Genomic DNA, 55,987 nt, shown 5'->3' with positions numbered 1-55,987 from the left:
TGCCAGTACCAGGCCGCCGCTTCGAAGCCGAAATGCTGCTTCGGGGTGAAGTCACCCTTATATGCGCGGATCAGGTTCACGATCAGGAAGATCGTGCCGACCAGCACGTGGAAGCCGTGGAAGCCGGTCGCCATGTAGAAGGCGGCGGCATAGTTCAGCCCCTTAAAGCCGAACGGCGCATGGGCATATTCGTAGAACTGGATGCACGAGAAGATCGCGCCCAGGATGATCGTGAGCCACAGCCCCTTCTTCAGACCATCGCGATCGCCGTGCAGCAGGGCGTGGTGCGCCCAGGTGATCGTGGTGCCCGAGCAGAGCAGGATCAGCGTGTTGAGCAGCGGGAAGTGGAAGGCGTCGATAACTTCCAGGCCCTTGGGCGGCCACAGGCCGGCGGCGTGCGTGATGCTGTTCGGCCCCTCGATCAGCGAGACGACGCCGTCTGCGACCTGCACCGGGGCGGGGAAGAGCGAGAAATCGAACCACGCCCAGAACCAGCCGACGAAGAACATCACTTCCGAAGCGATGAACAGGATCATGCCGTAGCGCAGGTGCAGCCCGACGACAGGCGTGTGATCGCCGGCATGCGCTTCCTTGATCACGTCCGACCACCAGAAGAACATGGTGGCGAGAACGCCGATGAAGCCGGCGATGCCGATGGCCGCGCCATAAGGCACGGCGTGCATCCACATCGTCAGGCCACCGAAGAGGGCCAGCGCCGACATCGAGCCCATGAAGGGCCACGGGCTCGGCGGTAGGATGTGATAATCGTGGCTCTTCGCTCCGGCCATGTTCGTGCCCCTGATGCTCGTATATGGTTGGCTTTGCCGTCCCTTAACCGCCCGTCGCCGGCGAATCCACAGCGGATTTGTCGGGAAAGAAGGTGTAGGACAGCGTGATTTCGTTGAACTTGCCCGCTTCCTTATCCTTCAGGATCGCGGGGTCGACATAATAGATGACGGGCATGCGCACCGTCTCTCCGGGCTTCAGCGTCTGACTGGTGAAGCAGAAGCACTGGATCTTGGTGAAATAGGCGCCGGCCAGCTCGGGCGTGACGTTATAGGCCGCCGTGCCGGTGATGGGCTCGTTGCTGAGATTCTTCGCGACGAAGAATGCCATCTTGCGCTGGCCGATGACGATCCGCTCGCTCTTCTTTTCCGGCGCGAACTGCCACGGCAGGTTGGGCGAGACATTCGCGTCGAAGCGGATGTCGATCATCTTGCCCGCCACCTCGCCCGGCGTCGCATCGGCGGCCGCGCGCATCGGCGTGCCGCCAAAGCCCGTCGCCTGGCAGAAGATGCGATAGAGCGGCACCGCGGCATAGCCGAGGCCAAGCATCGCGATCGCCATGAACAGGGCGATCAGCGCAACGCGACGGTTGCGATCTGCAGGGGCGGCCGCGCTGCTCACAGCATCTTGGCGATCGAGATCGCGTAGAACAGGATGACGAGCGCGCCCAGGATCACGGCGGTGACAACCGCGCGCGACTTCTGCTTGCGGCGAATCTCGGCCTGCTGTTCGGGCGTGAAATCGGTCATGCGAACACCTTGTCGGCAACGAGGAGGCCGAAGATCGCGAAGAGATAGGCGATCGAGAAAGCGAACAGATGGCGTTCGGCCTTCATCGCGGCGGGATCGGCAACCCGGCTGAAGCCGACGCGAATCGACAGCAGCAGGAAGATGGCCGAGAGGATCGCGGTGCCCACGCCATAGATCGCGCCGGTCAGGCCCAGCGGCCAGGGTGCGACGGCCGATGCGACCATCGGCAGCGTGTAGAGCAATTGCTGGATGCGGGTGACGCGCTGCCCCGCGACGGCGGGCAGCATCGGCACGCCGGCGCGGGCATAATCCGAGTTGATGAACAGGGCGAGCGCCCAGAAATGCGGCGGCGTCCACAGGAACACCGTGGCGAACATCAGGACGGGGAGCATCTCCACCCGGCCCGTCGCCGCGGCCCAGCCGATCATCACGGGGAAGGCGCCCGCCGCACCACCGATCACGATGTTCTGCGGGGTCCGGCGCTTCAGCCAGATCGTATAGACGACGACATAGAACAGGATCGAAACCGCGAGGATCGCGGCCGACAATATGTTGACCGCGAGGCCCATCAGCAGGACCGAGAAGGCGGCGAGGCCGACGCCGAAGTGGAGCGCGGTCTGGCGATCCATCCGGCCGGCGGGCAGCGGGCGATTGGCGGTGCGCTTCATCACCGCGTCGATATCCGCTTCATACCACTGGTTGAGCGCACCCGCCGCGCCCGCGCCGAGCGCGATGCAGAGGACGGCAGTGAAACCCAGAACCGGATTGATATGCGCGGGTGCGGCCAGCAGCCCGCACAGCCCGGTGAAGACGACGAGCGTCAGGACGCGCGGCTTGAGCAGCGCGACGAAATCGCGCCATTCGGCCGTGGTCGTCTGGGCTTCGGAAAAAGGCTGGCTCGCCATCGTGATACGCCAATCCTAAACTACAGGATCCCTAACCGAAGCCGCCGCTTTGACGGTGTCGTCGAAGCGGCGGCCCCTCATTCCTTGGTCGTCAGAGCCGATCAGTGATGATCGTCGTCGCCGATGTGCGGCAGCTGCTCGAACTGGTGGTACGGCGGCGGGCTCGACAGCGTCCATTCGAGCGTGGTTGCACCCTCGCCCCAATAGTTGCCGTCAACCTTGCGACCGGCGAACAGCGACCAGAAGACGTTCACGAAGAAGAAGATCATCGAGAAGGCCATCAGTTCGTAGCCGTGGGTCGCGAACGAGTTCCACTTTTCGAAGGCGTCCGGATAATCCGGGATACGACGCGGCATGCCGTCGAGACCCAGGAAGTGCATCGGGAAGAACAGGACGTTCACGCCGATGAAGAACAGCCAGAAGTGAATCTGCGCCAGCCACTCATTGTACTGGCGACCAGACATCTTGCCGAACCAGTAGTAGAAGCCGGCGAAGAGCGAGAAGACCGCGCCCAGCGACAGCACGTAGTGGAAGTGCGCGACCACGTAGTAGGTGTCGTGCATGTAGTTGTCGACGCCGCCGTTCGCGAGGAGAACGCCGGTGACGCCGCCCACGGTGAACAGGAAGACGAAGCCGATCGCCCACAGCATCGGGACTTCGAACTTGATCGAGCCGCCCCACATCGTGGCGATCCAGGAGAAGATCTTGATGCCGGTTGGCACCGCGATCACCATCGTCGCTGCGGTGAAGTACATCTTCGTGTCGACCGACAGGCCGGTCGTGAACATGTGGTGCGCCCACACGACGAAGCCGACGACGCCGATCGCGACCATCGCGTAGGCCATGCCGAGATAGCCGAAGACCGGCTTCTTCGAGAAGGTCGAGATGATCTGGCTGACGATGCCGAAGCCCGGCAGGATCATGATGTACACTTCGGGGTGGCCGAAGAACCAGAACAGGTGCTGGTACAGGATCGGATCGCCACCGCCGGCCGCATCGTAGAAGGTCGTGCCGAAGTTACGATCGGTCAGCAGCATCGTGATCGCGGCGGCCAGAACCGGCAGCGACAGCAGCAGCAGGAAGGCCGTAACCAGCACCGACCACACGAACAGCGGCATCTTGTGCAGGGTCATGCCCGGCGCGCGCATGTTGAAGATGGTGGTGATGAAGTTGATCGCACCCAGGATCGACGAGGCACCCGCGATGTGCAGCGCGAAGATGCCCATATCGACCGCCGGACCCGCCGAACCGCTGGTCGACAGCGGCGCATAGACGGTCCAGCCGGTGCCCGCGCCGTTACCGGTGCCGCCCGAGACGAACGCCGAGCCGAGCAGCAGGGCGAAAGCCGGAATCAGCAGCCAGAACGAGATGTTGTTCATCCGCGGGAAGGCCATGTCCGGCGCGCCGATCATGATCGGAACGAACCAGTTGCCGAAGCCGCCGATGATCGCGGGCATGACCATGAAGAACACCATGATCAGGCCGTGGGCCGTGATCAGCGCGTTCCACAGGTGGAGCGAGGTATCGAAATCCGGATTGCCGCCCATCAGCGCGGTCCAGGTCTGCAGATACTGGATGCCCGGATGCGCCAGTTCGGCGCGCATCAGGCCCGAAATCGCACCGCCGACGATGCCGGCGAAGATCGCGAAGATCAGGTAGAGGGTGCCGATGTCCTTATGGTTGGTGGACATGAACCAGCGGGCGAAGAAGGCCGGCTTATGATCGCCGTCGTGATGCGCATGATCGTCATGCGCATGGAACTCGGCCGGATGTGCGGTGGTGTCGGTCATCTTGTCTGGCCCTTAATTCTGCGCGGGCTGAGAAGCGGCGGGCTCGGCGGCGTTTTCGCCGGCCGGAGCCGCCTCGGCGGGGGCCGCAGCGGCCGGAGCCGGAGCGGCAGCAGGCGCCGCAGCGGCCTCGCCCTCACCCGGCATCTTGCCGCCCTTCGAACGGACCCATTCGGCATACTTCGCGTCGGACACAACCTCGACCGCGATCGGCATATAGCCGTGGCGCGCGCCGCACAGTTCCGAACACTGGCCGAAATAGAGGCCTTCCTTCTCGGCCTTGAACCAGGTTTCGTTCAGACGGCCGGGGACGGCGTCCATCTTGGTCCAGAAGGCGGGAACCGCAAAGCTGTGGATCACGTCGTTCGAGGTGACGATCAGCTTCACGACCTTGTTGACCGGAACGACGACGCGCTCGTCGACCGCGAGGAGGCGGGGGCCATCCTCGGGCTTGCGCTTGTCTTCGGGCAGCATGTTCGAAACGAGTTCGAAGTCGCCATTATCCGGATACTGATAGGTCCAGTACCACTGGTTGCCGATCACCTTGATCGTCACGTCCGCCTTGGGCTGCGCATATTGATGCGCGAGCAGGCGGATCGAGGGGACCGCGATCACGAGCAGGATCAGGACCGGAGCCAGCGTCCAGACGACCTCGATCATCGTGTTGTGGCTGGTCTTCGACGGCACCGGGTTGGCGCCGGCGCGGTAGCGAATCGCCACCCAGACCAGGAGCATCAGCACGAAGACCGACATGATCGTCATGATCGGCATCAGCAGCGAATCGTGCATCCACTGCGCATCATGGCCGATCTGGGTGACCTGCGGCTGCAGCTTGAAGCCGCCGGGGATCGGCTGACCGATGTCCGCCGTCGGGGCCATGTGCTGGAACGCGGGCTTCGCAGCCACAGCCTCTGCCCCGGCTGCGGGTGCTGCAGGCGCAGCAGCGGGAGTCGCGGCCGGAGCCGCCTCCTGCGCCATCGCCGCCGCGGGGGCGAGGGCCAGCGCCAGCCCCATGATCATCGTCTTGAACGTCTTCATCTTACCCCCGGTCAACGCGGCGGAAACCCACGGCTTTGTTATCGGGCCCGTCGAAAATCGAGCGCCTTATAGGCGTCGCTCCCCGCGCCCTCAAGCACTGGATGGCGCGGAATGCAAGCGGTTGAAGCGATTATCGCACACGCCTATCTGGGCCGATGCTGCAAAGCGGCGATATTGAAAGCCAAGCCGGGGGATATCGAATGACCGACGAAGAGGTGCTGGCCGAGTTCCGTGAGGCCGAGGCGCTGCTCGAAGGCCATTTCATATTATCATCGGGCCTGCGCAGCCCGCGCTACCTGCAATGCGCGCGGGTTTTGATGAACCCGGCGCGGGGCGAAAGACTCGCGCAGGCGCTGGCGCTCAAGATCCCCGACAAGATCAAGATCCAGCTCGAAGCCGTCGTCTCGCCTGCAATGGGCGGCGTGATCGCCGGGCACGAAATGGGCCGCGCGCTGGGCCTCGACGCGATGTTCGTCGAACGGCCCGAGGGCGTTTTCGGCCTGCGCCGCGGCTTCCGCCTCAATCCAGGGCAGAAGGTGCTGCTGATGGAGGACGTCGTGACGACGGGCCTTTCGTCGCGTGAGGCGATCAAGGCGGTGGCGGAGGCCGGCGGCGAGGTGATCGCGGCTGCGTCCCTGATCGACCGGTCGAACGGCACCGCCGATCTGGGCGTCCCCTTCTTTCCGCTGATCCGACTCGAAGTGCCGACCTATGCGCCCGACGCGCTGCCGCCCGAACTGGAGGCGATCCCCGCGGTGAAGCCCGGAAGCAGGGCCAAGCCGTGAGCCACCTCCGTCTGGGCGTCAACATCGATCACGTCGCGACGATTCGGAACGCGCGCGGCGGCGCCTATCCCGATCCGATCCGCGCCGCGATCGTCGCGCAGGAGGCGGGGGCCGACGGCATCACCGCGCATCTGCGCGAGGATCGCCGCCACATCATCGATCAGGATATCGCCCATCTGATCGGCGCGATCGCCCTGCCCCTCAACATGGAGATGGCGGCGACCGAGGAGATGCTGGCGATCGCGCTCAAGCATCGCCCCCACGCCGCCTGCATCGTTCCCGAACGGCGCGAGGAGGTGACGACCGAGGGCGGCCTCAACGCCGCGGGCCAGCACAATCACCTGAAGCCGATGATCGCGCGCCTTTCCGACGCGGGCATCCGCGTGAGCCTGTTCATCGAACCCGACGCGCGCCAGATCGAGGCGGCGCTGTCGCTGGGCGCCCCCGTGGTCGAGTTCCACACCGGCCGCTACGCGCATAGCGAGGGCGAGGAACGCGCGGTCGAGCTGCGCCGGATCGCCGATGCCGCGGCGCTGGCCGCCAAGAACGGGATCGAGCCGCATGCCGGCCACGGTCTGACCTTCGACAATGTGCAGCCGATCGCGGCGATCCCGCAGATTGCCGAACTCAATATCGGCCACTTCCTGATCGGCGAGGCGATCTTCGAAGGGCTCGGCCCCGTCGTGCAGCGGATGCGCGGCCTGATGGACGAGGCGCGGGGATGATCATCGGGATCGGATCGGACCTGTGCAATATCGAGCGGATCCAGGCCTCGCTCGATCGCTTCGGCGACCGATTCATCCAGCGCGTCTTCACCGAAACCGAGCACAGGAAGGCCGAAAAGCGACCCTTCACCCGCGCCGGAACCTACGCCAAGCGATTCGCGGCGAAGGAAGCGTTCAGCAAGGCGGTGGGCACCGGCTTCAAGGCCGGCGTCTATATGAAGGATATCGGCGTGGTGAACCTGCCGTCGGGCGCCCCCACATTGCATTTGTCGAACGGGGCCAAGGCAAGGCTTGACGCATTGACGCCGCCGGGCCACGCGGTTGAGGTACATTTGACGATGACGGACGATCATCCCTGGGCGCAGGCGTTCGTCATCCTGTATGCGCGCCCGCTTTGAGGAGAGGATCGCGGTGAGCGATCAGCCTATCGAGGTTTCGACCAGTTCGATCGAACCGACCCCCGGCAAGGATGCAAAGGCGGACAAGCCCAAGACCGACTGGCTCGGCGAGATCCGTGGCATATTGTGGCTGATCCTGGCGGTGCTCGGCTTCCACAGCTTCATCGCCAAGCCGTTCTACATCCCGTCCGAATCGATGATGCCGACGCTGATCACCGGCGATCGTCTGGTCGTGACCAAATATCCTTATGGCTGGTCCTATGTGTCGCCCAGCTTTCACGTCCTGCCCTTCATCCGGGGCCGCGTGTTCGGGCGCCTGCCCGAGCGCGGCGATATCGTGATCCTGAAGCCGCCGCAGGCCGACACCGACTTCATCAAGCGCGTCATCGGCCTGCCCGGCGATCGGATCGAGGTGCGCGGCGGAACCGTCGTGATCAACGGCGTGCCGGTGAAGCGCACGCCCGAAACCCCGGCGATGATCGCGATCGACCCGAACGTGCCGTGCGATCAGCCGCAGGTGGCCCAGTTCCGCGTCGCGGGGCCGGACGGCAAGGCCTATTGCGCGATCCCGCGCTTCCGCGAGACCCTGCCCAACGGGCGCAGCTACGATACGCTCGACCTCGGCTATTTCCCCGATATCGACGATTTCCCCGCGCTCACCATCCCGCAGGACCGGGTGTTCGTGATGGGCGACAATCGCGATCAATCGGCCGACAGCCGCGTGCCGAGTTATCGCAACGGCCTGGACGGCCCGGTGCCGTTCGAGAATATCGGCGGCCGCGCCGAGTTCATCACCTTCTCGCTCGACGGCACCAGCAAGATCTGGAACCCGATCAGCTGGTTCACCGCGCTGCGCGGCGGCCGCGCGGGCACCAGCCTGCACCCGGCGCGCGCGGCGAAGTAACGCCCCTACCCTGTCAGACGCGCCCGAGCCGCCATGAGCGCCTCGGGCGTATCGACATCGATCAGCACGCCCGGATCGTCGACGGGGAGCAGGACAAGTTTCTCCCCCGCCCCCGCGAGCAGCGCACGGCCACCGGTGTCGCCGCTGAGCCCGGCGAGTTGCGCGAAGAAGCCGCGTCCCCACACGAGCGGATTGCCACGCTGATCTTCATGGACCGGGGCGACGATCAGATCTTCGCCAGCCTTGGCCGCGAGCGCGCATAGCGTGGCGGGGGTGACGAAGGGCATATCCCCCAGACAGATGAGCGCGGCGCTCCAATCGGCCGGGACCGCGCGAATCGCGGCGGCGATGCTGTGCCCCATGCCGAGGGCGTGATCGGGCACTTCGACAGCGCCGGGGAACGGCATGGCTGGCGGAGCCGCGACGATCATCGGCAACCCCGCCGCGGCCACGGCATCCACCGCGTGCGCGAGCACGGGCTTGCCGCCGAGATCGGCCGCGAGCTTGTCGGTGCCCATCCGCCGCGAGAGGCCCGCGGCGAGGATGATCGCACCGACCGTCAACGCGCCTGCGGCTTGCGCAATGCCGCGATAGCGCCCGCGAGGATGGAGACGGCGATCTCGGCCGGATTGGCGGCGCCGATGGAGAGGCCCGCTGGCCCCTGCACCCGATCGATCGCCGCCTGATCGAAGCCGGCAGCGGCCAGCCTTTCGCACCGTTTGGCGTGGGTGCGACGCGATCCGAGCGAGGCGATGTAGAAGGCGTCGCTGCGGAGCGCCGCGATCAGAGCCGGATCGTCGATCTTGGGATCGTGGGTTAGCGTGATGACCGCGCTGCCGCTGTCGATCCGCCAGTCGGCCAGCGCCTCGTCCGACCAGCGTGGATCGACCGATACGCCATCGAAGCGCGCTGCCGCCGCGAAACCGTCGCGCGGGTCGACGATCAACGGCTGAAAGCCCGCAATCGTTGCGAGCGGGACCAGCGCCTGCGCGATATGGACCGCGCCGACGATCATCATCCGCAGGCGTGGCGGATAGGCGTTGATGAACGCACCCTCGACCGCGCCCTCGCGGGTGATGCCCGTCGCAAGGTCGGTCGACAGGACAAGTTCGCGGCCATCGGCGCGCGACGCCGCGATGCGAGCGATCAGGGCGGGCGCAAAGGCATCGGGCGCCAACGCCTGGACGAAGACCGATATCTCGCCACCGCAGGCGAGGCCCACCTGCCAGGCCGAATCGTCCGCGACGCCATAATCGCGCCGTTCGAAGCCGCCGAGCGTCGCGATCTCCTGCGCGCGGAGCAGCAGATCGCCCTCGACGCAGCCGCCGCTGACCGATCCTTCGAACAGCCCGTCGTCGCGAATCAGCGCGTGACTGCCGCGCCGGCGCGGCGCCGATCCCCAGGTTTCGATCACGGTGGCGATGGCGACGCCACGCCCCTCCCCGAGCCAGGCACGTGCGGTGTCGATCAGATGATCGAGTTCATCCTTCATGGGCGATTCGATTCGGGTGAAAGGCGGCGAATGTTGTCAAACTTGTCACTACGTCCCCGTCGGAATCGCTTCCCCGAACGATCCGCGAAGCACAGGCACGACATGTTGCAGGCAGGGCTGGTCATAAGCGAATCCTAGTGCGTCCGGCGCGCGTAGGACAGGCAAAGAAAAAGGGCGGCCCCGAAGGACCGCCCTTAATCTTGAAAGCTATGCGCGGGCCTTAGAAGGCGCCGGCATAAGCCTCGTTGCCGACGAAGCCCATCTTCTCGACATTCGCCCGCTTCGTAACCGCGAGCACTTCGTCGACGACGACGTAGCGCGCCTGCGGATCGGGCTGCAGGTGCAGCTCGGGAACCGGGTTCATCTGCTGCGTGATGTCCAGATACTGGCGCAGACGGATGAGGTCGATCGCCGAACCGTTCCAGAAGATCGTGCCGGCCGGATCGATCGTGACCTTGTTCTTCACAGGGTCGACGATCGGCGGCGGCGCATCCTTGCTGTCGACCGGAAGATCGAGCTTCACCGCGTGGGTCTGGATCGGGATGGTGATGATGAACATGATCAGGAGAACCAACATGACGTCGATCAACGGCGTCGTGTTGATGTCCATCATCGGTTCGCCTTCGGCGGTGGCTGCTGCCATTGCCATCTTATCTACTCCTCGAAAGCGAGATCAGAGACGCGCGTTACCGCCGGGGGGCGGTTCCGAGATGAAGCCGACGCGCTGGAAGCCCGCGCGCTGGACCGTCACCATCGCACCGCCAATGCAGCGATACGGCGTGTTGACGTCACCACGGATGTGCACTTCGGGAAGTTCGAGGCCGGGAGCCGTCGGGCCACCCTGCTTGTCGATTTCCTTCTTGAGCTTGTCCACCGAGCGATCGAGCAGTTCCTGCGCGGTCACAGGCGTCTGGCCCCAATAGACCTCGCACGCGCCGTTCGGCGCAGCGCGGATCGAGAGCGCGACGTTTTCCGGCTTGGTCGTGGTGGCTTCGTAGCGGACGCTCGGAAGCTTCACGGGGACCGTCTGGATCACGACGGGAACGGTGATGAGGAAGATGATGAGCAGCACCAACATGACGTCCACGAGCGGCGTCGTGTTGATGTCCGACATCGGTGCGCCATCGTCGGATGGGCCGGCACTCATGGCCATCGTTTAGGATCCTATTCTCATTCGAGGGTCGCGCCGCCGGTCTGATGCCGGCATGAACGACCCTTCGTCCATCAAGTAGAAGGAGGAGGGGCGAGCCACGAGAGCCCGCCCCGAACCCTTGCTTACTTCTTGACCGGAGCCGCCGGAGCCGCCTTGACGACCGGCTTCACCGCACCGGCCGAAACCATGTAGCCGTGCAGGTCGGTCGAGAAGGCCGACAGCTGCTCAGCGACGACCTTGTTACGACGGATCAGCCAGTTGTAGCCGAGCACGGCCGGAACCGCGACGACGAGACCGATGGCGGTCATGATGAGCGCTTCACCGACCGGGCCGGCGACCGCGTCGATCGACGCCTGACCGGCAGCGCCGATCTTCACGAGAGCGCGGTAAATACCGATAACGGTACCGAGCAGACCGACGAACGGCGAGGTCGAACCGACGGTCGCGAGAACCGCCAGGCCGTTGCCGAGCTTCGAGTTGATCGCCGCCTGCGAGCGGGCGAGCGAACCGAGCAGCCACTCATGCTGGTCGACCGGATCGGTCAGCTTGGTGTGCTGTTCCTGAGCGAGCAGGCCGTCGTCGACGATCTGGCGATAGGCCGAATTGGCTTCGAGCTTCGCCTGGCCGTCACGCAGGCTCGGCGCCGTCCAGAAAACGGTGCGGGCCTTCTTCGCCTGGTTCAGGATCTTCTGCTGTTCGAACAGCTTGGTGAACATGATGTACCACGAAGCGGCCGACATGATCACGAGGATCGCGAAAATGCTCTGCGCAATGAGACCGCCCTGCTCGAGAGCAGCGCCGAGGCCGTAGGGATTATCGCCAGCATGTGGGGTAACCATGTGTGTCTTTCCTTATCTCGAGCTCGTTAAACTTTGTGGACTTCGCGGCCTCAACGGACGACCGGAGGCCGCCCGCTCAGGCCACCCGATTAATCGTTCGGAACCTGCCAACGGACCCGGTTCGAATAGGAGGCCGGCACGCCGGCACCCGAGCTATCCTTCGCGGGGCTGAAGCGCGCACGGCGCATCAGCATCTGGCACGCCTTGGTATCCAGCGACGGAAAGCCGCTCGACGACGTGACTTCGCAGTTGGTGACCTTGCCATCGGCGCCGACTTGCAGACGGAAGCCGGTGGTGCCCTGGTTACCAGCGCGCATGTCAGCCGAGGGATAATCCTCCGGCGTCACCCATTCGCCCGGCGTACCGCGCGGCTTGAGCGGCACGGCAGGAGCGGCGGGCTTCGGCGGGGCCGGCGGCGCGGTCGGCGTAATGACGACCGGAGGAGCCACAGGCACCGACACGATCGGCGGCGCGATGGTGGGAGCAACCTGAACGATGGGCGGCGGCGCCACGACGGGCGGCGGTTCGACCTTGGTTTCGGGCGGCGGGGGCGGCGGCAAATCTTCGGGAGGCGGAGCCTCTTCCGCGATGTCCACCACGTTGAGGTCTTTGGCGACCTTTTTGACGACGTTGAAAGCCAGACCCGTGACGAAGGCGTAGCCAATGACCGCATGGAGAACGATCACGGCCACGATCGACACGAGCTTGCGGGGGCTCATCGTCGGTTGATCAGCATAAGCCATTAAGGAAATGAACTCCCTAAAAATCCACGAGCGAAAACCGGTAAGTTCCCCAAGGCAACCTGCCGTGCGCCCCGCCCGTCCCGCCAGTGACGCTGGTATATTATTTGGCGAAGTGTGTCCTTATCGCGACAGTCCGACCGACGCAACAGCCCAAAGAGCAGCACGAGGCCGTTTCCGGGACGTGACGAGCGGCGTAACGACCGGTTATGAGAATGACGGAACCGCGCGGAGGAGCTGAATTTTGGCCATGAATTGCGATGTTGCGCACAACCGGAAAAGAAATGGCATGTTTATTGCTGCATTCGCGGCAATGTTAACGGTTACAGCGGTTGCGACACCGTTGTCAGCGGCGCCAATCCCCCTTTCCTCCCCCAGCTACAGCTATGCCGACATTGCCGATCTTGCGCTCGGCTCCCCCCTGGTCGCGGGGGTCGAAGTCGTCAAAGCGGAGCGATTGAAGGGTGAGCTGGCCCCCGGCCTGCAGCCCGGATTTGCCCGCTTTTTGATCACGGCGGGCACGAAAATGCTGCTTCGAGGGGCAGATGGCATGCCGGGCGTGATCACCTATCTCGTCGACGTTCCATTGGACGCGAAGGGCCGCGCACCGACGCTGAAAAAAGTTCGCGTGATTGTGCTCGCCGAACGCGTCGTCGGCAGGCCACAGGAGATTCGCCTCAGTTCACCGCATTCTCAGATCGCCTGGACGCCGGAGATCGAATCGAAGCTGCGTGCGATTCTCACCGAATCGGTCGACGGGAAGGCTCCGCCGCGCGTGACGGGAATCACCGGCGCCTTTTATTCGCCCGGCGCGATCGCGGGTGAGAGCGAGAGCCAGATCTTCCTGGCGACCGCCGACAAGCGGCCGATCTCACTGTCCGTATTGCGGCGCCCCGGCGAGCAAACCCAATGGTCGGTCGCGACCGGCGAGATCGTCGACGACAGCGCGACCATCCCGCAGCGCGACACGTTGATCTGGTATCGCCTGGCCTGCTTCCTGCCGAAGCGAATCCCCGCAAAGGCGCTCGCGCAGCTTTCCGACGGCGACGCGCAGGCGGTGCAACAGGACTATATTTTTGTGCTGGAACAGCTGGGCGCGTGTAACCGCACCATAAGATAAACCCTCAAACGCCGGGCGGCGGGCATCCGCCCGCCTTGGCTTCGCGCCAATAAGGCGCGGCGGCCGTTCGGCCTTGCGGAGCCCTTTCAGGCTCCGTTGTCAGCCGCGGGGAATCTGGCTGCTGAGTTCGACACCGACAGCGGCGCAATCAGGGTAAACATCGGGCTTGCTTGTCGAAACGCGCAAGCCCGTTACCCCCGCCCGCGCGCCGACCAGCGTATATATCTCGCGCGCGAGGGTTTCCTGCAGGTTGAAGCGACGCCCTTCGACGAGGCGCAGGATTTCGGTGCGCAGGAAATCATAGTCCCACGCGGCCGCGACTTCATCGACATCGGCGAAGGCGGCCTCGTTCAGCCAGACCTCGATCGTCACGAAAATACGCTGGGGCGATCCGATCTCGAATTCGTGAAAGCCGATGTCGACCGGCAGCGCAAAATCTTCCAGCAATATGCGCCGCGTGGTCGGACGCAGCGCGGGCGGGACGAGGCCGTCGAGAGAAGCGGGATCCAAGGTCAGGACTCCATGAACTGAACATCGCGGGGGAGCGAAAGGAATCGCTGGCCGCCATCAACCGCGATTGTCTGCCCCGTAATTGCGGGCGACGCGACAAGGAAGCGCAGCGCGCGCACGAGATCGTCGACATCGACGCCGCGGTGGAGCGCGTTCATCGCGTGGACCTTCGCGAAATTCTCGCGGCTCTGCGGGCCGGACACCATCGTCACCGACGGCGCGATCGCGTTGACGCGAATCCCCTGCGGGGCGAGCACCCGCGCCATGAGCTCGGACACGCCCGCAAAGGCCATTTTCGAGATGGTGTAGCTGTAGAAATCCGGGTTGGGCTGAGCCAGCTTCGCATCGAGCAGGTTGACGATCAGCGCCCCCTGCCCCGCCGGCACCGCCCGCGCGAAGCCGCGCGAGAGCAAGGCCGGGCCACGCGCATTGGCATTCATATGCGCGTCCCACGCCTCGGCCGTGAAGTCGTCGTGCGAATCGAGTTCGAACAAGGAGGCGCTGTTCACCAGCAGCGCGGGCGGCGGCATCCCCTCCAGCGCGGCGATGACCCGATCGGGGCCGTCGACCGTCGCCAGATCGGCCGCGACGACGCGCGCGCCATTGCCGATTTCGGCGGCGATCGCCTCCGCCTCCGCGACCGATTCGCGGCAGTGGATCAGGAGGGTCCAGCCATCCTCGGCCAGCGCACGGACGAAGCAGGCGCCGATCCTTTTGGCGCCGCCCGTGACGATGGCGGTTCTGCGGGAGCCGAATTCAGGCGTCATGCCGGCAAGCCTAGGGGACAGGCCGGAATCGAGCAAGAATGGGACGAATCAGACTTATCCACAGGTGATCCACAGCGAATCCACAAGGATCAGGCCTGCGAAGACGGTCTTGCCGTCGCCGCCTCGTGCCAGCGCGCGACCTGCGGACGGCCGGCGAGCGGATCGGGCATCTTGGTCGAGGCACCGAAATCCACCGCCGCGAGCGCCGCGATATCGGCGAAGCTGAAGCCGTCGCCGACCAGCCAGTCGCGGCCCGCCAGATGCGCGTCGATCCGATCGAGGCAGGCATTCCACATCAGTTCGCCGCGCTCGATCAGAGCGGGGATCTGCGGAATCTCCGGCCAGTCGCCCGAAATCGCCCGGCCCGCAAACGCCGCATGCTTGTTGCGGAAGGCGTAGGTGACGGGTGTGTAGAGATCGCTTTCGATCCGGCGAATCCAGCTTTCGACCAGCCCGATTTCCGTCGGATCGCGCCCGAACAGCGGCGGATCGGGGTGCAGCGCCTCGAAATAGCGGCAGATGCCGACCGAATCGTCGATCAGCGTGCCGTCGTCGAGCAGCAAAGCGGGCACCAGCCGGCGCGGATTGACCGCCGCATAATGGGCACTGTCCGTCTCCGCCTTGCGGAGATCGAGCGACTCGCGCGGGACTTCGATCCCCTTTTCGGCAAGGTAGATGCGGACGCGCCGGGGGCTGGGCGCCCATATGCCGTCGAAAAGCTTCATGGTTACTGACCCGATTTTGACTTGGATTCCGTCAATGACTCGCTATCTGCGCGCGCTCCACGCGTCCAGCGCCCAAGTTTTCGAAGGATAAGCCCCGCATTGATCGAATTGCTGCCCCTAGCCGCCGTGCCGCCCGTCGCGATCGAAAGCCTGCTCGATGCGGCCTTCGGGACGGACCGACACGGACGCACGGCGTATAAGCTGCGCGCGGGGGTGGATGCGATTCCGGGGCTGAGCCTGATTGCGGTCGAGGATGGCGAGCTGGTCGGTTCGATCCAGTGCTGGCCGATCCAGCTGACCGAGGCCGACGGCGACACGACCCCGCTGATTCTGGTCGGCCCGGTCGCGGTTCGCCCCGATCGCCAGCGCGACGGGATCGGCCGCCAACTGATGGACGCGATGATCGAGCGCGCCGACGCGACCGATCATGAGCCGCTCGTCCTGATCGGCGACCCCGAATATTATGGCCGCTTCTTCGGCTTCGACGATCGCGTGACCGGCGGATGGGCGCTGCCCGGCCCGGTCGAGCGGCGGCGGCTGCTGGCGCGGGTCCGCTCCGGCCCCGGCCTGCCGCAGGAAGCGGTGATGGGGCCGCGCGTTCCCGCCCCGGCTCTTGTCGAGAACCGCTGAGGCGGGCAAAGCGAACGGCATGCCCGAAAGCGTGCCCCCCGCCGACCTTGCCGGCCTCTCGCTGACCGAGATCGCCACGCTCGTCGCCGAGCGCAAATTGCCGCCGGTCGAGAAGTGGAATCCCACGCATTGCGGCCATAGCGACATGCGGATCGCGAGCGACGGCACCTGGTTTCATCAGGGATCGCCGATCGGCCGCCCCGCAATGGTACGCCTGTTCGCGACGATCCTGCGCCGTGAGGCCGATGGCAGCCATGTCCTCGTCACCCCGGTCGAAAAGCTGACGATCGATGTCGAGGATGCGGCCTTCGTCGCGGTCGAGCTGAAGACCGAGGGCGCGGGCAAGGCCCGTTCGATGGCATTCCGTCTGAACACCGACGAACTGGTCGTGGCCGATGCCGATCATCCGCTACGGATCGTGCAGGGCGAGGATGGCCCGCGCCCCTATCTGGCGGTGCGCGGCGGGCTGGAGGCGCTGATCGCGCGGCCGGTCTATTATGAGCTGATCAATCTGGCGATCGACGAGGAAGCCGATCCGATCGGGCTGTGGAGCGGCGACACCTTCTTCCCGCTCGACGGCGGCGAATGAGCGCGCTGGCCGATCGGCTGCGCGACGCCTTTGCCGCGCCGGCCGCCCCCCCGATCTACCACGATGTCGGCCCCGAATTGATGGGGACGACCGAGTTCGTGCCGGCCGCTGTGCTGGTGGGCGTGATCGACGCGCCCGCGCCGCGCCTGTTGCTGACGGTGCGCCACGCCGGGCTTCGCAAACATGCGGGGCAGGTCGCCTTTCCCGGCGGCCGGATGGACCCCGAAGATGCCGGCCCGGTCGAAGCCGCGCTGCGCGAGGCGTGGGAGGAAGTGACCCTGCCGACCGACGTCGCGCAGATCGTCGGCACCGCCGAACCTTATCGCACCGGCACCGGATACAGCATCACGCCGGTGATCGCGGTGTTGCCCGACACGCTGAACCTCGTGCCGCATGAGGCCGAAGTCTCGGCCATCTTCGAACCGCCGCTCGCCCACATGCTCGATGCCGCCAATCAGGATCGCAAGACCGTGACGGTGCAGGGGCGCGAGCGGGCCTTTTACGAGATTCTCTGGAACGAGTTCCGGACGTGGGGGGTGACCGCCGGGCTGATCGTGAACCTCAGCCAGCGCCTGCGCGCGGGGCTTGCCGCATGACGATTCTGCCGCAGGCCGAATGGCGCGACATGGCGGGGATCGACGCGCTGGTCGATGCGCTGGGCGCGCGCGACGGCGACATACGCTTCGTCGGCGGCGCGGTGCGCGACACGTTGCTGGGCATCGCGGTGAAAGATATCGACTGCGCGACCCGGCTGATGCCCGAGGATGTGAGCGACCGGATCAAGGCGGCGGGCTTCAAGGCGGTGCCGACCGGGATCGCGCACGGCACGATCACCGCGGTCATCCCCGGCGGCGTCGTGGAGGTAACGACGTTGCGCCGCGACGTTTCGACCGACGGGCGGCGCGCGACCGTGGCCTTCACCGATGACTGGCGCGAGGATGCGGCGCGGCGCGACTTCACGATCAACGCACTGTCCGCCGATCCGACGACCGGTGAAGTCTTCGACTATTTCGGCGGGGTCGCCGATCTCGACGCGCGGCTCGTGCGCTTCATCGGCGATCCGTTGCAGCGCATTGCCGAGGATCACCTGCGCATCCTGCGTTTCTTCCGCTTCCATGCGCGCTTCGGCCAGGGCGCGCCCGATGCGGAGGGACTGGCGGCCTGCGCCGCGCGCGCGAACGACCTGATGGCGCTGTCGCGCGAGCGGATCGCCGACGAACTGACCAAATTGCTGGGCGTCGCCGATCCGGTGCCGACCGTCGCCCTGATGGTCGATCGGGGGATTTTCCGCCCGGTGGTGCCCGAGATCGACGCGGACGGCGTCGCGCGGTTACGCCACCTGATCGCGCGCGAGGCGGCGGCGGGGATCGATCCCGATCCGATCCGGCGGCTGGGCGCGCTGCTGCCGCAAGATGCCGAAACGGCGGTGGGGATCGCGCAGCGGCTGAAGATGTCCAAGGCGATCCTGAAACGCCTCGAATCCGCGATGGGCGACAGCGCGCCGGCGCGTGCGCTCGCCTATCGGCTTGGGCCGGACGTGGCGCGCGATATCGTGCTGAAAGGCGACGGGCCGGTCGACGCGCTCGCCGCGCTCGACGGATGGGAGCGCCCGCCGCTGCCGATCAAGGGCGGCGATCTGGTAGCGCATGGATTGAAGGCAGGACCGGTCGTGGCCGGGACGCTGCAGGCAATCGAGCGGCGCTGGATCGAGGAGGATTTCCCCGACGCCAGCCGGGTCGATCAGATCACGTCGGAAGAGCTGGCGAAGGCGTTGCGCTCGGCCAGATAGAGATAGGCTTCGTCGGCGGGCAGCGCCTTGGCGAAGTGATAGCCCTGCGCCACGTCGCAGCCCAAAGCAATCAGGGTTTCGGCCAGTTCGGCGGTTTCGACGCCCTCGGCCGTGGTCGTCATGCCCAGCGCCGTCGCGAGACCCAGGACGGCGCGGACGATCGCGACCGAATCCTTGTCCTCCAGCATCGGCGCGATGAAGCTGCGATCGATCTTGAGCACGTCGATCGGCAGGCGCTGGAGATAGGCGAGGCTGGAATAGCCGGTGCCGAAATCGTCCATCGCGATGCCGACGCCCAGATCGTGGATCGCGCCGAGGACGCGGTTGATCCCCTGCGGATCGGCGACGATGCAGCTTTCGGTAAGTTCGAGCTTGAAGCGTTCGCCCGAAATCCGGCTTTCGACCAGAGCGGCGGCGACCGCGGCGGCAACGTCGTCGCGTTGGAACTGCACCGCCGAGACGTTGACCGACATATAGATCGGCAGGACATAACCCGCGCGCCGATCCCACGCCGCGAGCGTGCGCGCGGCGGCGCGCATCGCCCAGCGGCCAAGCTCGACGATCAGGCCCGATTCTTCGGCAACCGGGATGAACTCGGTCGGCGGGATGATGCCCTTTTCGGCGTGGACCCAGCGGGCCAGCGCCTCGAAACCCGTCACCTCGCCCGTGTTGAGATCGATCAGCGGCTGATAGGCGAGGGTCAGCTGATCCTGCTCGATCGCGCGGCGCAGCTCGGTTTCCATGCTGAAGCGATCACGCGCGGCGGTGGCGTCGCCCGACTGGTAGATTTCGGCCTGGCCCGACGTCTTGGCGCGCTTCACCGCAAACTGGGCGTTGCGGATGATCTCTTCGGCCAGCTCGATACCCGACGACATGATCGCGCAGCCGACGGCGCAGTCGATCTTGATCTCGAGATCGCCGAGGCGGATCGGGGTGGCGAGCGCGGCCTGCATCCGGCGCGCGGCGCGCAGCGCATCGGCGGCGCTGCCCAATTCCATCAGCACCGCAAACTCATCGCCAACGATACGGGCGAGGACATCGCCCGCGCGCAGCGTGGAGACGAGGCGGCGCGCGACCGTGATGATCAGTTCGTCGCCCGCCAGACTGCCGACGCCTTCGTTGACGCGGCTGAAGCGGGTGAGATCGACGACGAGGACCGCGAAGCCATCCCCCGTCTCCCCGAAAGCATCGATCGCGCGATCGACCCGCTCGGCAAAGGCCGAACGGTTGGGAAGGCCGGTGAGGCTGTCGCGGAGCATTTCCTTGCGCAGCGAGCGTTCCGATTCGACTTGCGCGGTGCAGTCGATCAGCGAGAGGACGCAGCGCGGCGAGGCCGATTCGCCGACGCGCAGGCGGGCCATGCGGACCGCGAAATGGCGGCCGCCGATGCCGGTGGTTTCCTGCATGTCGATCGCGCGATCATCGTCTTCGGACGCGAAGAAAGCGCGCAGAGCAGCGTTGAGCGGAAGCGCCAGGCCGCTGCACAGATCGGCATCCGCCAGCTCCGATGCGGCGAGCCGCATGTCGGAAAGCCTTAGAAATGCGGCATTTCTGGCCATGATGCGCGGATTGCCATCGATCTCCGCCACGATCGCGACGGCGACCGGAAGCGCATCGAGGAACTCCTGACGCTCGGCCGCGCGGGGGGTGTTGAGAAGCTGTTGGAGGGCGGGCGGGACCGGGAAATTGCCAAGGGACGGCGTCGCCTCGGGCGTCGCCGGCATGTCAGCAATTTTTGGTCGTGTCGCCCGCATGTCGACATCGATGTAACAGCCGACAGTTAACGCACTCTTTCCAGTGATTTAGACGATGGGGCTACGGGAAAGCCCCTAGCGCCCCATCCAACCTTTTATCCGAAGCGATTGTCCCTCGGGAAGCCGACTGGCGGCATGCGGCCCGCGGCGCCGCGTGCGGCGCGCCACAGCGAGAGATCGGTTTCGGTGCGGGTGCGGCCGGTATCGCCGCCCATCGCCCAGCTGAGCCCCGCTTCGAACCGGAAGCTGATCGCGTCGGACAGGCCGCCATCCTTATAGCGTTGCAGCGTGACGCCCTGCCCGCGCGCCATGCGGGGCAGTTCGCTCAAGGGGAAGATCACCATCTTCCGATTCTCGCCGATCACGCCGACATAGTCGTCGCCCGGTTCCGACGTATCGATCGCGTGGACGATCTTGAGCTTCGCCTTGTCCTTCAGGTTCACGACCTGCTTGCCCTTGCGGGTTTCGGCGACGATCTCCGCCATCTCCGCCACGAAACCGCGCCCGTCGGACGAGGCCAGCAAGAGTGCGCCGCCGGGCTTCGCGACGCTGAGCGCGACGATCTTCTGATCGGCCTCGATATCGGCGAACAGGCGCACCGGCTCACCGAAGCCGCGCCCGCCGGGCAGCTTGTCGGGCGACAACGTGAAGAAGCGGCCCGCATCGGTCGCCAGCAGCACCTTGTCGGTCGTCTGGGCATGGGCGGCGAAGGCGAAGGCGTCACCTTCCTTATATTTGACGTTGGCGATCTGCGCCTCGTCGACATGACCGCGCATCGCGCGGATCCAGCCGCGTTGCGACAGGATGATCGTCACCGGCTCGCGCTCGATCATCGCCTCGATCGGGATTTCGCGCGCCGGGGCCGCTTCCTGCACCAGCGTGCGGCGCGCACCCAAAGCGGTGTCCGGGCCGTAGCGCTTGTACATCGCGTCGAGATCGCGCTTCATCCGGGTGCGCTGGCGCGCGGGGCTCTCGATCAGCTCCTGCAGCCCCTTGCCCTCGGCATCGAGCGTGTCGCGTTCCTTGCGGATCTCCATTTCTTCAAGCTTGCGCAGCGAACGCAGGCGCATGTTGAGGATGGCTTCGGCTTGCCGATCGGTCAGCCCGAACTCCTCCATCAGGACGGGCTTGGGCTCGTCCTCCTCGCGGATGATCTGGATCACGCGATCGAGGTTGAGATAGGTGATCAGATAGCCGTCGAGCAGCTCGATCCGATCGGCGATCTTGGCGAGCCGATGCTGCGAACGGCGGATCAGCACCTCGAACTGGTGCTTGAGCCAGGCGGCGAGCACTTCCTTGAGGCTCATCACGCCGGGCGTGCGCGTATCGTCGAGCACGTTGAGGTTGAGCGAGACGCGCACCTCCAGATCGGTCAGCCGGAACAGGCTGTCGGTCAGCATCGTCGGATCGACGGTGCGACTGCGCGGTTCCAGGACGATGCGGATATCCTCATCGCTCTCGTCGCGCACGTCGGCGAGGATCGGCAGCTTCTTGTCGTTGATGAGCTCGGCGATCTGCTCGATCAGCTTGGCCTTGGGCACCTGATAGGGGATCTCGCTGACCACCAGATGCCAGCCGCCGCCCTTTTCCTGCACCGTTTCGACCTTGGCGCGGACGCGGAAGGCGCCGCGGCCGGTCTCATACGCATTCGCGATCACATCCTGGCTGTCGACGATGACGCCGCCGGTCGGGAAATCCGGACCCTGGACATGCTGCATCAGCTTGCGCGTGTCGGCGTGCGGATCGTCGATCAGCATCTTCGCCGCCTCGGCCAGTTCGGCGACATTGTGCGGCGGGATCGACGTCGCCATGCCGACCGCGATGCCGGTCGCGCCGTTGGCGAGCAGGTTGGGGAAGAGGCCGGGGAAGATTTCGGGCTCTTCCTCCTCACCATTATAGGTGGGGCGGAAATCGACCGTGCCTTCGTCGAGCCCGGCCATCAGATCGCCAGCCGCCGCGGTCAGCCGCGCCTCGGTATAGCGCATGGCCGCGGCATTATCGCCGTCGACATTGCCGAAATTGCCCTGCCCGTCGACCAACGGGTACCGCAGCGAGAAAGTCTGGGCCAGGCGGACCATCGCGTCATAGACCGACTGATCGCCATGCGGGTGATACTTACCGATCACGTCGCCGACGACGCGGGCGCATTTCTTGTACCCCGAAGCCGGATCGAGCCGCAGCAGCCGCATCGCCCACAGCAGGCGACGATGGACCGGCTTCAGCCCGTCGCGAACGTCGGGCAGCGAGCGCGCGGTGATCGTCGACAGCGCATAGACGAGATAGCGATCGGAGAGCGCGCTATCAAAGGGGGTGTTGCGGATGCTGTCTTCGGGCAGCTCGGCGGTTTCGGTCATATGCTAAGGTCTAGGGGGCGCCGCTTTCCGCCGCAACCTCCGCTGCCAGCCATTCGCGGAAGGCGCGTATCTTGGCGGTGGCGTGGCGATGTTCGGGATAGACGAGCCAGAAGCTGGCATCCGAACCGACGAAGGGGAAAAGCTGGACGAGGCGGCCGGCCGCGACCTCGTTCACCCAGAAGCGCGGGGTGAGCATCGCCACGCCCTGCCCCGCCATCGCGGCCATGCTTTCGATCACCTGCGAATCGACGTGGATCGAGCTTTTGTCGAAATCCGGCCCGACATCGACCTTCATGTGCGCGAACCAGGCGCGCCACCAGATATCGTCCGAGTTGAGGCGCAGCACCTTCAGCAGATCGGCGGGCGTATCGAACGGGCCCGCTTTCTCGATAAAGGCGGGGCTGCACATTGGCGTATATTCGGCCGGAAACATCTCGATCGCGCGCAGGCCGGGCCATATGCCCTGGCCGATGCGCACGCCGACATCGACCGAATCGCGCGCGAAATCGACCAGTTCGTGGGTGGCGAGCAGGCGCACCGCGATGCCGGGGCGCGAAATCTGGAAGCGGGCAAGGCGGGGGCCGAGCCAGCTGGCGGCGATGCCGGGAGCGGCGCTGATCGTCAGGACGCCGCCTTCATCCTCGCGCACTTTACCGAAGGCCTCGTCGAGCAGGTCGAAGGCCGACGACACTTGCGGCGCGAGCCGCTGCCCCGCCGGGCTGAGCGCGACGCGGCGGCCGTTGCGGACGAACAAGGGCGTGCCCAGCCGCTCCTCGATCAGCTTGATCTGATAGCTGACCGCCGCCTGCGTCATCGCCAGTTCCTCGGCCGCGCGGGTGAAGTTCAGGTGGCGCGCGGCGGCTTCGAACACGCGGACGGCGGCGAGCGGGGGGATCTGACGGGCCATGAGATAAGTATAGCTTATGTGCTCTATCCGACAACCGATTGGCGATCGCCCGAAGAAAGGCATAACTGGATGACCGTCAGCTGCGGGACAGCTTATCAGCGACGGAGGGTGAAATGGATCGGAACGGGAAGCAGACCGGCGGCGAAAGCCGGTTCGCGATCGTGCGGCGGCGGGTGCGCGACGGGATCAAGTGGTGGGCCGAACATCAGGCCTGGCCTGCGACCGAGGAGGTTCGGATCGAGCCGAAGAAGCTGCGGTTTTGATCGCTACATCGCCGTCATCCCCGCGAAGGCGGGGACCCATCCAGTCTCTCCGCGAGAGAAGGCACTGGATAGGCCCCCGCCTTCGCGGGGGTGACGGATTTTAGATCGTCGTCTGCGAACCCAGCTCGACCACGCGGTTCGGCGGGATGCGCAGGAAGTCGGTGGGATCGGCAGCGTTGCGGTAGAGGAAGATGAACAGCAGGTCCTGCCAGAAGGGCATGCCGCTATGCTTCGACGGGCGCAGCGTAGATCGACCGATGAAATAGCTGGTGCCGACCGGCTCGATCGCCTTGTCGTCACGCGGGCGCGCGAGCGAGAGATCGCGCGGCACGTCGGGCGTTTCCATGAAACCGTAGGTCAGCAGGGCGCGGCTGAAATTGGCATCGATCGGCAGGATCGACAGCCGCTCGTCGGGATCGACGAAGGGCGTCGGCGCGGTCCGCACGGTCAGCGCGATATTGCGTTCGTGCAGGATCTTGTTGTGCTTCAGATTGTGGAGCAGCGCGTTGGGCGCGCCATCGCGATCGGCCGACAGGAAGATCGCGGTGCCGGGCACACGCTCGGGCGGGCGGGCCGAAAGCATCCGCGCCAGTTCCTCCAGCGCGATCGCCTGCGCCTTGTCGATCGCGTGGAGCAATTTGCGGCCGCGCACCCATGTCTCGATCAGCAGGCCGACGCCGCCCGCGACCACTAGCGGCACCCAGCCGCCTTCATAGACGCGCAGGATGTTCGCCCCGAAGAAGAAGATATCGAGCAGCAGGAAAGGCGCGATGAACGCGACCGCAAGGCCCAGACGCCACTGCCAGCTGCGCCTCACGATCACGAAGGCGAGCAGGGTCGTGACCACCATCGTGCCAGTGACCGAGATGCCATAGGCCGCCGCCATCGCGCTGGACGATCCGAAGCCGAAGACGAGGATCATCACGCCGACGAACAGCAGCCGGTTGATCCCCGGCAGGAACACCTGCCCCGCCATATGCGCCGACGTCTGGCGCAGCTTCATGCGCGGCAGCAGGCCCAACTGGATCGCCTGCTGGGTCAGCGAGAAGGCGCCGGTGATGACGGCCTGGCTCGCGATAATCGTCGCCATCGTCGCCAGCAGCACCATCGGCGCGCGCAGCGGGCCGGGGACCATCATGAAGAACCAGTCCTGGTTCGTAAAATTAGCGCCGGTGGCGGCCGCATGCTCCAGCTGCGCGAGCGCGAAGGCGCCCTGCCCCAGATAGTTGAGCGCGAGCGCGGGGAAGACCACCGCGAACCAGCCGCGCCGGATCGGCTTCGCCCCGAAATGGCCCATGTCGGCGGTCAGCGCCTCGGCCCCCGTCACCGTCAGGAACACCGCGCCCAGCACGAACAGGCCGGTAATGCCGTGGTTGAGCATGAACAGCACGGCATAATGGGGCGAGAAGGCCGCGAAGATTTCGGGCGCATCGAAGATGTGGATCAGCCCGATCGCCGCGATCGCGCCGAACCAGAGCAGGCAGATCGGCCCGAACAGCCGCGCCACCGCCGCCGTGCCCCGGCCCTGCATCGAAAACAGCACGACCATCAGCAAGGCGGTGATCAGGATGATTTCGCCGCGATTGATATGATGCCCGAAGGCCGGGATCGTCTTCAGCCCCTCGACCGCCGACAGCACCGACAAAGCGGGGGTGATGATCCCGTCGCCATAGAACAGCGCCGCGCCCGCAGCGCCCAGCGCGACCAGCAGGCGCCCTCGCTTGCGCGCCGCCCGCTGCGCCAGCGCCATCAGCGCCAGTACGCCGCCTTCGCCATTATTGTCCGCCCGCATCAGGAACAGGACATATTTGCAGGTGACGACGAGGATCAGCGCCCACAACGCCAGGCTGAGCACGCCTAGGATTTCGCCCGCGACGATGCCATCGGCCGCCGCCTGCCCCAGCGCCTCGCGGAAAGCGTATAGCGGGCTGGTGCCGATATCGCCGAAGACGACGCCGAGCGCGCCGAGCGTCAGCGCAAGCTGGCTATGCCCGCCGTGGGTGGGGTCGACATTGGCCGCGGGCACCAAGGCGTCCGCTTCCATCTGGCTATCCGCCACATTGCCCGTCTGATCGACCATGAGGCCCCGCTTCCGAATCCGGCCGGGCGGATAGTCCCGCCCGTCGTCCAATGCACGCTAAAACTGTTACGGTCGCACACGCATTTGCGCGGGCAACGCAATCGCGGTAAGGGCGGTTCCGAATTGCCTCGGCGGCTGCGTCCGAATCGACGTCGTCTCCGGGGCATCGTCTTTTTTCACGCTTTTGCGAGCCCATTGGAGGCCCGACCGACATGACCCGCCGCCGCCAGATCTACGAAGGCAAGGCCAAGATCCTTTACGAAGGCCCCGAGCCCGGCACGCTGATCCAGTATTTCAAGGACGATGCGACCGCCTTCAACGCCCAGAAGAAGGGCACGATCAACGGCAAGGGCGTCCTGAACAATCGCATTTCCGAGCATATCTTCACCCTGCTCGGCATGATCGGCGTTCCGACCCACTTCATCCGCCGCCTGAACATGCGCGAACAGTTGATCCGCCAGGTCGAGATCATTCCGATCGAGGTCGTCGTGCGCAATGTCGCCGCCGGTTCGATCACAAAGCGCCTGGGGATCGAGGAGGGCACCCAACTGCCCCGCACGATCATCGAATATTATTATAAGGACGATGCGCTGGGCGATCCGATGGTCGCCGACGAGCATATCGCCTGCTTCGGCTGGGCCAGCCAGGAAGAGATGCACGACATCGCCGACATGGCGATCCGCGTGAACGATTTCATGTGCGGCCTGTTTGCCGGAATCGGCATCCGCCTGGTCGACTTCAAGCTGGAATTCGGCCGCTTCTTCGACGGCGATTACAGCCGCGTGATCCTGGCCGACGAGATCAGCCCCGACGGCTGCCGCCTGTGGGACATGGCCACCGGCGAGAAGCTGGACAAGGATCGTTTCCGTCAGGATCTGGGCGGCGAAGTCGAAGCCTATCAGGAGATCGCACGCCGACTCGGGCTGCTGCCCGAAGGCGAAACGATGGTCCTGGACCTCGACAAGCACCGTAAGAGCAAGGGCAAGTAAGCCCGGCGAACGCAGCTGCGTTCATCTGGCATTCAGCCTGCCGCACCCCAGCCGCAGTTGGTCGCAGAGGCCATTTAAAAGCGGATCGGTAGTAATGACTCTTCGTTCGAGCAGGAGCATGTTTCCTGCATCAGAGCGAGGAGTCCGCGGCTATGGCGACGACCCGTTACGAGCATCCGTCCACGGCACCGATGGTGCTGATGCTGCCCGATCCGGCTTCGGATCGGCCGGGCTATTGGCAACGCCACTGGGCCGCATCCCGCATGGATTGCGCGGTGCTCGATCTGGGCACCAGCGCCACCCCCAACCGCAATAGCCTGGTCGGCCGGCTCGATCAGGCGGTGCACCGCGCGGGCGCGCCCGTCGTCCTGGTCGGCCACGGCCTCGGCGCACTCACCATCGCGTGGTGGGCGAACCTGATGAGCGGCGAGGACGCGCCCGGCATCGTCGCGGCGCTTCTGGTCGCCCCGGCCGATCCGCAGGAGATCGAAGCGGTCGAAATGGCGCCGCTCCCCTGCTCGGTCCTCCCCTTCCCTGCTTTGGTCGCCGGCAGCGATGACGATCCCGCGCTGCCGATCGAGCGGGCGTTCAGCATCGCGCGCCAATGGGGCGCGGGCTTTGCGCGGTTCGACGGATGCGGCGGCTTCGGCCCCGCCGACGGCATCGGCTTCTGGCCCGATGGCGAGGAACTGCTCGATCGCTTCATCGATCTGGTCGACGATCACGAAGCGCGCCACCACCTGCTCAACCTTCCCGAATGGCGCCTGTCCGCTCCCAATAGCGGGCCGGCGTTGCTGCGCCGCTGACCCTCTCGCGGCGCGGCTCCCCCGCGCCTCGCTGAGGTTCTCCGGCCCAGCGGGGCGCGGCCCCCTCTCTAACAAGCTTAACTGTGCCTCACCCCAGCAAGAATGGGTTGGCGTGGTGGGATAGCGGGCCTATGGGCGTTGCTTCCCATTCGCAATAAGACGGTGTGACGGCGTGGACATGATGAGCAATCGCGAACCGGTGAAGATCCCTGAGAGCAGCGCGTTCTACAGCGAGACGGTGCTGTGGGTGAAACATTGGAACGAGCATCTGTTCAGCTTCGCGATCTCGCGCCCTGCGGCGTTGCGCTTCCGGTCGGGCGAGTTCGTGATGATCGGCCTGCCGCAGGAAGGCGGCAAGCCGCTGCTGCGCGCTTATTCGATCGCATCGCCATCCTATTCCGACGAGATCGAGTTTCTGTCGATCAAGGTCGAGGACGGCCCGCTGACCTCGCGCCTGCAGAAGATCGTGCCCGGCGACGAAATCTACATGGCGCGCAAGACCACCGGCACGCTGGTGACCGACGCGCTGAAGCCCGGCCGCCGCCTGTTCCTGCTCGCCACCGGCACCGGCCTTGCGCCGTTCCTGTCGGTGATCCGCGATCCCGACGTCTATGTGCAGTTCGAACAGATCATCGTGCTCCATTCGGTGCGCCGCGTGAGCGACCTCGCCTATCGCGAGCTGCTCGAGGCGAAGCTCGAGGGCGATCCGCTGCTCGACGACGATGCGCGCGCGAAGCTGCATTATATCCCGACGGTGACGCGCGAGCCGTTCCACCGTTCGGAGCGCATCACCACGCTGCTGGAAAAGGCCGACCTGTTCGACGACGGCGTCGAGGGCGAGCACAAGCTCGATCCGATGCACGACCGCGCGATGATGTGCGGCAGCATGGACATGATCAAGGATTGCGCAGCGATCCTCGAACGGCTCGGCTTCGAAGAAGGTTCGAACGCGCACCCGGCCGATTTCGTGATCGAAAAGGCGTTCGTAGGCTGATCCGTCAGCGTGCCCCGGCCTTGCGCCGGGGCCGCCTGGATTACGACGCCAGCCGCTTGTCGGTGGGCGTGAACTCGACCATTTCAGCGCCTGGAAACGCCTCCATCGCCGCGCGGACGAGCGGGGAGGCGAGGATTTCCTCGCGCACCGCATGTTCGGCCGCCAGTTCGCGCGCACGCAGCGACGGCTCGCCCTGCCCTTCGGCGATCGACACTGTCCAGACCTGACCGGTCAGCTTCTTGAGCGCATTCGCCAGATCGTTGGCGAAGCTGAGCGGCAACGACGAATTGCGCGCTATCGCCAGATCGGTGCCGTCGAGGCGGATCACCGAGGCATGATCGTTGAACTGCACCGCAAGCAGCGGGTGCGCCTTCTCCAGCAGATCGTGGATCGCCTGCGCATCGGCGGGGAGCGGCGGCGGGGCCGGCGGCTCCGCAACAGCCACGGCGGCGGGCGCAACCGGGGCAGAGGCGGCAGGAGCCGGCGCCGATGACGGTGCAGCTGCCGGTGCTACGCCGCCCGCCGGAGCCGTGATCTCGCCGGCGAGCAGCTTGCGCGCCAGTTCGCCCGGATCGGGCATCTGGCTGGCATGGACGACGCGCAGCAGCGCCATCTCCGCCGCCTCGATCGGCATCGCGGCCGACTGAACCTCGCCATGTCCCTTGAGCAGCAATTGCCAGAGCTTGTGCAAGGTCGCGAAGCCGAGCTTCGACGCCCATTCGGCCAGCGCCTCGCGCTCCTCGACCGACATGGCCGGATCTTCGGTGCGCGACACCTTGGCGCGGGTGACGCCGTGGCACGTCTCCAGCAGGCCGTGGAGCAGCGCCGCCGGCTCGACACCCAGATCATATTGGCCGCGCACGCCCGCGAGCACCGCCTCCGCATCGCCCGACAGCAGATCGCCGAACAGCCGGCGGATCGCGCCGCGATCGGACAGGCCGAGCATGTCGCGCACCTGCGCCGCCTCGACCTTGCCCGATCCATGCGCGATCGCCTGATCGAGGATCGACAGGCCGTCGCGTGCTGAACCCTCCGCTGCGCGGGCGATGAGCGCGAGCGCCTCGGGGTCGGCTTCGACACCCTCGGCCTCCACCACGCGCGCGAAATGCGCGCCCAAGGTCTCGGCCGAAATGCGCTTCAGATCGAAACGCTGGCAGCGCGACAAGACGGTGATCGGAACCTTGTTCACTTCCGTGGTGGCGAACAGGAATTTGACGTGGGGCGGCGGCTCCTCAAGCGTCTTCAGAAGCGCGTTGAACGCATTCTTCGACAGCATGTGGACTTCGTCGATGATGTAGATCTTGTAGCGCGCGGAGACGGCGGCATAGCGCACCGCCTCGATGATCTCGCGCACGTCGTCGACGCCGGTATGGCTGGCGGCGTCCATTTCGACCACGTCGATATGCCGCCCCTCGGCGATCGCGCGGCACGGTTCGCACACACCGCACGGATCGATCGTCGGACCGCCCTGCCCGTCCGGGCCGATGCAGTTGAGCGCCTTGGCGATCAGCCGCGCGGTCGACGTCTTGCCGACCCCGCGAACCCCGGTGAGCAGGAAGGCATGCGCCAGCCGATCGCGCCGGATCGCATTGCCCAACGTCGTCACCATCGCATCCTGGCCGATCAGTTCGGCGAAGCTTTGCGGGCGATATTTGCGGGCTAGAACGCGGTAAGGCTGCGGGGATTCGGACATGGGCAAACTCTATCGGGGAGAGCGCCTGTTGTCGCGTCTAGATGTGTTGAAAGTGGGAGCCGGGACGACCCGTTGCGAAATCGTTGTGGCTGCTCCCTTCCGGGCCTGACCAGGTTGGCGACGGCACCGTCCGCCCGACTCCCGCGGCGCATATGGGCGAAGCGGGGCGACGATGCAAGGTGGCGTGAGAGCGCCAAAAGTTTCCTATAGGAAACTTCCTACACGATCAGATCGAAAAGCTCGATCCGCAGCCGCAGCCCGAGGCCGCATTGGGATTGGTCACGCGGAAGGCGGCACCACCCAGCGATTCGACATAATCGACCGCGCCGCCGCGAACGAGATCGAGGCTGATCGCATCGACCACCAGCGACACGCCGTCGCGCGTGGCGACGGTGTCGTCCTCCGCCGGGGCATCGGCCAGCTCGAACTTGTACTGGAACCCCGCGCAGCCGCCGCCGTCGATGGCGAGGCGCAAGATGGCGGGCTTGCCCGTCTTCGCGGCGATCGCGGCAACGCGGGCGGCGGCGGACGGGGTGATGTCGATCTCGGCGTTCATGCGCCTAAGATAGGGTGTCGGAGTGCTTCCGACAATCAGGAGATCAGTCCTGCGCTTCGTCTTCCGGGCCGCCCTGCGCCACGGGGGCGCTCACGCGGTCCTTCATCGCCATGATGTAGTTGGCGGATTCGAGGAAGGGGATCGGGTTGACGGCGCGGCCGTCGATGCGGACTTCGTAGTGGAGGTGCGGGCCGGTCGAACGGCCAGTCGAGCCGACATAGCCGATCAGGTCGCCGCGATGAACGCGCTGGCCCGGATGGGCGACGATCTTCGACATATGGCCATAACGGGTCGAGATGCCCTTGCCATGTTCGACTTCGACGCAGTTGCCGTAGCCGCCGAACCATTCGGCGCGGTTCACCATGCCGTCGGCCGTGGCGTAAATCGGGGTGCCCGTCTTCGACGCGAGATCGATGCCGGCGTGCATCGCCGCGCCGCCACGGAACGGATCGCGGCGAACGCCGAAGGCGCTGGTGAAGGTGAAATCGGCGAGGGGCTTGATCGACGGGATCGAAATCACGCCCTTTTCCATCGCATCCAGCTTCTTCCACGACATGAACAGTGCATGGAACTGACCGGCAGCTTCGGCCTGAGCGGTCTCGGCCTGAACGGCGACCGGCGCGACGAGCATGGCGACAAGGATCGTCAGTCGGCGAAAAGCAGCAGCAATTTTCGACATTTAGTGCCCGACCCCGGCCATTATTGGCGCCAAAACCGCGTGCGCGGAGCCGGCGCTGTTTGCGTTATGCCGAAGTCAGGATTGCCCCCCCTGCTGCGACACCCGGACTGTGCTGGGGATCACACCGGCCGGCAACCCCGGCCATGAAGGCTTTCGTTAAGCCGGCCCGCTCGCGCGATGAGTCGTTGAACGGAGGCTTAACGATGCCCCTGAAGTGGCAGGCTAGCATCTCCGCCCAGACGGCGGGATAATCGAATCGCTGTTGCGCCGCACAAGCCCATTCGAACCAGTCGACGCCGGCGCGGACATGCCCGATTTCATCGTCAGCAATTCGCCGCAGCACCTTCGCCGACCGATCGTCTCCCGCAGATGCGAAGCGATCGATCATCGCGGGCGTGACATCCAGCGCGCGCGCTTCCAGCACCATCGGAACAACGGCGAGCCGGGCGAGCGGATCATGCGCGGTGGCGGCCGCCGCCTCCCACAGACCATCGTGCGCGGGCAGATCGCCATAAGAGGCACCGAGCGCGTTGAGGCGGCGTTCGATCAGCGCGAAATGCATCGCCTCCTCCGCCCCCACCACCAGCCAGCGATCGGCGAAGCCGCGCGGGAACTGCGCGCCGAAGCGGCCGACCAGATCGAAGGCGAGATCGATCGCGACATATTCGATATGGGCGAGCGCATGGAGCATCGCGATCCGCGCGCGTTCGGACCCTGCCTTACCCCGCTTGGGCATGCGATTGGGCGGCAGCAAAGGCGGGCGATCGGTGCGCGCCGGCTGATCGGGCATCGCGCTGGCAAAGGCGAAGTCGATCCGCCCCAGCCGCCAGTCGCGCGCAACCCGCCGCGCCGCCTTCACCTTGGCCAGCGGATCGGCGCTGAGCAGGACAAAGCGGCAGGCTTCGCTCAGGTCGATCAAAGCGCCTTCACGGCCTCCAGTACCTCTTCGGCGTGGCCCTTGACCTTCACCTTGCGCCAGACGCGGGCGATCATGCCGTCCTTGTCGATCAGGAAGGTCGCGCGCTCGATGCCCATATAGGACCGGCCGTACAGGCTCTTTTCCACCCACACGCCGAACGCCTCACACACCTTGGCATCCGCATCCGGGCCGTCGGCATCGGTCGCGAGTTCGACCTTGAGGTCGTACTTCTTGATGAAGTTCTGGTGCCGCTTCGGCGTGTCGCGCGAGATGCCGAGGATCGCGGCGCCCGCCTTGGCGAAATCGTCCGCCAGCGCGGTGAAGGCCTGCGCCTCGGTGGTGCAGCCCGGCGTATCGTCCTTCGGATAGAAATAGACGACGAGCGGCTTGCCGGCCCAGTCCGACACGCGCTTCGTCGCGCCGTCGGGCATCGTCAGCACGACATCGGGGGCCTTATCGCCTTGAACGGGCATCGCGGTTCCTTCCCTATTGGTCGGAACCGCCTTTCGCGCCGAACAGCGGAGGTTTCAAGTGAGGGTCTTCTTCTCCCCCTCGTAGCGGGAAGGAAAAGAAGAAGACCCTCTCCCAACCCTCTCCCGCACGCGGGAGGGGGCTAAGACATCAGGCCGCCTGCGCGGTCGGGACCGAAGCGATCGCCGATTGCCACGCCGCCGAGACGATCGACCGCGCCTGCGCATAAGCCGTAACCAGCGCGTCCCAATCGGCCAGGCCGCATGCCTGGGCGATCGCGTCGCGCCGCTCGGGCGCGGGTTCGTGCGCGTGGGGGGAAACGGTGCGCAGCGCGATCAGCAGGCGGCTGAGCAGATCATGCGCACCGATCAGCGAGCGATCGGCCAGACCCGCGACCACCAGCGAACGGATCGCCGCGCGCAGGCGCGGATGCAGGCCGACATGATGGTTGAGCTGCAGCGTGTGGACCGCGAACTCCAGATCGACCAGCCCGCCCTGCACCAGCTTGACGTCGAAGGCCCCGCGCGGCGCCTTGTTGCGCGCGATATCGCCGCGCATCTTGAGCGCATCGGCGATCAGGGTCGCGCGGTTGCGGGGGCTGCGCAGGCGGCAGGTGACGAGGCGCTTCAGCGTCTCGCGCCCCGCATCCGAACCGAAGACCGGCCGTGCGCGGGTGAGCGCCATATGCTCCCACGTCCACGCCTCATCGCGATGATAGGCGTCGAAGCAGTCGACCGAGCATGCGAGCAGGCCCTTCGCACCCCACGGGCGCAGGCGCGTATCGACCTGATAGAGCGGGCCGAGCGTCGTCATCGTCGCCATCATCGTCGAGACCCGGCGCGCGACCCGGCTGAAATATTCATTGGCGTCGAGCGGGCGGCGGCCGTCGCTGTTGGTCCGATGATCGCCGGTGAACAGATAGACGAGATCGAGGTCGGAGCGGTGCGTCAGCTCCGAACCGCCGAAGCGGCCGAGGCCCAGGATGAGAAATTCCGAGCCCGGCACCTTGCCGTGGATCGCCGCCATTTCCGCCAGCACATGCGCGGTCACGACGTTGAGCGTCGCTTCGGCAAGGTCGGTCGAACCTTGCGCGATATCGACGAGGTCGGCGGTCGCCTCCAGCGTCTGGAGGCCCAGCGCGAAACGGTGCGCGTTCACCGCCTCCGCCATGCGCAGCGCGCCGGCATGGGCATCGGTGCCCGCAAGCATGTGGCGCAGTTCGGCCTCGACTTCGGCACCCTTGGGGACCGGCGCGAAGACGCTGCTGTCGATCATGCGGCCGACAAGCTGCGGCTGCACGACCAGATGGCGGGCGAGCGACGGCGCGCGGCCGATCACGCCCAGCATCGACAGAAGCAGCGACGGGCGCGCTTCGAAGCTGCTGAACAGCGCAACCCCAGCCGGCTGGCGCACGACGATCTCGTCGAACACGGCGAGGACCGCATCGGGATCGGGGAAGTGGGCGATCGCCTGGAGCAGGCCGGGCACCACCGCCTTCATCGCGCGCCGCTCGGCCGAGGTGGCGAGGACGGCGCAGCGGCCCTCATCCCATTCGCGGAAGCGCGCCGCGGCGCTGATCGGATCGGCGAAGCCGACTTCGCTGAGCGCGAGTTCGACCGGATCGGTGACGCCGGGGAACAGCGCACGGCGCAGCGTATCGACCAACGCGCCGTGCAGCGCCGCGGTATCGGCGCGCAGGGTCGCCAGGATCGACAGCGCCTCGGCAGCGCGGACGGTCGCCTCGGCATATTCGGCAGTCATCAGCTGTTCGGGCGACGGGCCGACCAGCGCCTCGACCTGCGCCAGTTCGGTCAGCAGCAGCGCCTGCTGCGCATCATAATCGCGCTGCGAGCCGAGGGTGAGCGTGTCGCTGGCGCCGATGCCGGCGAGCAGATCGGCCGCGGCCATCGTCGTCCGGTTGAGCTGCGCGAACAGCCGATCGAAGGCATTCCCCGCCGCCTGCGCCCGGAGCGCGGCATAGCTGTGCCCGATCCGATCGAGCAGAGCCGCCGGATCGGCCGTGTCGCGCCCCGAGGTCGCGAAATTGCGGAACGCGGTGTCGGCCTTCACATCGGCCTCCGCGACGGCTGCTGGGGGGTACGCAAAAACAACATGAGAGGGGTATTACCCCACGAACCGCATAAGGACGGTTTCGGGTATTGGTTTCGGCGCCTTTAACCTATTGCGCCGACACCCGCGCCCATTCCCCCGCGATCAGGGCGCGTGCCATTTCATAAGCCACTGTAAGCGCATCCCAATCGGCGTGGCCGCAAGCCTTGGCGACCAGCGCGCGGGACGCCTCCGGCGGCTCCCCCGAGTCCGGTGCGACCAGACGAAGCGTCACCAACATTCGGGTAAGCAAGGCGTGCGCGTCGGCGAACCCGGAATCGAGCAGCCCCGCATCGGCGAGCGCGCGGGCGGCGGCGCGCAGGCGTGGATCGAGCCCGACATGGTGCGTCAGCTGGAGCAGATGGACCGTGAACTCGGCATCGACGAGGCCGCCGGGGATCAGCTTGACGTCATAGGGGCCGGCGGGCGGCTTGTGCCGCGCCATATCGGCGCGCATCCGCACGGCGTCGGACCGAGTCTCCTCGGCATCGCGCTTCCGCCGCAGCGTTTCGTCGACGATGGCGGCGACTTCGGCACGCGCCGCATCCGATCCGAAGATCGGCCGCGCGCGGGTGAGCGCCATATGCTCCCACGTCCACGCCCCCTCACGCTGATAACGCGCGAAGCTGTCGACCGAGACGGCGAGCAGACCCTGCGTGCCCGAAGGCCGCAGGCGCGTATCGACTTCGTAGAGCGGACCGGATGCGGTGGGCACCGAGAGCGCGGCCGACACCCGGCTCGCCAGCCGGTTAAAATAGGTGGTGGCGCCCAGCGGCTTCGGCCCATCGGATTCGGGCATGATGTCGCCCGTGAACAGATAGACGAGATCGAGGTCCGATGCGTGGGTGAGCGCCCCGCCCCCCAGCCGGCCGAGCGCCAGCACGACCAACTCGCCGCCGGGCACCTTGCCATGCACGCGTTCAAACTCGGCGACCGCCGCCGATGCGATCACCTGCAGCGCGGCTTCGGCCACGCGGGCATAACCGCCGCCGATATCGATCGGATCGGCCGCCCCCTCGATCAGCTGGACGCCCAACGCGAAGCGACGTTCGCCGACAAGCTGGCGGACATGATCGAGCAGATCCTCATAGCCATCGCCGCGCTCCATCCCGCAAAACTCGGCGGCGAGAATTTCGGTGGAAGGCGCGGGCGCGAAGGCGGTCGCGTCGATCAGGCCGTCAAGCAAGGCGGGCCGCCGCGCCAGCGCCTGCGCCAACGTGGGCGCATGGCCGAGGACCGCGATCACGAGCGCGGCGAGCGCGGGCCGCGCTTCGAGCAGGCGGAACAGGTTGAGCGCGCTCGGCAGGCCGCCAACCAGATCGTCGAAGCGCGCAAACGCCTGATCGGGATCGGGCGCGCGGCCCATCGCCTCGATCAGCTTGGGCAGCATCGCCTCCAGCGCCGCCTGCGCGACGGGGGTGCGCAGCGCGCGGGCCTTGCCTTCGCGCAACTGATCGATGCGGCGGCGTGCGGCGGCGGGATCGGCGAAGCCGCTTGCGGCCAGCGCCTCCTCTAGCTGATCGCCGGCGGCGGGCATGCTGCGGACGGGTTCGCCGTCGAGTGCGTCGTAGAGCGTGCCGATCCTGTCGACATGCGGGCGCAGCCGCGCGATCAGCGCGTCGCCATCGGCCATGCCATCGAGAGCTGCGACATTGTCGAGCGCATCGGCCTGTTTGGGCAGGCGGTGCGTCTGTTGATCGTCGACCATCTGCAGCCGATGTTCAATGGTGCGGAACAGGCGATAGGCGTCGGCCAGTTCACGCGCCTCCCCTTCCCCGATCACCCCGGCGGCGCCCAGCGCCGCCAGCGCGTCGAGCGTCGCGGGCGCCCGCAGCGCGGGATCGCGGCCGCCGTGGATCAGCTGGTGGATCTGCGCGTAGAATTCGACCTCACGAATGCCGCCGCGGCCACGCTTGAGATCATAGCCGAGGCCGAATTTCTGCCCCTGCGCATGATGATCGCGGATGCGGTGCGACATCGCACGGATTTCGGCGATGGCCCCGAAATCGAGCGAGCGACGCCACACGAACGGGCGGATCGCATCGAGGAAGCTTTGTCCGAGCGTAATATCGCCAGCAGCCGCGCGCGCACGGATGAAGGCGGCTCGCTCCCACGACAAAGCGGCCGACTCATAATGGCTGAGCGCGGCTTCGTAGGGGAGTGCCACCGGAGTCGCCTCCGGCGCGGGGCGCAGGCGCAGGTCGACGCGGAAGACATAGCCATCCCCGTCGCGCGTCTGGAGCAGATCGACGACACGCTTGGCGATCCGCACCGCCGCCTCGATCGGCTCCTCACGCGCCCGGCGCGGCAGGCTCTCGGGATCGAAGATCAGGATCGGATCGATATCCGACGAATAATTGAGTTCGCGGCTGCCATGCTTGCCCAGTGCCAGCGCGGCGAAGCCGACCGGATCGGCATCGGGCGTGCGTTCCACAATTGCGACGCGGATCGCATTGTCGAGCGCATGATCGGCAAAGTCGGACAGCCAGCGGACCACCTGTTCCAGCGGCGCGCCGCCCAGATCGGCAATCGCGACGCCCAGCGCCACCGCCTGCCGCTGCCGACGCAGCTCACGCGCCGCATCGGCCGGATCGACCGCCACGCATTGCGCGCGGATCATCGCATCGACGCCATCCTGCGCGATCGCTTCGACGATCTCGGTCCGCTGCCGGGCGATCACGCGCAGGAAAGGAGAATGCCGGTCGATCCGCGCAAGCAACGCATCGAGGGCGGCGGAAGGCAGGCCGGTTCCCATGATCGCTTCCGATACGCGCTGCGACGGAATGCGCAACCCGCGAGGAATCCGTGCGTTATACAGGATATGACGAGTAGCGATGCTTACAGGCCCCGTGAAGGGACTCTCCGCCCGCCGCAAAATATTGCGGCGCCGGCGACCCACGAAGGCGTGGGCAATGCCCTGCGCGCTGCTTATGGGCAGACCGCGCCGATCCCCGAGGATTGGCGCAAACTGCTCAGCCGTCTCGATCGATAAAGCGGGCGCTTAGCGCCTGTCACGCAGCTGCACGGTGCCGCAGTGCGCGCACCGCCGCATCTCGCGCCTTTCAGAGAAGGCGACGAAATCGGTCCAGCGGCGGTGGACACCAAAAAAGCACAAAAACGACATGCCCAACTTATGGGCGCTGACAACCCTGTAAGCCAACAGGCCATTGGTCTGAACCGGTTTGCGGAAGTTATCCGTCCGTATCATCCAGCGACGGCGCACGATCACGGCTGAGGCTGTCGACGTCCGACATGATCTGCTGCAGCGTCGTGGTCGACGTATCGGTCTTGTGCTCGCGGCGCGACGGAAGCTGCCCGTTGGCGAGCAGTTCCTCCAGCGCGGCGCGGCCGCGCGCGACGCGGCTCTTGATCGTGCCGACCGCACAGCCGCAGATCTCGGCGGCTTCTTCATAAGCGAAGCCACCCGCGCCGACGAGGATCAGCGCCTCGCGCTGCGGCTGCGGCAGATGGAGCAAAGCACGCTGCATGTCGGCCAGTTCGACGTGGCGATCCTGCGATGCAGGTGCTGCGAGCAGCTTCGACGCCGTCAATTCATCCCATTCGCCGCGGAAGCGCGCGCGGCGCATCTGCGACAGGAACAGGTTGCGCAGGATGATGAAGGTCCAGGCGCGCATGTTGGTTCCGGCCTGGAAGCGCTTGCGCGCTGCCCATGCCTTCATCAGCGTTTCCTGCACCAGATCGTCTGCCAGATCGCGATTGCCCGAAAGCGAGCGACCAAAGGCGCGCAGGTGGGGAATCACACGGGCAAGCTCATCCTTGAACTCACCATCGGACAGCGCGACAGGCTCCGGATTTTCCGGCTTTTCGCCTTCGCTATCGATCATACGCGCTTTCACCCCGGCGGCGCCCGAAGCGCCATTAAAGTTGGCCAGATACACCCGATGTACCTCATGCGATATGGCAATTCCGCGAAGGGGCCGTGTCGCCCACTTCGCGGCTTCGCACTTTCGAAGGTTAAACGGGCACTGCCGTAACGGGTTCCAATCGTTTCGCTACTGGACCAATTGTTCTGCTCAGGCCGCGACGGTCGCCGCGTCGAAGAACAGGGCCTGGCTGATCGCCGCGCGCACCGTGGAACGCTGGAACGGCTTGGTGATCAGGAAGGTCGGCTCGGGCCGCTCGCCGGTCAGCAGGCGTTCGGGGAAGGCGGTGATGAAGATCACCGGTACGCTGAACTCGGCCAGGATGTCCTTCACCGCATCGATGCCCGAACTGTCGTCGGCCAACTGGATGTCGGCAAGGACGAGACCCGGACGATGGGCATGCGCCTGCGCGACGGCCTCGTCGCGGGTCACGGCGACACCGGTGACGCTGTGGCCCAGATCGCGGACGATCGTTTCGAGGTCCATCGCGATGATCGGCTCATCCTCGATGATCAGCACGTCGGTGCGCGTCTGCCGCTCGATCTCGGCAACCGCATCGGCGACGAGCGCCTCGACCTCGTCGTCGCTCGAATCGATCAGATAGGCGGTCTCGGTGACGGTGAAGCCTTCCATCGCGGTCAGCAGCAGCGCCTGGCGCGACAGCGGGGTAATCGTTTGCAGGCGCGCCTGGGCCACCGCCTCGCGCTCCGCGCCGAAGGGCGGCTGGGCCGCGCCGTCATCGTCGAAGCTGGTCGACTGCCAGATCGCCTGGAAGGTGCGATACAGGCCGACGCGCGCGTCGACGTCGGCGGGGAAATCGCCCGGCGCCGCGACGATGGCCTCCAGCGTCGCGCGCACATAATTGTCGCCGTGGCTCTGGCTGCCGGTCAGCGCGCGCGCATAGCGCCGAAGGAAGGGCAGGTGCGGCGCGAGTTTCTGGCCAAGCGACATGGTCTTCTTATTCTCCCTGACTGCGGGCCAATCTGGCCTCCGCGCGGTGGATCAAGGAGATAGGTACCCCTCCCACCCAGCGGAAGCCGCCCGGACCCCCAAAATTCGAATGCGCGCAAATTGACATTCGGAACGTGGAACCAACGGGACAGTTTTTTGTTTCCTGACCGCGGTGTGCATTTTATGGCATCAACCATTAAGCGTCCGCAACGATCATGACAGGGCTGGCCATTGGCCGTAAAGCCCGCGGGGTTTGGCGTGGACGAAGAAACGATGATCAGGGGTGCTGGCCGCTTGGAGCCTACCGACGACCAGATTGGGGGCGAACCGAAAGCGAGCACGCCCAAGCCCGCGCGCAAGAAGCGCGACGGCGCCCGTGATGGCGGCGTCGGCAATGCGCTGCGCTCGGTTTACACCGAGACCGTCAATGAAAAGATCCCCGACGAATTCCTGGATCTGCTGAGCAAGCTGGACTGACGGTGCCGGCTGCGACGCCTGCATCGATACCGCGCTCGCGCGGGGACTGTTTCGGTACGTCCTGATGGCGCGGTCGGTTCGCATCCTGGCGGCCAGGCTGTCGACCGGCACCAAAATGCTGCTGATCCTTTCGGCGGCCTTGTTGCCGCTGGGCCTGATCGCACTTCTCACATCGCTGGATACCGCGCGCGCCAACAAGCAGCAGCGGCTGACGGCCGCGCAGATGACGACGGCGGTCTATGCAGCCCAAGTCGACAGCGCGATCGATGGCCGGATCGGCGCGATGCGCCTCCCCCTCGCCAACGCCCGCGACGCGGCCGATATCTGCCGCGCGCTGATCAGCAAGGTTCGTCCCGACAATCCCGGCCCGGCGATCGCGATGTTCGACGGCAATGGCGTGCGCCGGTGCCAGACGCCCGGCCCGCGCGTGACCGAAGGCAGCCTGCCCGCCGGAGTGGATCAGGCGGTGCGGATCGACGACGCGCGCAAGCTGCTGCGCGTCACGGTCGCGCGGCCCGATCATTCGCTGATCGCCGAAACCGAGCTGCCCGTTTCCGAAATCCCGGTCCAGATCGCCGACGAACCCGGCATGAAGCTGACCCGCCTCGCTTTGTTTCAGGCCGGGCGTTCGCTGATGCTGCGCGACAATGGCGCCGGATCGATCGCGCGGACTGTGCCGATCGGCGATACAGGCGTGCTGCTGCAGGCATGGTTCGAGCCCGACGCCGTTGGCGCGCGCAACACGCTGCTGGTCGCGATTCCAATCCTGATGTGGCTCGCGGCCGCCTTCACCGGCTGGCTGATCGTCAATCAGGTGCTGATCTATCCGATGCTCAAGCTGCAATCGGCGATCGATTCCTACGAACTGGGCCACGGCCCGCTCGTCCTGCCGCGCCTCAACACCCCCGCGCACGAAATCCGCGAACTGGCCGAAAGCTTCGCGAAGGTCTCCAGCCAGATCATCGCGCATGAGGAGGAATTGCAGGAGGGTCTGAAGACCCAGGTGAAGCTGACCCGCGAGGTCCATCACCGGGTGAAGAACAACCTTCAGGTCATCTCCAGCCTGATCAACCTGCACGCGCGCGGGGCGAGCGATCCGGCCGCGCACGACGCCTATGCGGCGATCCAACGCCGCGTCGACGCGCTCGCGGTCGTCCACCGCAACCATTTCGCCGAGCTTGAGGAGAATCGCGGCGTGGCGATGCGCGCGCTGGCGGGTGAACTGGCGTCGAACCTGCGCGCCTCCGCGCCGCCCGCCGCATCGGGCATGCCGATCGCGCTCAACATGATCAGCGCCAATGTGGGGCAGGATGTCGCCGCGCCGGTCGCCTTCCTGATCACCGAAGTCGTCGAGCTGATGATGTTCTGCAACCCCAAGGGATCGATCCTGATCTCGCTGGAGGCGACCGACACGCCCGAACGCGCGCTGCTGCGGATCGAGACGCTGGCGCTGCCCGAAGATGCGGTCGAAAGCTCGCCCGCCTTCGAACGGTTCGAACGCGTCATCACCGGCCTCGCCCGCCAGCTGCGCTCCCCCTTGGAACAGGATACGCGCGCCGGCCGCTTCGCGATCACCATCCCGATCATGCCCGCCTGACGACGAGCGGCGTTTTTTCCTAGGAAATTGCAAAATCTTTTGGCGGCGAACGGAACCTATAGTCGGGTAGGCCGTTCAACACTTCGGATAGCGATGCTTTGCCCCCCCCGCTCCCGCTATCCACAATAACCGGGCCCGGCAGCGTCTCCCCCCCCCGACGCGCCGGGCCCAATACATTCCGGGGCAGATAATCTTTCCAAATCAATTCATTACAGCTTGGGAACAAGCTGGTGACATAGGCATTATTCTGCCTGACCTCCGCCGGTGAGCGGAGGAGAAAGTTTCAGGAGGACCGTCATGATCAAGCGTATCGCCGCAGCCGCCCTGCTCTCGGCAACCCTGCTCGCCGCTGCGTGCAACACCGTCGAAGGCGCCGGCAAGGACGTTTCGTCGGCCGGCAAGGCGGTTTCGAACGCCGCCGACGGCGCCAAATAATCAACTAGGAGAGGCAAGCGGGCAAAGCACCCGCATGCTCGAAAAGGCGCCCGGGGCGGTTCACACCGTCTCGGGCGTTTCCTTTTTACGACCCCGTTCGGTGAACCAGATGCCGATGAGCGCGAGTTCGTAGAGAATGACCAGCGGGATCGCGAGCAGCAGCTGCGATCCGATATCGGGCGGGGTCAGCACCGCCGCGATCGCAAAGGCCCCGACGATCGCATAGCGCCGCGCGCCGACAAGCTGCGCGCGCGTCACGATCCCCGCCCGCTCCAGCAACATCAGCACCACCGGCAGCAGGAAGGACAGGCCGAAGCCGAACAGGAACTGCATGACGAAGGAGAGGTAGTTGCCGACGGCCGGCAATGCCTCCTGCTGCACGCCGCCCAGATTGCCCTGGAACCCCAGGAGGAAATGGAGCGCGACCGGGATCGCGACATAATAAGCCAGCGCCGCCCCCGTCAGGAACAAGATCGGCGTCGCGAACAGGAAGGGCAGCAGCGCGCGCTTCTCATTCTTGTAGAGGCCCGGCGCCACGAACTGCCACAGCTGGTTGGCGATCACGGGGAAAGCCAGCATCATCGCCGCGAAGAAGGCGACCTTGATCTCGACGAAGAAGGCCTCGAAAATCTGGGTGTAGATCAGCTTGCCCTGCCCCGCGCGCAGCAGCGGCTGGACCAGGAAGGCGAAGATCGGCCGCGCGAAATAGAGGCAGACGCCGAAACAGACCGCCAGCGCGCCGACCGCGATCAGCAGGCGACGGCGCAATTCCAGCAGATGATCGAGCAAGGGCGCCTTGCTCTCGTCGATATCGTTCATGGCAGCGGGGTCGTCTTCGGATCGGGATGCGACGCTTCGGCGGGTTCGATCTGTTCGACGGAGCCGTCGGGCCGCACGTCACTTACATGGCCGATCGGCAGCATCTGCCCGTCATTGTCGACGGGATCGGGCGCGACATAGTCCGTGGACGGCTGGGCGGGATGCTCGCGCATGATCCGCTCATTTTCCGCCGCCCACTTCTTTTCCATTTCCTCCAGTTCGGCCTGACGGATCATTTCGTCGATGCCGGATCGGAAATGGCGCGCGACGCCACGCGCCTTGGCGACCCACTGGCCGACGAAGCGCATCGCGCGCGGCAGATCCTTCGGGCCGATCACGACGAGCGCGACGACGGCCACGAGCAGCAATTCGGTCGGTGCGATGTCGAACATCGCGGCTTTGCCCCGGTTACCCCGTCAGATCAGCTATGCGGGCGATCGTCCTGCATCGGCTGCAGCTTCTGATCCTGATTGGGCTCCAACGGCGGCTGCTGCTGCAGGCGCGGGGCCGGACGCTGGGCCTGCTGCTGGGGCTCATCCTCTTCGGACATGCCCTTCTTGAAGCTTTTGATGCCCTTGGCGACATCGCCCATCATATCGGAGAAACGGCCCTTGCCGAACAGGAGCATGACGATCACGCCCACGACCAGCCAGTGCCAGATGCTCAAACCACCCATTTCGATTCTCCTCGGAAGCCCGTCATTTAGGGGCTGAACGCCATCCCGACAATGGCCAGCTTGGCGCAGCGCAAGGCCACGCCGCGCCAAGGCAGGACAAGCTCAACTTTAGTTCGGCTTTGCCCGATACTTATCGAACCAGGCGAGGATCGCCGCCGCCTTCGCCGCCGATTGCGACGGACGCCCGGCGAGCAGGTGGTGGTTCGCCCCCGGCACCTTGACCAGCGCCGTCGGCACGCCGCGGATCTGGAGCGCGGCATAATATTGCTCGGACTCGCTCACCGGGGTCCGGTAATCCTGGCTGCCGACGACGACGAGGGTCGGCGTCGAGACGTTGCCGACAAGGCTGAGCGGCGAGCGGTTCCAATAGGACATGGGATCTTCCCACGGCTTCTTGTCGAACCAGTAACGCGAGGTGAAGGTGGTGCCGTCCATCGTCAGCGCCTCGCTGGTCCAGTTGATCACCGGCTTCTGCGTCGCCGCCGCCTTGAAGCGGTTGGTCTTGCCGACGATCCACGACGTCAGCACGCCGCCGCCCGATCCGCCGGTGACGAACAGATTGTTCGGATCGGCCGTCCCTTGCGCGATCGCGGCGTCGACCGCGGCCATCAGGTCGTCATAGTCGGTGCCTGGATAGGCGCGGTCGATCAGGTTCGCGAACTGCTCGCCATAGGACGTGCTGCCGCGCGGATTGACGTAAAGCACGGCATAGCCATGCGCGGCGTACAGCTGATCGTCGGTCGAAAAGGTCGGCGCATAGGCCGCGTTCGGCCCGCCGTGGATTTCGAGGATCAGCGGCACGCGCTGCCCCGGCTGGCGCGTCGCCGGCGTCACCAGCCACGCGTCGATCGCGCGGCCATCGGGCGCCGTCACCGGCAGCTTCGTGACGGGCGCCATCGCCTTGGCCGCCATCCAGCCCTGATTGAGCTGGGTCAGCTGGCGCGATCCGCCGCCGGCCACCACCTTCACGTCGGCCGGACGCAGCGCGCCGCCGCCCGTATAGGCGATCGTCCCGCCATCCGAGACCGAGAAGCTGCCGCCCGTATAGGGCCGATCGAAATCCTCGCCCGGCACGACATCGTCGACCACCGGCCGCACCGTGCCGTCGAGGCCGATGCGCGCGATCTTGCGCAGGCCGTGATCGTCATAGGAGACGACCAACGTCCCGTTGCCCGCCCACTGCATCTCATTGATGCTGCGATCGAGCTTGGCGGTCAGCGACCGCGCACCGCTGCCGTCGATATCGGCGACATAGAGCTGCGCATTTTCATAGCTGCGATTGTGATCGTCGAAGCCGAGATAGGCGATATAGCGGCCGTCGGGCGAGACCAGCGGCTCCTCGTCCGGCCCCTTGCGATCGGTGATCTGCTTGAGCGCGCCGGTGGCGACATCGAGGGTGAAGATGTCGCTGTTCGCTGCCTCGCGCTCCCAATCGGGGCTGCGGTTCGCGCTGAACAGGATCGTGCGGCTGTCGGGCGTCCACGACAACGGGCCGCCATCATTGACGTCGCCGAAGGTCAGCTGGCGCGGGCTGCCGCCATCGGCGGGCACGACGAAGATGTGGCGATAGCCGGGCTTCACATAGCCGCCATCGTCGCTGCGATAGGTGACGCGATCGATGATCTCGAGCGGCTCGGCCCACTTCGCGCCCTCGGGCTTGTCGGGCGCCTTGCCCAGCTTCAGCCCCTCGCCCGGCACGCGCATCAGATAGGCGATCGATCGGCCGTCGGGCGACCAGGCGAGCGCACCGGGGCTCTGCGGCAGGCCCGTCACCTTCGCGGTCGCGCCGCTGTCGATCCACAGGACATGAAGCTGCGGCGGGCCATCGCCATTGCTCGCGACATAGGCCAGCCGCTTGCCGTCGGGCGACCAGCGCGGCGATGCGGCCGAACCCCCACCGGCGACCAGCGGGCGCTGCCGCCCGGTCTTGACGTCGACCAGCCAGAGGCTCGGCCGCATCTGATCGGTCATGATGTCGGCAGACTGGCGGACATAGGCGATCTGGGTGCCGTCGGGGCTGATCTCGGGATGCGTCGCGCCTTCCAGGCTGAACAGATCCCCGCCGGTGAAGGCGCGTTCGGGGCCATCAGCGGCGACGGCGGGCGCGAGGGCGGCGGTGCCCAGCAAGAGGGCGAGAAGGAGCCGGGATTTCATAGGAGCGCTTGCCCTTTCATTTGAAGGCTTTGCGCGGACTATATGGAGGCCGATCCTCCCCCGCTAGAGGGAGGATCGGCCCCTATCATCAGAACTTGAAGCCGACCTCCACGCCATAGGTCCGCCCGCGTTCGACACCACGGACCAGCTGGGCGATGTTCGCGCCATAGCCCGTATAATCCTTGTCGAGCAGGTTGGCGCCGAAGGCCGAAATGCCGATCGTGCCGCCGCTCACGGGCAGATCGGCGATGCCGATGCGGCCATCGAGCAGCCAATAGCCCTTGGCGGCGTTGAACTGATCGACCGCCGCACGCTGTCCATTGGTGTCGAGCACCGCGAGCGGGCCGAGCTGCACCTTGCTGCGATAATTGGCATCGAGGCGCACGATCGGATGCGCACCGTTGCCGAAATCGCCGCCGCTGTAACCGATCGACGCGCGGCCGGTCCATTTGGAGACGAAGGGCGGCCGCGCGATCGACGCGACATCGACCCCGCCCAGGAAATACTGCTTATATTTGAAGTCGGTATAGGCCATGTTGCCGCTGATCGTCAGCCCGCGCACCGGGACGAACTCGATCTCCGCCTCCGCGCCCTTGATCCGCGCCTTGCCGGCATTGGCGATGATCGACACGCCGTTCTGGAAGATCTGCGTCTGCAGATCCTTATAGTCGTTCTGATAGAGCGAGAAATTGGCACGCAGCCGGTTGTCGAACAGCTTGGTCTTGAGGCCCAGTTCGTAAGCCGTCAGATCCTCGGGATCGAAGCTGGCGCCCGCATAGATGCCGCCCGACACATAGGCCGTGCTGACCTTGGCATAGGCCGTGATCTGCTCGGTCGGCCGCCATGTCGCGATACCCGCCCAATTGATCCGGTCGAACGTCGCGCGGAACTTGCCGACGCCCAGCGCGCCCGCCTGCGCGCCCGAAAGCTGGAAGATGTTGGTGCGCCGGTCGTCGAGCGAATAGCGCAGGCCGCCGGTCAGATCGAAGCTGTCGGTCACATGCCAGGTGCCCTGCGCATAAGCCGCCCAGGCATCGTTGTCGGTGCTGAGCCGCGTGATCGGCGGCACCGGCGAGATCGGCGTGAAGACGTTGTTGGTGAACGAGGCGAGCGACGCGAGGAAGTTGGTCGTCGGATTCTGTTCGTGGAAATAGAAGACGCCCGCGATCAGGTTGAACGCATCGGTGTTGATCGATGCCTGTGTCTCCTGGCTCCACTGCTTCTGGTGGTTCTCATAGACGTTGAACAGCGAGAAGAAGTGGTCGTTCGGCCCCGGCCGGTTCGCCGGATTGGTGATCGCCGCCGGATTGCCGGTGAGCAGGCCGAGCAACTGCGCGCGGCTGAACAGCAGGCCGCCCGAGGCCGCAAGATCGAAGCTGGACGGCGACTGATCGAGCTGACGGTAGGAGGTGATGCTCTTGAGCGAGAGCCAGTCGGTCGCCTCGACCTTCAGGGTCAGGCTGTGGCCCTGCGTCTTGATATGATCGACGCTGCTGGCATTGGCGACGGCGTCGAGCGGCTTGGTCGAGATGTTGGTGATGCCGCCGTAGAGCGGCTGGAGCGCGATGATCGGCGCGATCACGCGGCCCAGCGAGTCCGCCGGCAGCACGCCATAGCTCTGCTGCACGCGGCCGACCGAGCGGCTGTCGGTATAGTCGAAGCGATAGTCGGCGGTCACGGCGCCGAAATCGCCGCGCACGCTGAGCAATGCGCCGTCGACATTGCGGCCGCCCAGCCGCTTGGCCGCCGTAACCTTGCCGAACTTGGGCACCGCGGCCGAAATGTCGAAGCTCTGCCCGCCGATCAGGTTGCGGACGTCGCCCCGGATATCGTCGTGCAAATAGGACAGCTTGACCGAGAACGGCCCGAACTGCGGCAGATCGAGCGAGATCTTCGCGCGCTTCGCATCATAATTGCCGTAGGACACGCTGCCGCGCACCCCGAACTCGCCCGTCGGCGATGCGGTGACGAGGCTGAGCGCGCCGCCCGTCGCGTTGCGGCCGAACAGGGTGCCCTGCGGCCCGCGCAGCACCTCGACCCGGTCCAGCTCGGCGACTTCGAAGACCGAGCCGACCACGCGGCCGATATAGACGCCGTCGACATAGATGCCGACCTTCGGATCGACCGCGACGATCGTGCTGCCCGAACTGATGCCGCGAATGTTGACGGTGGGGACGGTCTGGCGCCCCTGCGTGTTGATCTGCAGGCCCGGCGCGATGACCGAAAGATTGCGGATGCTGGTGATGCGCAGGTCGTTCAGCTGCGCGTTGGTCACGGCGGTGACGGCGACCGGCACCTTCTGCAGATTTTCCTCGCGGCGCTGCGCGGTGACGACGATGTCCTGCAGACCTTCGGGCTGCTCATCGGCGGCCGGTGCGGATGCGGTCGACTGCGCCAGTGCCGGCGTCGCGGCCAGAATCGAAATGCCCGCCATAAGCGGGGCGACAAATGCCCTCATTACCCTCTCCCATAGTCACTTGCCCGATCCGGATCTCGTGCCGGCTTCAGGCCCCTTGGCGAGCGGATTGCTGGTTACGTCGCCATGAAACGGCAACGCGCATCGCGGGCTTTTCCGGGATTCCGGATTGTCCTGATTTCACCGATAGTTAGTCATTCAGATCGATTATATATACGCTATAAGAAAATTATCGATCCAGACGAGGCACTTAGATGGACTCGCAGGGCAGAGGAGAGTCAGCATGAAGCTCGGATTTCTGATCAAGGGTGGTACGGTCGTCGACGGCACCGGCGCCCCCGCTTATCGCGCCGACGTTCGCGTCACCGACGACCGAATCTCGGAAATCGGCCAAAATCTCGAACGGCAGGGCCGCGAGCAGGTGATCGATGCCACTGGCTGCTACGTCACGCCGGGTTTCATGGAGACTCACAACCATTTCGACGCGCCGATGTGGTGGCTGCCGTCGATGGAGCCGATGCCGGGTTACGGCGTCACCACCTCGATCAACGGCAATTGCGGGTTCGGCGCCGCGCCGGTCAGCAGCGATCCGAAGGTCCGGCTGGAGGCGGTGAAAATCTTCTCCTTCTTCGAGGATATTCCCGAAAAGCCCTTCATGGATCGCCTGCCTTGGGATTGGACGACCTGGGGCGAATATCGCAGCTCGATCGAGCGCAACCTGAAGCTCCCGCTCAACTTCGCCTCTTACTGCGGCCATATCCCGCTGCGCCTGACCGTGATGGGCCTCGACGCGTGGGAGCGCGCGGCGACCCCGGCCGAGATCGCGAAGATGGCCGAGCTGCTCGACGAGGCGCTGGCCGCCGGCGCGATCGGGCTTTCGACCAACTATCTCGACAATGACGGCAAGGATCGCCGCATCGTCACCAAGCTGGCCGACGATGCCGAAATGAACGCATTGTTCGACGTGCTTGAGCGGTATCCCGGCCGCGTGTTCCAGGTGATCGTCGATTGGGTGATGCGCGTCGATGCGCCCGCGACGATGGATCGCTTCGTGGGGCTGCTGCGCGGCCGCAACATCCGCACCCAGTTCACCGGCGCGGTGCCCACCCTCGCCTATCAGGACAAGATCGTCGCCCCCGCGATCGAGATGCACGAGGCGCGCAAGGCCGAAGGGCTCGATATCTGGGCCGGCTATCACCACGTCGCATCGACCGTGCTGATCGGCTTCATGAACTCGCTCGTCTGGGCGCAGATCAACAATTACGTCTGGAACGAGATCATCGACGAGCGCGACGAGCAGAAGAAACTCGACATGCTCGCCGATCCGACGTGGCGCGCCCGCGCCCGCGAAAGCTGGAACAGCGTGCGCGACGTTTCGCGCGCCAAGCATGCCGATGCGTTCGAACTGTTCGACAGCGAGACCAATGCGGGGCCGACCGGCATCCTGCTCAGCCAGTTCATGAAAGACCGCGGTTACGATCACCCCTCGGACGCGCTGGCCGACTGGGTGATCGAAAATGGCGTCCACTCCAACCTGCGGATGGAGGAAGCGCCCAAGCACAAGGACGCCTTGCCCTATATGTTCAACGACAATCTCGCGATCGGGAACCTCTCCGACGCGGGCGCGCACGGCAAGATGTTCTGCGGCGCGGGCGACAACGTCCTGCTGCTCACCCGCCATGTCCGCGACAGCCAGGATCTGACGATCGAACAGGCGGTGCACCTGCTCAGCGGGCGGATCGCCGACTTCTTCAACCTGCTGCCCGAACGCGGCACGCTGCATGTCGGCAAGAAGGCGGACGTGACCGTCTTCAACCTCGACGAGATCGAACGCCGGCCGGAATATAAGCGCTTCGACGTGCCCGATGGCGAGGGCGGCGTCACCTATCGCTACAGCCGCGAGGCGGCGCCGATGCGCCTCACCCTCGTCAATGGCGAGGCGACCTTCGTGCGCGGCGAATTTACCGGCAAGTTCCCCGGCCAGGTCGTCACCGCCGTGGCGGACGAGCCTCCGCTCGCGCAGGCCGCGGAGTAAGCGACATGGCCACTGCGAAACCCATCGAAGAGGCCGCGAACGACGCCGCCCCCCTCCGCCCGCGCGGAGGGATGACCCCGGCCGAGATCGCGTATATGCGGCAGGGGATCGAGCCGGTTTCGGGCAGCGTCCCGATGTCCACCTCGCGCTTCCTCAACAGCCCTTTGTTCTCCTTCGCCTATACGCAGATGTCGCTGCGCCGGCTGGGCAATGACGTGCCGACCACATACGACATTCCCGATATGTCGCGCGGCCTCGACGACGTGACCGACTATGCCGACTGGGCGAAGCAGGTCGCGATCGAGAAGGCCGAAAATCCGGTGTTCGCCGAATGGCTCGACAGGCGCCAGATGGCCCGCTTCAACCCGCACGAAATGGGCCATTATGCCGATGGCACGCTGGGCGCGACGATCCGCGATTTCATGCTCAAATCGGGCTATGACATCGAGTTCATGAACAAGGGCACGGTGCCCGCGAACGACCTGCAATATCTGATGAAGCGGTCGAGCGAGTGCCACGACATCCAGCATATGGTGACGGGCTTCGGCCCGAACGTGGCGGGCGAACATGCGCTGATCATGATGAACGTGACCGGCAATGCCTGTTTCTTCCGGCCCGAGCTTGCCGCCTATATCTCGCGCTCGCCTTACTTCCTCGCCTCGGCGAACCTGATGCGCAGCGGGCTGCATTATTCGGCGGGCATGCCGCGCCTGCTGGAGGCGACCGAACTCGGCATCGCGGCGGGACGCGGGCTGAAGAAGCCGCTGCATATCGTGAACTGGGAAGACTATCTCGACTGGCAGCTGGACGACATCGCCGCCGATCTCGGCTTCACCCGCGGGCCGGGCGATGCCTGGGACGACGCGGATCAAAGCCTCGTCGGCTAGAACTTGTTAGGTCATGCCGGGCACCCTAGGGTTCCCCGGCATGACCCGTACTTCTCCTTCCGCCGTCGATCCCGGCCCCGAACCCGAAAAGCGCCGCCGGACGCCCCAGCGCGGGCGCCCCAAGATCCTCGATCACGATCGGATCATCGCCGCCGCGCTCGATATGCTGACCGATCAGGGGTTGGCCAGCTTCACGCTGCACAAGCTGGCGCTGCGGCTGAACGTGTCGGTGATGACGCTCTACACCTATTTCCCCAGCCGCGACGCGCTGCTCAACGAAGTGGCGAGCACGATCTTCAGCAGCTTCGAAGCGCCCGCATCTGGCCTGCCGTGGCGCGAATGGATGGCCGCCTATCTGCACGAACTGCGGCACCTGTTCGATCGTTATCCGGTGGGCCTGCACCTCATCAAGTTCGATGGCGAGGTGAACCCGTCATGGATGCGCGTGCTGATCCCGCTGATCCGCGAATTGTCCGACATGGGCCTGAGCGGGCGGCAGATATCGATCACCAACAACTGGATCATCCGCACCAGCCTGGCCCTGCTGATCGCGCGGATTTCGTTGCGCGAGGAAGGCGTATCGGTGCGCGACTTCGCGATCCCGCTCTACGACATGACCGATGCGGATCGCGCGCTGATGATGGCGATCGCCGAGCCCGACGCCGACATCGCCGACGACATTTACGATCTGGGCGTGCGCAACATCATCCTGGGGCTGGAGGATATGCTGCGCGGTTGATTGGTCAGTCGATCTGCAGCAGTTGCTTGCCGCGATTTTCGCCGCTGAACAGGCGGAGAAGCGTCGCCGGGATATTGGCGAAGCCAGTCTGGATGTCGTGGCGGAAGGCGATCTGTCCGCCCGCCACCCAGCCCGCCAGTTCGGCCATGATGCCGGGCACCGCCGCACCATGATCCATGACGATGAAGCCCTCCATCCGCAGCCTTGCGATGATGACCTTCATCATGTTGCGCGGGCCGGGACGCGGCTCGGCATCGTTATAGGTCGCGATCGCGCCGCACAGGGCGATCCGCCCGTGATCGGCCATATGCGCGATCCCCACCTCCAGCTGATCGCCGCCAACATTGTCGAAGAACAGGTCGATCCCCTTGGGAAACAGCTCGCCCAGCCGCTGGTCAAGATTTTCGGCGCGATAGTCGATGACCTCGGCGATCCCACAAGTCTCGCGCAGCCACGCCGCCTTCTCCGCACCACCTGCGACGCCCACGACATGCGCGCCCTTAATCCGCGCGATCTGCGCCGCGACGCTGCCGACCGCGCCGGCCGCGCCCGTCACCAGCACATTGTCCTCGGGCTTGAGGCCACCGACCCGGCACAGCCCGACATGCGCCGTCAGCCCGCTGCCGCCCAGCACGCCCAGCGCGACCGCAGGCGGCGTGCCTTCCGGTAGCATCGTGATCGGCCGCTCGCCCGCGCGATTGACCACGGCATAATCCTGCCAGCTCAACAGTCCGATCACATGCCGCCCGACCGGAAAGGCGGGATCGGCGGACTCGACGATTTCCGCCACCGCCGACGCCCGCATCGGCGCGCCGATCGCGACCGGCGGCAAATAGCTCGGCACATCGTCGACCCAGCCGCGCATCGCCGGATCGAAGCTGAACATCACTGTGCGGACCAGGATTTCACCCGCGCCGAGATCGGGCGTCGGCCGCGCCACCTCGATATAGGTGAAGTCGTCCGCCCGCACCGCGCCCTGCGGCCGGCGCGCCAGCACCCACTGGCGGTTGATCGCATCGGCCATGCCACCCTCCTCAGGTCGCAGGCGTCAGCGCCAGTTCGGGCTTGGTCGGGAAGATGCGCGGTGCCAGCAGCAGGATCGCGGCGAACACGGCGGCGATCGCGAAGCTTACGAACATCAGGCGATAGCTGCCCGTGCGATCATAGACTTCCCCGCCGAAGCGCAGGAAGATCGCGGCGAGCGCGGCGGTGAGCGGCGTCATCAGCCCGCGCACCGTGCCCAGCGAGATCATGCCGAAACGATCGGCGACCAGCGCATAATAAAGCGGCGCCCCCGATCCGCTCGCCGCGCCGATCAGCACGCAGATCGCCAGCAAAGCGACATAGCTGTGATCGATCAGCAGCGTCGCATTGGCGACCGCGAGCAAAGTGAAGCAGCCTGCGAGCAGGGTCGAACGATCGAAATAGTCGGCAACGACCGCTAGCGTCAGCTTGCTCACCACCGCCGTCACGCCCATCACCGACAACAGGCTGGTCGCCTGCACCATGCTGAGGCCACCGTCGGTCGCGAGCGGGACGAGCGAGATGCCCAGCGTCTGCATAATCGCAAGGCCGATGCCTGCGCCGGTGCCGATCAGCCAGAAGTTCGGGTTGGTCAGGATGTCGCGCACCGTGAGCCGCACGCCCAGCGCGGGCGCGCCGCCGACCGCTGCCGACGGTCGGCCGGGCTCGACTTCGTCCGGGCCGGGCCGATCGCGAACGATCATCGCCAGCGCGCTCACCACGACGGCGATGCCGATGCCCGAGAAGATCAAAGCTTCACGCCAGCCATATTGCGCGATCATGTGGCCGATCAGCGGAATGACGGTCAGGTTCGACAGCGACATGCCCATCGCCGCCAGCGCCAGCACGCGCCCACGCTGCTTGGTGAACCAGCGCGCGAGCAGCACCGTGACGGTCAGCGTGCCCGCGCCCACCGTCCCCGCCGCCAGCGGCAGGACGATCACGAAGGCGTCGAGCATAAGATTGTTCGACAGGCCGAGCAGCGCCATACACCCGCCCAGCAATGTGCCGCTGACGATCATGATCGGCCGCAACGGGAACCGATCGATCAGCCGCCCGACCACCAGCGCCGTCACCGCCATGCCGACGTTGAACAGGATCATGCCGGTGTTCATCGTCGCGCGCGACAGATCGAACTCGGCCGCCACCGGCTTCACATAGAGGCCATAGGCGGCGGAGCCGGTGCCGATCACCGCCATGTAGATCAGGATACAGGCGGCAACGAGGTACCAGCCATAATAAATGCGTTGCATCGTCGGGCCTCTCCGTCTCGTTCTGATGATCAGATCTGTCAGTCTGATTTGCAGAAAGCTTATACCGGTTGGGGTATAGGCGGGAAGGTTGCCGATCGTTGTCCGGACTTGCGGATTTTGGCTAAGCCGGAATGCCGAGGAGCGCCCAGAGGATCGCGCCCCACAACAGGCTGTTGAGCGCGACGATCATTAGCAGGCGCATGCGGAAGGACGGGCGGCGATCGGGCCGGGACGCCGGCATGATGACGGGTTCAGCGGGAACGGACGCTGCGCGCGATGGCGCTTCGAGAACATCGACCGGCATGGACACAACTCACTGACGGGAACGGGACACGTCACCCAGCCGCGCGATATAGCGGTCGAGTGCCGGCGACAGGCTGAACCAGCCGGGGCGGATGCGATCGCGCGCGAACATCAGCGCCAGTTCCGCCTCGCGCTGCGGCCCGCCCGCCTCGATCGCGGCGAGCCGGATCGGGAAGGGGCAGGCCGTTTCGATCTCGCTCGCATGCGAGCCGGGGTCGCCGGCGGCACTCATGCGGACGAGCGCGAAGCTTTCCGAACGGAGGAAGCAGATGCTGCTCAGGGTCGTCATCCTGGCTGAACGGGATGCCACGGCCGGCCTTCTTGGGGTGCGTAGAGGGAAGGACCGGCCGTGGCGCGGCGTGCGTCAGAAATCCATCGACACGCCGAAGCGGACCTGGCGCGGCGCCTGATAGCTGGTCACCTTGCCATAGTTGGGATCGGGGTTGCCGCCGTCGTCCTCGCCATATTCGCGAAGATCGAGCTTCGACTTCCAGTTGAAGACGTTGAACACGTCGGCGCGCAGCTGCAGCGATTTGAGGCCGGCGATCTTGAGCGTGTAGGAGATCGACAGATCGATCTGCTTCAGCCAGTCGCTTTCCAGCGCCTTGCCGCGGCCGATGAGGCGGCCGTTGCAATACCACGATGCCGACGTATCGGTCGCCGCGCGGCCCGCCCCGCCCAGCGCCTCGTCATAAACGCCGATGCAGCCGAACTTGCGCGGGCTCTGCAGCCGCGCGAAGCCGCCCAGCTGGACCTGATCGGTCAACGCATAGGCACCATAGACCTTGAACGTATGGCGGCGATGGTTGGGCAGATAGCCATAGGCGCCGTCCATCCAACCGGGCTCGTCAAAGTCCTGCGTCAGGCCGGTATCGTCCTGCCCGTTGTCGGATTTGACGCCGCCTTCGTAATTGCCCTTCAGGCTCGACCAGACATAGCTGCCCGAAAGCTGCCACGTGCCATCCCAGGTGCGATCGAAATTGGCCTCCACCGCCCAATATTTGCGCTTGGCCTTGGGCAGATCGACGATTGCGGCGGGGATGGTGATCTGGGTCAGCTGGCCGGTGCCGGTCAGGTCGACGTTGATCACCGCATCCTTGCCCGGATTGAGCAACACATAGCCGCCCGATCCGTAGGAGGCCGGCACCGCATTCGGGTTGCACCCCGGCATATTCTGCGTCGCGCAGAAATTGGCGATCGTGTAGCCGAGATCGGTATCCTCGAGCACGCTCTTGAGGTTGCGATGCGTGAGGTTCAGGCCGACGCGCCACCGCTCGCCGATCCGCTGGTCGAGGCCGATCATGAACTCGTCGAGATATTGCGGCTTCAGGTT

The 55,987-nt window shown here is 65.7% G+C and carries 57 protein-coding genes and 1 other RNA gene (2 of these 58 cut by a window edge); 19 read left to right on the top strand and 39 right to left on the bottom strand.

The annotated features are described in order from the left end of the window. From EOD43_RS17315 to coxB, 6 genes are all read right to left on the bottom strand, one after another. Positions 1-788, bottom strand: partial view of a cytochrome c oxidase subunit 3 gene (locus EOD43_RS17315; protein WP_127745276.1) — the 5' portion only. It extends 82 nt beyond the left edge of the window; the window shows 788 of its 870 coding nt (coding positions 1-788); the start codon lies at positions 786-788; its stop codon lies off the left edge, out of view. A gap of 43 nt (positions 789-831) precedes the next feature. Then, entirely contained in the window at positions 832-1,407 is a 576-nt protein-coding gene (locus tag EOD43_RS17310; RefSeq protein WP_127745275.1) for a cytochrome c oxidase assembly protein, read from the bottom strand. Continuing rightward, positions 1,404-1,535 (bottom strand): hypothetical protein, encoded by a 132-nt coding sequence (locus tag EOD43_RS24065; protein WP_276318204.1) that lies wholly within the window; start codon positions 1,533-1,535, stop codon positions 1,404-1,406. The genes EOD43_RS17310 and EOD43_RS24065 overlap by 4 nt, the downstream gene beginning before the upstream one ends. Beyond that, a complete protein-coding gene (locus tag EOD43_RS17305) occupies positions 1,532-2,440 on the bottom strand; it encodes a heme o synthase (protein WP_127745274.1) in 909 nt (302 codons plus the stop codon). Before EOD43_RS17305 ends, EOD43_RS24065 begins: the two co-directional genes overlap by 4 nt. A 101-nt stretch (positions 2,441-2,541) precedes the next feature. Beyond that, positions 2,542-4,230 carry a cytochrome c oxidase subunit I gene (ctaD, locus tag EOD43_RS17300; RefSeq protein WP_127745273.1) on the bottom strand — a complete coding sequence of 563 codons (1,689 nt, stop codon included), beginning with the start codon at positions 4,228-4,230 and terminating at the stop codon, positions 2,542-2,544. A 12-nt stretch (positions 4,231-4,242) separates the two neighbouring features. Further along, positions 4,243-5,265, bottom strand: coding sequence for a cytochrome c oxidase subunit II (gene coxB, locus EOD43_RS17295; RefSeq protein WP_127745272.1), 1,023 nt, complete (start codon positions 5,263-5,265; stop codon positions 4,243-4,245). A gap of 200 nt (positions 5,266-5,465) precedes the next feature. On the opposite strand from coxB, the gene pyrE reads away from it, so the two are divergent. Genes pyrE through lepB form a run of 4 tightly spaced genes read left to right on the top strand, consistent with a single transcriptional unit; the run spans position 5,466 to position 8,077 of the window. After that, complete coding sequence (pyrE, locus tag EOD43_RS17290) at positions 5,466-6,050, top strand: orotate phosphoribosyltransferase (RefSeq protein ID WP_127745271.1); 585 nt, start codon at positions 5,466-5,468, stop codon at positions 6,048-6,050. Next, on the top strand, positions 6,047-6,775 hold the full coding sequence (locus EOD43_RS17285) for a pyridoxine 5'-phosphate synthase (RefSeq protein WP_127745270.1): 729 nt from the start codon (positions 6,047-6,049) through the stop codon (positions 6,773-6,775). Before pyrE ends, EOD43_RS17285 begins: the two co-directional genes overlap by 4 nt. Continuing rightward, positions 6,772-7,173, top strand: coding sequence for a holo-ACP synthase (acpS, locus tag EOD43_RS17280; RefSeq protein WP_127745269.1), 402 nt, complete (start codon positions 6,772-6,774; stop codon positions 7,171-7,173). Before EOD43_RS17285 ends, acpS begins: the two co-directional genes overlap by 4 nt. Further along, positions 7,157-8,077 (top strand): signal peptidase I, encoded by a 921-nt coding sequence (gene lepB, locus EOD43_RS17275; RefSeq protein WP_127745268.1) that lies wholly within the window; start codon positions 7,157-7,159, stop codon positions 8,075-8,077. Before acpS ends, lepB begins: the two co-directional genes overlap by 17 nt. Before the next feature lie 5 nt (positions 8,078-8,082). On the opposite strand, the gene EOD43_RS17270 is transcribed toward lepB, so the two are convergent. The 6 genes from EOD43_RS17270 to EOD43_RS17245 form a co-directional block, all read right to left on the bottom strand. Next, positions 8,083-8,640: a nucleotidyltransferase family protein gene (locus EOD43_RS17270; protein WP_127745267.1), complete on the bottom strand. Its 558-nt coding sequence runs from the start codon at positions 8,638-8,640 to the stop codon at positions 8,083-8,085. Beyond that, entirely contained in the window at positions 8,637-9,569 is a 933-nt protein-coding gene (locus EOD43_RS17265) for an XdhC family protein (protein ID WP_127745266.1), read from the bottom strand. Before EOD43_RS17265 ends, EOD43_RS17270 begins: the two co-directional genes overlap by 4 nt. A gap of 220 nt (positions 9,570-9,789) precedes the next feature. Next, entirely contained in the window at positions 9,790-10,218 is a 429-nt protein-coding gene (locus EOD43_RS17260; protein WP_127745265.1) for an ExbD/TolR family protein, read from the bottom strand. A gap of 24 nt (positions 10,219-10,242) precedes the next feature. Continuing rightward, positions 10,243-10,722: an ExbD/TolR family protein gene (locus EOD43_RS17255; protein WP_127745264.1), complete on the bottom strand. Its 480-nt coding sequence runs from the start codon at positions 10,720-10,722 to the stop codon at positions 10,243-10,245. 122 nt (positions 10,723-10,844) lie between these two features. After that, complete coding sequence (locus tag EOD43_RS17250; RefSeq protein ID WP_127745263.1) at positions 10,845-11,561, bottom strand: MotA/TolQ/ExbB proton channel family protein; 717 nt, start codon at positions 11,559-11,561, stop codon at positions 10,845-10,847. Between the two features lie 89 nt (positions 11,562-11,650). Continuing rightward, positions 11,651-12,304 (bottom strand): energy transducer TonB, encoded by a 654-nt coding sequence (locus tag EOD43_RS17245; RefSeq protein WP_127745262.1) that lies wholly within the window; start codon positions 12,302-12,304, stop codon positions 11,651-11,653. Between the two features lie 247 nt (positions 12,305-12,551). Between EOD43_RS17245 and EOD43_RS17240 the strand changes: the two genes are divergently transcribed. Continuing rightward, positions 12,552-13,421, top strand: a complete 870-nt coding sequence (locus tag EOD43_RS17240; protein WP_240653315.1) for a hypothetical protein — start codon at positions 12,552-12,554, stop codon at positions 13,419-13,421. Positions 13,422-13,520: 99 nt separating this feature from the next. Here the strand turns inward: EOD43_RS17240 and EOD43_RS17235 are convergent, their stop codons facing one another. From EOD43_RS17235 to EOD43_RS17225, 3 genes are all read right to left on the bottom strand, one after another. Next, on the bottom strand, positions 13,521-13,931 hold the full coding sequence (locus EOD43_RS17235; RefSeq protein ID WP_127745260.1) for a dihydroneopterin aldolase: 411 nt from the start codon (positions 13,929-13,931) through the stop codon (positions 13,521-13,523). A gap of 2 nt (positions 13,932-13,933) precedes the next feature. After that, complete coding sequence (locus EOD43_RS17230; protein ID WP_127745259.1) at positions 13,934-14,698, bottom strand: SDR family oxidoreductase; 765 nt, start codon at positions 14,696-14,698, stop codon at positions 13,934-13,936. Positions 14,699-14,787: 89 nt separating this feature from the next. Beyond that, positions 14,788-15,423 (bottom strand): glutathione S-transferase family protein, encoded by a 636-nt coding sequence (locus EOD43_RS17225; RefSeq protein ID WP_127745258.1) that lies wholly within the window; start codon positions 15,421-15,423, stop codon positions 14,788-14,790. 99 nt (positions 15,424-15,522) lie between these two features. On the opposite strand from EOD43_RS17225, the gene EOD43_RS17220 reads away from it, so the two are divergent. Genes EOD43_RS17220 through EOD43_RS17205 form a run of 4 tightly spaced genes read left to right on the top strand, consistent with a single transcriptional unit; the run spans position 15,523 to position 18,431 of the window. Further along, a complete protein-coding gene (locus EOD43_RS17220) occupies positions 15,523-16,053 on the top strand; it encodes a GNAT family N-acetyltransferase (protein WP_127745257.1) in 531 nt (176 codons plus the stop codon). Between the two features lie 19 nt (positions 16,054-16,072). Continuing rightward, positions 16,073-16,642 (top strand): DUF1285 domain-containing protein, encoded by a 570-nt coding sequence (locus EOD43_RS17215; protein ID WP_127745366.1) that lies wholly within the window; start codon positions 16,073-16,075, stop codon positions 16,640-16,642. After that, positions 16,639-17,238, top strand: coding sequence for a CoA pyrophosphatase (locus EOD43_RS17210; protein WP_127745256.1), 600 nt, complete (start codon positions 16,639-16,641; stop codon positions 17,236-17,238). Before EOD43_RS17215 ends, EOD43_RS17210 begins: the two co-directional genes overlap by 4 nt. Beyond that, entirely contained in the window at positions 17,235-18,431 is a 1,197-nt protein-coding gene (locus tag EOD43_RS17205) for a CCA tRNA nucleotidyltransferase (protein WP_127745255.1), read from the top strand. Before EOD43_RS17210 ends, EOD43_RS17205 begins: the two co-directional genes overlap by 4 nt. Here EOD43_RS17205 and EOD43_RS17200 read toward each other — a convergent pair. From EOD43_RS17200 to gcvA, 3 genes are all read right to left on the bottom strand, one after another. Beyond that, a complete protein-coding gene (locus EOD43_RS17200) occupies positions 18,383-20,155 on the bottom strand; it encodes a putative bifunctional diguanylate cyclase/phosphodiesterase (protein WP_240653292.1) in 1,773 nt (590 codons plus the stop codon). The two genes, EOD43_RS17205 and EOD43_RS17200, sit on opposite strands and share 49 nt — an antisense overlap. Positions 20,156-20,280: 125 nt before the next feature. Beyond that, on the bottom strand, positions 20,281-22,539 hold the full coding sequence (gene parC, locus EOD43_RS17195; RefSeq protein ID WP_127745253.1) for a DNA topoisomerase IV subunit A: 2,259 nt from the start codon (positions 22,537-22,539) through the stop codon (positions 20,281-20,283). A gap of 10 nt (positions 22,540-22,549) precedes the next feature. Beyond that, on the bottom strand, positions 22,550-23,446 hold the full coding sequence (gene gcvA, locus EOD43_RS17190; protein ID WP_127745252.1) for a transcriptional regulator GcvA: 897 nt from the start codon (positions 23,444-23,446) through the stop codon (positions 22,550-22,552). Between the two features lie 113 nt (positions 23,447-23,559). Here gcvA and EOD43_RS23705 point away from each other — a divergent pair, with 113 nt between their 5' ends. Beyond that, on the top strand, positions 23,560-23,709 hold the full coding sequence (locus EOD43_RS23705) for a hypothetical protein (protein WP_164857292.1): 150 nt from the start codon (positions 23,560-23,562) through the stop codon (positions 23,707-23,709). Between the two features lie 100 nt (positions 23,710-23,809). Here the strand turns inward: EOD43_RS23705 and EOD43_RS17185 are convergent, their stop codons facing one another. After that, entirely contained in the window at positions 23,810-25,753 is a 1,944-nt protein-coding gene (locus tag EOD43_RS17185) for a potassium transporter Kup (RefSeq protein WP_127745365.1), read from the bottom strand. 248 nt (positions 25,754-26,001) lie between these two features. On the opposite strand from EOD43_RS17185, the gene purC reads away from it, so the two are divergent. The 3 genes from purC (at position 26,002) to EOD43_RS17170 (ending at position 28,578) form a co-directional block, all read left to right on the top strand. Further along, entirely contained in the window at positions 26,002-26,778 is a 777-nt protein-coding gene (gene purC / locus EOD43_RS17180; RefSeq protein WP_127745251.1) for a phosphoribosylaminoimidazolesuccinocarboxamide synthase, read from the top strand. A 152-nt stretch (positions 26,779-26,930) separates the two neighbouring features. After that, positions 26,931-27,584, top strand: a complete 654-nt coding sequence (locus EOD43_RS17175) for an RBBP9/YdeN family alpha/beta hydrolase (RefSeq protein WP_127745250.1) — start codon at positions 26,931-26,933, stop codon at positions 27,582-27,584. A 178-nt stretch (positions 27,585-27,762) separates the two neighbouring features. Next, complete coding sequence (locus EOD43_RS17170) at positions 27,763-28,578, top strand: ferredoxin--NADP reductase (protein WP_127745249.1); 816 nt, start codon at positions 27,763-27,765, stop codon at positions 28,576-28,578. Positions 28,579-28,618: 40 nt separating this feature from the next. Here the strand turns inward: EOD43_RS17170 and EOD43_RS17165 are convergent, their stop codons facing one another. The 10 genes from EOD43_RS17165 to EOD43_RS17120 all read right to left on the bottom strand — a co-directional run bounded on the left by EOD43_RS17165 (position 28,619) and on the right by EOD43_RS17120 (position 39,840). Then, complete coding sequence (locus tag EOD43_RS17165) at positions 28,619-30,271, bottom strand: DNA polymerase III subunit gamma/tau (RefSeq protein ID WP_127745248.1); 1,653 nt, start codon at positions 30,269-30,271, stop codon at positions 28,619-28,621. 48 nt (positions 30,272-30,319) lie between these two features. Then, an RNA gene (gene ffs, locus EOD43_RS17160) (signal recognition particle sRNA small type) lies at positions 30,320-30,417 on the bottom strand. An 80-nt stretch (positions 30,418-30,497) separates the two neighbouring features. Beyond that, complete coding sequence (gene erpA / locus EOD43_RS17155) at positions 30,498-30,827, bottom strand: iron-sulfur cluster insertion protein ErpA (RefSeq protein ID WP_127745247.1); 330 nt, start codon at positions 30,825-30,827, stop codon at positions 30,498-30,500. A 43-nt stretch (positions 30,828-30,870) separates the two neighbouring features. Beyond that, positions 30,871-31,506, bottom strand: coding sequence for a M23 family metallopeptidase (locus tag EOD43_RS17150; protein ID WP_127745246.1), 636 nt, complete (start codon positions 31,504-31,506; stop codon positions 30,871-30,873). A 64-nt stretch (positions 31,507-31,570) separates the two neighbouring features. Continuing rightward, entirely contained in the window at positions 31,571-32,425 is an 855-nt protein-coding gene (locus tag EOD43_RS17145) for a ferritin-like domain-containing protein (protein ID WP_127745245.1), read from the bottom strand. Then, entirely contained in the window at positions 32,422-32,898 is a 477-nt protein-coding gene (locus EOD43_RS17140) for a peroxiredoxin (RefSeq protein WP_127745244.1), read from the bottom strand. Before EOD43_RS17140 ends, EOD43_RS17145 begins: the two co-directional genes overlap by 4 nt. A 148-nt stretch (positions 32,899-33,046) precedes the next feature. Then, on the bottom strand, positions 33,047-34,966 hold the full coding sequence (locus tag EOD43_RS17135) for a [protein-PII] uridylyltransferase family protein (RefSeq protein WP_127745243.1): 1,920 nt from the start codon (positions 34,964-34,966) through the stop codon (positions 33,047-33,049). 109 nt (positions 34,967-35,075) lie between these two features. Next, positions 35,076-37,760 carry a bifunctional [glutamine synthetase] adenylyltransferase/[glutamine synthetase]-adenylyl-L-tyrosine phosphorylase gene (locus EOD43_RS17130; protein ID WP_127745242.1) on the bottom strand — a complete coding sequence of 895 codons (2,685 nt, stop codon included), beginning with the start codon at positions 37,758-37,760 and terminating at the stop codon, positions 35,076-35,078. Positions 37,761-38,196: 436 nt separating this feature from the next. Next, positions 38,197-38,850, bottom strand: a complete 654-nt coding sequence (locus EOD43_RS17125; RefSeq protein ID WP_127745241.1) for a sigma-70 family RNA polymerase sigma factor — start codon at positions 38,848-38,850, stop codon at positions 38,197-38,199. Between the two features lie 189 nt (positions 38,851-39,039). Then, positions 39,040-39,840 (bottom strand): response regulator, encoded by an 801-nt coding sequence (locus tag EOD43_RS17120; protein ID WP_127745240.1) that lies wholly within the window; start codon positions 39,838-39,840, stop codon positions 39,040-39,042. A gap of 258 nt (positions 39,841-40,098) precedes the next feature. On the opposite strand from EOD43_RS17120, the gene EOD43_RS17115 reads away from it, so the two are divergent. The 3 genes from EOD43_RS17115 to EOD43_RS17105 all read left to right on the top strand — a co-directional run bounded on the left by EOD43_RS17115 (position 40,099) and on the right by EOD43_RS17105 (position 42,349). Next, entirely contained in the window at positions 40,099-40,317 is a 219-nt protein-coding gene (locus EOD43_RS17115; RefSeq protein WP_127745239.1) for a NepR family anti-sigma factor, read from the top strand. Positions 40,318-40,381: 64 nt separating this feature from the next. Then, complete coding sequence (locus EOD43_RS17110; RefSeq protein ID WP_127745238.1) at positions 40,382-41,914, top strand: sensor histidine kinase; 1,533 nt, start codon at positions 40,382-40,384, stop codon at positions 41,912-41,914. A gap of 297 nt (positions 41,915-42,211) precedes the next feature. Beyond that, positions 42,212-42,349 (top strand): entericidin A/B family lipoprotein, encoded by a 138-nt coding sequence (locus tag EOD43_RS17105; protein WP_127745237.1) that lies wholly within the window; start codon positions 42,212-42,214, stop codon positions 42,347-42,349. Between the two features lie 60 nt (positions 42,350-42,409). Here EOD43_RS17105 and tatC read toward each other — a convergent pair whose 3' ends face one another. The 5 genes from tatC to EOD43_RS17080 form a co-directional block, all read right to left on the bottom strand. Continuing rightward, positions 42,410-43,168, bottom strand: a complete 759-nt coding sequence (tatC, locus tag EOD43_RS17100; RefSeq protein WP_127745236.1) for a twin-arginine translocase subunit TatC — start codon at positions 43,166-43,168, stop codon at positions 42,410-42,412. Further along, complete coding sequence (gene tatB, locus EOD43_RS23980) at positions 43,165-43,560, bottom strand: Sec-independent protein translocase protein TatB (protein WP_240653289.1); 396 nt, start codon at positions 43,558-43,560, stop codon at positions 43,165-43,167. The genes tatC and tatB overlap by 4 nt, the downstream gene beginning before the upstream one ends. A 29-nt stretch (positions 43,561-43,589) precedes the next feature. Then, positions 43,590-43,844 (bottom strand): twin-arginine translocase TatA/TatE family subunit, encoded by a 255-nt coding sequence (locus tag EOD43_RS17090; RefSeq protein ID WP_127745235.1) that lies wholly within the window; start codon positions 43,842-43,844, stop codon positions 43,590-43,592. A gap of 108 nt (positions 43,845-43,952) precedes the next feature. Continuing rightward, positions 43,953-45,998: an alpha/beta hydrolase family protein gene (locus EOD43_RS17085; RefSeq protein WP_127745234.1), complete on the bottom strand. Its 2,046-nt coding sequence runs from the start codon at positions 45,996-45,998 to the stop codon at positions 43,953-43,955. An 88-nt stretch (positions 45,999-46,086) separates the two neighbouring features. Then, the gene (locus EOD43_RS17080) at positions 46,087-48,456 is read right to left on the bottom strand and encodes a TonB-dependent receptor (protein WP_127745233.1); all 2,370 of its coding nucleotides are present in this window, start codon (positions 48,454-48,456) and stop codon (positions 46,087-46,089) included. 241 nt (positions 48,457-48,697) lie between these two features. Here EOD43_RS17080 and EOD43_RS17075 point away from each other — a divergent pair, with 241 nt between their 5' ends. The 3 genes from EOD43_RS17075 to EOD43_RS17065 are packed head-to-tail and all read left to right on the top strand — an operon-like array spanning position 48,698 to position 52,075. Next, entirely contained in the window at positions 48,698-50,449 is a 1,752-nt protein-coding gene (locus EOD43_RS17075) for an N-acyl-D-amino-acid deacylase family protein (RefSeq protein ID WP_127745232.1), read from the top strand. A gap of 5 nt (positions 50,450-50,454) precedes the next feature. Beyond that, the gene (locus tag EOD43_RS17070; RefSeq protein ID WP_127745231.1) at positions 50,455-51,336 is read left to right on the top strand and encodes a Coq4 family protein; all 882 of its coding nucleotides are present in this window, start codon (positions 50,455-50,457) and stop codon (positions 51,334-51,336) included. A gap of 40 nt (positions 51,337-51,376) precedes the next feature. Next, a complete protein-coding gene (locus EOD43_RS17065; RefSeq protein ID WP_164857291.1) occupies positions 51,377-52,075 on the top strand; it encodes a TetR/AcrR family transcriptional regulator in 699 nt (232 codons plus the stop codon). A gap of 4 nt (positions 52,076-52,079) precedes the next feature. On the opposite strand, the gene EOD43_RS17060 is transcribed toward EOD43_RS17065, so the two are convergent. From EOD43_RS17060 to EOD43_RS17045, 5 genes are all read right to left on the bottom strand, one after another. Next, positions 52,080-53,099 (bottom strand): NADP-dependent oxidoreductase, encoded by a 1,020-nt coding sequence (locus EOD43_RS17060; protein WP_127745229.1) that lies wholly within the window; start codon positions 53,097-53,099, stop codon positions 52,080-52,082. Between the two features lie 10 nt (positions 53,100-53,109). Beyond that, the gene (locus tag EOD43_RS17055; RefSeq protein WP_127745228.1) at positions 53,110-54,351 is read right to left on the bottom strand and encodes an MFS transporter; all 1,242 of its coding nucleotides are present in this window, start codon (positions 54,349-54,351) and stop codon (positions 53,110-53,112) included. 121 nt (positions 54,352-54,472) lie between these two features. Next, entirely contained in the window at positions 54,473-54,655 is a 183-nt protein-coding gene (locus EOD43_RS23700) for a hypothetical protein (protein ID WP_164857290.1), read from the bottom strand. A gap of 9 nt (positions 54,656-54,664) precedes the next feature. Continuing rightward, entirely contained in the window at positions 54,665-54,964 is a 300-nt protein-coding gene (locus EOD43_RS17050) for a hypothetical protein (protein ID WP_164857289.1), read from the bottom strand. Positions 54,965-55,018: 54 nt separating this feature from the next. Beyond that, positions 55,019-55,987 carry the end of a TonB-dependent receptor gene (locus tag EOD43_RS17045; RefSeq protein WP_164857288.1) on the bottom strand. It continues 1,989 nt past the right edge of the window, so 969 of the gene's 2,958 nt are visible here — the last part of the coding sequence; the start codon falls outside the window, past its right edge — the gene reads right to left on this strand; it ends in the stop codon at positions 55,019-55,021.

The organism is Sphingomonas crocodyli, assembly GCF_004005865.1.
Classification (GTDB): domain Bacteria; phylum Pseudomonadota; class Alphaproteobacteria; order Sphingomonadales; family Sphingomonadaceae; genus Rhizorhabdus; species Rhizorhabdus crocodyli.
This window is presented reverse-complemented; position numbering and strand designations above follow the sequence as displayed.

Bases quoted from the DNA above. Each gene is read 5' to 3' on its own strand.
- EOD43_RS24065 (WP_276318204.1), bottom strand. From the start codon at position 1,535: ATGACCGATTTCACGCCCGAACAGCAGGCCGAGATTCGCCGCAAGCAG.
- EOD43_RS17305 (WP_127745274.1), bottom strand. From the start codon at position 2,440: ATGGCGAGCCAGCCTTTTTCCGAAGCCCAGACGACCACGGCCGAATGG.
- ctaD (WP_127745273.1), bottom strand. From the start codon at position 4,230: ATGACCGACACCACCGCACATCCGGCCGAGTTCCATGCGCATGACGAT.
- coxB (WP_127745272.1), bottom strand. From the start codon at position 5,265: ATGAAGACGTTCAAGACGATGATCATGGGGCTGGCGCTGGCCCTCGCC.
- pyrE (WP_127745271.1), top strand. From the start codon at position 5,466: ATGACCGACGAAGAGGTGCTGGCCGAGTTCCGTGAGGCCGAGGCGCTG.
- acpS (WP_127745269.1), top strand. From the start codon at position 6,772: ATGATCATCGGGATCGGATCGGACCTGTGCAATATCGAGCGGATCCAG.
- lepB (WP_127745268.1), top strand. From the start codon at position 7,157: ATGCGCGCCCGCTTTGAGGAGAGGATCGCGGTGAGCGATCAGCCTATC.
- EOD43_RS17265 (WP_127745266.1), bottom strand. From the start codon at position 9,569: ATGAAGGATGAACTCGATCATCTGATCGACACCGCACGTGCCTGGCTC.
- EOD43_RS17260 (WP_127745265.1), bottom strand. From the start codon at position 10,218: ATGGCAATGGCAGCAGCCACCGCCGAAGGCGAACCGATGATGGACATC.
- EOD43_RS17255 (WP_127745264.1), bottom strand. From the start codon at position 10,722: ATGGCCATGAGTGCCGGCCCATCCGACGATGGCGCACCGATGTCGGAC.
- EOD43_RS17250 (WP_127745263.1), bottom strand. From the start codon at position 11,561: ATGGTTACCCCACATGCTGGCGATAATCCCTACGGCCTCGGCGCTGCT.
- EOD43_RS17245 (WP_127745262.1), bottom strand. From the start codon at position 12,304: ATGGCTTATGCTGATCAACCGACGATGAGCCCCCGCAAGCTCGTGTCG.
- EOD43_RS17240 (WP_240653315.1), top strand. From the start codon at position 12,552: ATGAATTGCGATGTTGCGCACAACCGGAAAAGAAATGGCATGTTTATT.
- EOD43_RS17230 (WP_127745259.1), bottom strand. From the start codon at position 14,698: ATGACGCCTGAATTCGGCTCCCGCAGAACCGCCATCGTCACGGGCGGC.
- EOD43_RS17225 (WP_127745258.1), bottom strand. From the start codon at position 15,423: ATGAAGCTTTTCGACGGCATATGGGCGCCCAGCCCCCGGCGCGTCCGC.
- EOD43_RS17215 (WP_127745366.1), top strand. From the start codon at position 16,073: ATGCCCGAAAGCGTGCCCCCCGCCGACCTTGCCGGCCTCTCGCTGACC.
- EOD43_RS17210 (WP_127745256.1), top strand. From the start codon at position 16,639: ATGAGCGCGCTGGCCGATCGGCTGCGCGACGCCTTTGCCGCGCCGGCC.
- EOD43_RS17205 (WP_127745255.1), top strand. From the start codon at position 17,235: ATGACGATTCTGCCGCAGGCCGAATGGCGCGACATGGCGGGGATCGAC.
- EOD43_RS17200 (WP_240653292.1), bottom strand. From the start codon at position 20,155: ATGCCGGCGACGCCCGAGGCGACGCCGTCCCTTGGCAATTTCCCGGTC.
- parC (WP_127745253.1), bottom strand. From the start codon at position 22,539: ATGACCGAAACCGCCGAGCTGCCCGAAGACAGCATCCGCAACACCCCC.
- gcvA (WP_127745252.1), bottom strand. From the start codon at position 23,446: ATGGCCCGTCAGATCCCCCCGCTCGCCGCCGTCCGCGTGTTCGAAGCC.
- EOD43_RS23705 (WP_164857292.1), top strand. From the start codon at position 23,560: ATGGATCGGAACGGGAAGCAGACCGGCGGCGAAAGCCGGTTCGCGATC.
- EOD43_RS17185 (WP_127745365.1), bottom strand. From the start codon at position 25,753: ATGGAAGCGGACGCCTTGGTGCCCGCGGCCAATGTCGACCCCACCCAC.
- purC (WP_127745251.1), top strand. From the start codon at position 26,002: ATGACCCGCCGCCGCCAGATCTACGAAGGCAAGGCCAAGATCCTTTAC.
- EOD43_RS17175 (WP_127745250.1), top strand. From the start codon at position 26,931: ATGGCGACGACCCGTTACGAGCATCCGTCCACGGCACCGATGGTGCTG.
- EOD43_RS17170 (WP_127745249.1), top strand. From the start codon at position 27,763: ATGATGAGCAATCGCGAACCGGTGAAGATCCCTGAGAGCAGCGCGTTC.
- EOD43_RS17165 (WP_127745248.1), bottom strand. From the start codon at position 30,271: ATGTCCGAATCCCCGCAGCCTTACCGCGTTCTAGCCCGCAAATATCGC.
- erpA (WP_127745247.1), bottom strand. From the start codon at position 30,827: ATGAACGCCGAGATCGACATCACCCCGTCCGCCGCCGCCCGCGTTGCC.
- EOD43_RS17150 (WP_127745246.1), bottom strand. From the start codon at position 31,506: ATGTCGAAAATTGCTGCTGCTTTTCGCCGACTGACGATCCTTGTCGCC.
- EOD43_RS17140 (WP_127745244.1), bottom strand. From the start codon at position 32,898: ATGCCCGTTCAAGGCGATAAGGCCCCCGATGTCGTGCTGACGATGCCC.
- EOD43_RS17130 (WP_127745242.1), bottom strand. From the start codon at position 37,760: ATGGGAACCGGCCTGCCTTCCGCCGCCCTCGATGCGTTGCTTGCGCGG.
- EOD43_RS17125 (WP_127745241.1), bottom strand. From the start codon at position 38,850: ATGATCGATAGCGAAGGCGAAAAGCCGGAAAATCCGGAGCCTGTCGCG.
- EOD43_RS17120 (WP_127745240.1), bottom strand. From the start codon at position 39,840: ATGTCGCTTGGCCAGAAACTCGCGCCGCACCTGCCCTTCCTTCGGCGC.
- EOD43_RS17110 (WP_127745238.1), top strand. From the start codon at position 40,382: ATGGCGCGGTCGGTTCGCATCCTGGCGGCCAGGCTGTCGACCGGCACC.
- EOD43_RS17105 (WP_127745237.1), top strand. From the start codon at position 42,212: ATGATCAAGCGTATCGCCGCAGCCGCCCTGCTCTCGGCAACCCTGCTC.
- tatC (WP_127745236.1), bottom strand. From the start codon at position 43,168: ATGAACGATATCGACGAGAGCAAGGCGCCCTTGCTCGATCATCTGCTG.
- tatB (WP_240653289.1), bottom strand. From the start codon at position 43,560: ATGTTCGACATCGCACCGACCGAATTGCTGCTCGTGGCCGTCGTCGCG.
- EOD43_RS17090 (WP_127745235.1), bottom strand. From the start codon at position 43,844: ATGGGTGGTTTGAGCATCTGGCACTGGCTGGTCGTGGGCGTGATCGTC.
- EOD43_RS17085 (WP_127745234.1), bottom strand. From the start codon at position 45,998: ATGAAATCCCGGCTCCTTCTCGCCCTCTTGCTGGGCACCGCCGCCCTC.
- EOD43_RS17080 (WP_127745233.1), bottom strand. From the start codon at position 48,456: ATGAGGGCATTTGTCGCCCCGCTTATGGCGGGCATTTCGATTCTGGCC.
- EOD43_RS17075 (WP_127745232.1), top strand. From the start codon at position 48,698: ATGAAGCTCGGATTTCTGATCAAGGGTGGTACGGTCGTCGACGGCACC.
- EOD43_RS17070 (WP_127745231.1), top strand. From the start codon at position 50,455: ATGGCCACTGCGAAACCCATCGAAGAGGCCGCGAACGACGCCGCCCCC.
- EOD43_RS17065 (WP_164857291.1), top strand. From the start codon at position 51,377: ATGACCCGTACTTCTCCTTCCGCCGTCGATCCCGGCCCCGAACCCGAA.
- EOD43_RS17060 (WP_127745229.1), bottom strand. From the start codon at position 53,099: ATGGCCGATGCGATCAACCGCCAGTGGGTGCTGGCGCGCCGGCCGCAG.
- EOD43_RS17055 (WP_127745228.1), bottom strand. From the start codon at position 54,351: ATGCAACGCATTTATTATGGCTGGTACCTCGTTGCCGCCTGTATCCTG.
- EOD43_RS23700 (WP_164857290.1), bottom strand. From the start codon at position 54,655: ATGCCGGTCGATGTTCTCGAAGCGCCATCGCGCGCAGCGTCCGTTCCC.